Raw genomic sequence first — 43,305 nt, 5'->3', positions numbered from 1 at the left:
ATGAAAGTGCTCCAGCACCTACGCCAGCCTCTGAACCAGTGAAGACCGCAGAGGAAAAGCCGGATGATGATGTGATTATTGATTCAGTGTGCGAACTGCTGTCAAAGCCTGACAGTTTACGACAGCAAAACAGGGGAGATACATTTATAAATTATGCTCGTCGTGTAATGCAAAGTAACCATAAGAAACTACCTTCCAGATTCGAAGATAAGTTAGAGATGAGATTTGAAAATCGTTATCCACACTTCTATGGACGATTCGGGATACCATTTTAACCAAGGGGAATAATGAACAAACTATACCTATTGAACGAAGCCACACATCATCAAATCGAATGTAACACTGTTTGCCAACGTCTTTATAAAGACAGGCTTTGATACTCGCTCAGTGGGGCCTGCTATCATGGATTGGTTGGGCGTTGGTAGTGGTAATGCTGGAACAGCGGCAAATCAATACAGCCTAAATGGTGATTCTCTTCGCGGTTCTGCAATGTCACTTAGCAGCGGCAATGCGCCAGTGTACACGGTGAACCCTACATTCAATCTAAATCTTGAGGCATCCGTACCGCTCACCATTGCAAGCGATAGCTCAAGATTAAGCGATTACATTGATTTCCAGGCGAGAGCTTCACAAGCCAGCTTTATGCAATCGCTCACGCTGTCAGCTTTAAGCGGTCAATCCTCTACAGGTGGATGAGTATGATACTGAATCAAGGTTATGATAAAATACTTAAGCCAAATTTCAATTAAAGGAATCGATCTTGAACTTTGATGATTTATCCTCTGATGAACTTGATCAGCATGTTATGGATCGCCTCGTATTTGAAGAAGAGGAATTATCTCCCATCTTAAAGGGGCATCTATTTATTGAGAAAGTTCTTGAAACATTAATTTCAAGAAACCTTGTTGAGCCTAAGGCATTTTTCAGGTCTACCCGTTCTTATGATTTAAAAGTAGATTTGGCCTTTGCTATGGGCTTGCTCAATAATAAATACTATTCTGCATTCAAAGCGATTAACAAAGTTAGAAATAACTATGCGCATAAGCATGATTACAAGGTTACTCTTGAAGAATTGAATGCTTTCAAATTTGATTGGGAAGAAATCCAGAATAAAGCATTTGCTGTGGCATGTGGAAAAAGTATTGGCGAGGGGGCAAGTATTGCCACAATGTTTTTATGTTGGAAAGCAATACATCTCCTCGACAAACAAGAAGGTTAAAAAAGGGGCTTGCGCCCCTTTTTATCATTTACGCCCTTTGTTGGACTGAGCCAGAACAGAGGCGGCAAGTTCTTTGGTCAATTCACTTGAGCGAGGGTTGTTGAGGGCAGCAGATGCTTTGTGTTCCATTGCACCGCTTGTTTGGTTCGAAGAACCCTTTTGAGACAGTGCTGAACCAGCAAGGCTCTTTTGGATTCCAGATGCGTTAGGGTTGTTCAAGGTTTGTGCTGCTACTGATGCGACTTTGCTTGATGTTTGCTTTGAATTATTAACCATTCTCAACACCTATTCAGGAAGTGAATTTTTGCACATGTTGTATCTTATTTATGAATAAACACAACATGTAGTGTTAATGGTAATTCTCACCGCTTCGCTTTGCAACAATGAAAACGCAGTTTACTGGTTAAATTCACAGTTGGTAAATTGTGCGGTATTTTATGCTGCGCAAGTGACTTCTTTTCCGTGACTCATAGGTGATAACACTGGTTTTGTTGGTCGGTATTTGATCAATGGTTGTGAATTTAGTGGGGTACAAACTGAGGTACAAGGTGGGGTACAGCGCGAAGAAGCGATAACCGGAAGGGCGAGCTTGCAACAGCAAGCCACTTCCCCTAAGCTGGCAAAAAGTATAGAGATTCAATCTACATGACTCGGGGTGCCCTTCTTCGTTGAAGGCTGAGAAATACCCGTACCACCTGATCTGGATAATGCCAGCGTAGGGAAGTCTGACACTGCTCGTGTCCCTTCTTTCACGCGGGCAGGAGCTGAACCATGCAGCCTGACCTGCACAGCCGCGCACTCGCGGCCCACGCCTTACAGCAATTTAGAACCCTTTCTCCGCTCACGCATTGTATGACCAATGAGGTCGTGCAGAATTTTACCGCCAATACGCTTCTGGCATTGGGCGCGTCACCTGCGATGGTGATTGAACCCGAAGAAGCCAGCCAGTTTGCGGCTGTTGCCCATGCAGTGCTGATTAATGTCGGTACGCTGACCGGGAGCCGCGCCATTGCTATGCGTGCGGCGGTCGAACAGGCGCAGCGGGCGAATACGCCCTGGACGCTCGATCCCGTTGCCGTTGGGGCACTGGAGTTTCGCCGTCGTTTTTGCCTGGATTTGCTCTCGCTCCAGCCTGCTGCCATTCGCGGTAACGCCTCTGAAATACTCGCGCTAGCGGGAATGTGCGGAGGTGGGCGCGGTGTAGATACCACCGACACAGCAGCCGCTGCGCTGCCGGCGGCACAGGCGCTGGCATGCCGGGTCGCCTCCATCGTAGTGGTAACCGGGGAGGTGGATTACGTTACCGATGGCCAGCGTACCGTGAGTATTCGCGGTGGCGATCCATTGATGACGCGTGTCGTTGGCACCGGATGTGCGCTGTCGGCGGTGGTGGCTGCCAGCTGTGCGCTGCAGGGGGATCGGCTGAGTAACGTCGCGTCTGCCTGTAGCTGGATGAAACAGGCTGGTGAATTCGCCACTGAGCACTCGACAGGGCCAGGAAGCTTTATTCCTGCATTCCTTGATGCTTTATATAACCTGAACGCGTAGGAGCTGGCATGAAACGGATTAACGCATTAACAATTGCCGGAACCGATCCCAGCGGTGGTGCAGGTATTCAGGCGGATTTAAAAACATTCTCTGCGCTCGGGGCCTATGGCTGCTCGGTCATCACGGCTCTGGTGGCGCAAAATACGCGCGGTGTGCAGTCGGTTTATCGGATCGAACCTGATTTTGTTGCCGCGCAGCTGGACTCCGTGTTCAGCGATGTACGCATAGATACCACCAAAATCGGTATGCTGGCAGAAACGGATATTGTGGAAGCGGTCGCCGAGCGTTTACGCCGCTTTCAGGTACGAAATGTGGTGCTTGATACAGTGATGTTGGCGAAAAGCGGCGATCCGCTGCTGTCCTCCTCTGCGGTAGAAACGCTGCGTACTCGCCTGCTGCCGCAGGTGTCGATCATTACCCCGAATCTGCCGGAGGCCGCCGCATTGCTCGAAACAACCCATGCCCAAACGGAGCAGGAAATGCTGGCGCAGGGGCGTGCTCTGCGGGCATTGGGCTGCGAGGCGGTGCTGATGAAGGGCGGTCATCTGGATGACGCGCAAAGCCCTGACTGGCTGTTTACCCGCGAGGGCGAGCAGCGCTTTACCGCGCCAAGAGTGAAGACCAAAAACACCCATGGCACCGGTTGTACGCTGTCGGCAGCGCTGGCTGCGCTACGCCCGCGTCATGCAAACTGGGCCGATACGGTGCAGGAGGCCAAAATATGGCTCTCGGCGGCACTGGCCCAGGCAGATTCCCTGGAAGTGGGCGAGGGGATAGGTCCGGTACACCATTTCCACGCGTGGTGGTAACAGGGATAAATGCGTATACTGGCTGAAGATTCAGCGGTCAGGAAAAAGATAAATGGAACAAGCGCATACCCAGCTTATCGCGCAACTGAATGAACGCATTTCGGCGGCGGATAACACGCCGCTGTATCTTAAATTCGCCCAAACGGTGAAGAACGCTGTCCGCAGCGGCATCCTCGAGCATGGCAATATTCTGCCCGGTGAGCGCGATCTCAGCCAGCTGACCGGCGTTTCGCGCATTACGGTGCGTAAAGCGATGCAGGCGCTGGAGGAAGAAGGGGTAGTGACCCGCGCCCGTGGTTACGGAACGCAGATCAACAATATCTTTGAGTATTCGCTAAAAGAAGCGCGCGGCTTTTCTCAGCAGGTGGTGTTACGCGGAAAAAAACCAGATACGCTGTGGGTCAATAAACGCGTGGTGCCGTGTCCGGAAGAGGTGGCGCAGCAGCTGGCGATTACCGCCGGCAGTGACGTTTTTCTGCTTAAGCGTATTCGCTATGTGGATGAAGACGCCGTATCCATTGAAGAGTCCTGGGTCCCTGCGCATCTTATTCATGATGTGGATGCCATCGGCGTCTCGCTGTACGACTATTTTCGCAGCCAGCATATTTTCCCGCAGCGTACGCGCTCCCGCGTCAGCGCCCGCATGCCGGATGCGGAGTTCCAGTCGCACATTCAGATGGACAGCAAAGTGCCGGTGCTGGTGATCAAGCAGGTCGCGCTTGACCAGCAGCACCGGCCCATTGAATACAGCATCAGTTACTGCCGCAGCGACCTATACGTCTTTGTGTGCGAGGAGTAACGCGTCGCGCGAGGGGGCGCAATCGCCGCCGCGATGCCCGACCACCCACGATCCCACCGCGTTGCCAAGCAACACGGCATCGGCCAGCGACCAACCAGATGCCAGCCCGGCCAGCATGCCGCCTGCGTGACTGTCGCCAGCGCCAATGGTGTCAACCACGGTCGTTGGAAATGCAGGCACGCAGCCGGATGTCGTTTCACTGAAATACCATGCGCCGTCTTTATCGTGGCGAACTACCACCGGCGTGGCAAAGCGCTTCACCCACTCAGCGCCAAAACCCTCGACATCCACGCTTAACCTGAACCGTTCTGCGGCAATGTCTGCTTCCTGCCGATTCAGTGACACCAGCGGGTGACAGGCCAGTATTCGCGCCATTAAGGCATCGGAGATGTCGCCGATGCGTGGCCCAAAATCGATAAATGGGGTCACCTCATCCAGACTCTCCAGCCACTGCACCAGCAGCTCGCCGCACGGCGAAGCCAGCTGATAGCCGGAAAGATACACCAGGCTGTGGCGCGGGATCGTCAACTGCGCAAGCCAGTCGGCGTTCCACTGATTTTCGACGCCGCTGAAGGACATAAAGGTGCGTTCACCGTCTGGCTCAACTAGCGCCAGACACCAGCCATTATCACCTTCGGCATGGTCAATCAGACTGTGTAAACCCTCTTTTGCCATCCGGTTGCGGATGATATCTGCCCACACTCCTTGACCTAGCGGCAAGGCATTGCTGGCGTCGATACCTAAACGCTTAAGCGCGACGGCGATGTTCAGCGCACAGCCGCCAACATTAACGCCTTGTTGTTTAAGCTCGATGTCACAACCGCGCCAGGGCAGGGCATACGCATCGGCAATCACATCGATCACCGCTGCACCGACTACCGTCACCGGGCGCTGGGTGTGCAATTGCGGGATAAGTGCCTGCAAACGCGTGGTGCTCATCGCGCCTCCCGTTGCTCACGCAGGCGCATTAATCCGCTGGCGTAGCGGGTAAAGTCCAACTGATTGACCGCATCCAGTTCCTGTTTCAACACAGGGTCAATCGCGCCGACGCCGTGCAGTGCGCCACAAATTGCCGTGGCCATGGCACCGATGGTGTCGGTATCACCGCCAAGATTCGCGCACAAAATAGCGCAGCGCTTAGGGTCGGTGTGTGCCAGTTCCACCATGGCGATAGCGCAGGGCACGGATTCAATGGTGCTGGTGCCAGCTCCCACCACCTGATACAGCTGCTCACTGGCAGACTCGATACCGTTAGCATCGCGGACGATTTTCAGTGCCAGTTCGAGGCGCGCCGCGAGCGATGCGCTAAAGGTGGTGATCCGTTTTTGCTGGGCGTGGTGGGCAATGGCGGGAAGCGCATCGACAATATCGCACCATTGTTCGCCGTCGATCGCGCGCGACACTGCCCACGCGACTACCACGGCCCCGGCCACCGCCAGATCCGATTTATGCGTCGGGCTGGACGCCAGCGCCACATCATCAATGAAGGCATCAAGATCGTGTGCGGGTAGCAGGCAGCCTAACGGTGAAACGCGCATGGCCGCACCGTTGGTGACACCGTTGTTTTCCAGCTCAGTAACGGGTTTTCCGTCGCGGATGGCCTTAAGGGCAATCTTCGAGGTGGGGCCCAGCACGTTTTTATTGAAGGCATCGAAATCTTCCGCCCAGGCCAGGATATTTCGGCCAATGACGTCGGGGACAATTTTCCCGTCGCATTCCAGCAGAGCATCTGCCAGGCACAGCGCCATGGCTGTGTCATCAGTGAACTCCGCCTGGTTAAAATAGCAGGCGGCGTTATTTTCCGCGGGGCCGGGCAAAAAGCGGTCGATCCAGCCAAAGTGTGCTTTCACGCGGGTTCTGGGCCATAGCTCTGACGGCATGCCCATCGCATCCCCTAACGCTTGCCCATAAAGAGCACCGAGAATACGCTCTGCTTTCATTTTACTTCCCCTTTTTTCAATGCCAGATCGCGGTCGTTCACGTTAATTGCGGTGATTTCTTTGTCAGACTCGCGAAAGAAAATCATAAACAGTACGGCAATGACGGCAATCATGACTGCGCCAAATCCCCACATGCCCGCCCAGTTAAAGGTGAGACCGTTAACCGGTTCTTTATACGCAAACATTTTTTCCATCATCACCCCGCCCAGGCGATAGCCCAGCAGACTACCGAATCCCTGACAGCAGAGGGTGATCAACCCCTGTGCGGCGGTACGCATATGCACAGGCGCTTTTTTATCCACGTAGATATAGGCCGTAACATAGTAGAAATCGTAACTGACGCCGTGCAGCAGAATGCCGAGAAACAGCAGTGCGTAGGTGAAATATTCTTCCGCGCCGCCGTAGACGAAAAAGCCATAGCGGATCGCTGCAGTAATAAGACCAAGCAATAATACCTTTTTAATGCCAAAGCGCTTAGTAAAGAACGGCAGCGCCAGCATAAAGAAGATTTCCGAGAACTGACCCAGCGTCATCCAGCCGGTGGCATTTTTCATTCCGACTTCGGTCAGGTAACCATTGGCGAAGATGTAGTAAAACGCCAGCGGCATCGCAAACAGGAACGAACAGAAGAAAAAGACAAGGAAGTTCTTATCACGCAGCAGGATCAGTGCATCCAGCCCCAGCATGACTTTGATATCCATCTTGCCGGTACTTTTTGGCGGCGTATCCGGTAAGAAGAAGGCGAAGACACCCAGCAGCGCGGAGCTCCCGGCGGTGATCAGCAACGGGATATTGGTGGGGGAAATATCGCTGTAGCCCAGCATTTGCGGTAAGAACCCGCAGGCTAAACCGGAGGCAATCCAGCCAATGGTGCCCATCACACGGATGCGTGGGAAGTCACGCTCGACGTCCGGGACGTTGGCAAAGGCAATACTGTTGGTCAGCGCAATGGTGGGCATATAGGTCAGTGAATACGCCAACAATAGCGGGAAGAAGCCGCCGAAGGTGGTCTGCTGCGCGGCGAAGTACATCAGAATGGCGCCGACGAACATTAACACCGCCAGGACTTTTTGCGCGGAGAAAAAGCGGTCAGTGAGCGAACCGACAAAAATCGGTGACAGGATTGCGGCAATGGCGGTACAGGCGTAGGACCAGCCAATTTCTCCGGCGCTGAATCCGCTTTTACTCAGCCACAGCCAAAGCGGTACAAACCAGGCGCCCCAGATAAACCACTCCACGAACATCATGAACGACAGCTTTGCTGTAGTTTTCATCTTTACATCCTTCATGACAGGTAAGGTACGTTTTCATAGTACCAGTAGATAATACCTTTAAAATACCTTTGTGTTTTAATTTTGACCGCCTTAACGTTTTTTAATGCCTGAATCGAGCCAGCGGAAATGACTGAAAAGTGCGCTAAAGATGGAAAAAAAGCGCAGTCGGTACCAGGCTTATGGCTGCCCGCAACAAGGCGGGTCAGGACAATTCACATTCCGGTATCCAACCGGAACTTACGGGAGCATAGCTATGACTGATATTGCGCAGTTGCTTGGCAAAGATGCCGACAACCTTTTACAGCATCGTTGTATGACCATTCCTTCTGACCAACTTTACCTGCCAGGGCATGATTACGTCGACCGCGTGATGGTAGACAATAATCGTCCGCCTGCCGTGCTGCGTAATATGCAGACGCTGTACAACACGGGCCGACTCGCTGGCACGGGATACCTGTCGATTCTGCCGGTCGACCAGGGCGTGGAGCATTCCGCCGGGGCCTCGTTTGCCGCCAACCCGTTGTACTTTGATCCGAAGAATATTGTGGAGCTGGCTATCGAAGCGGGCTGTAACTGCGTGGCATCGACCTACGGCGTGCTGGCTTCCGTATCTCGTCGCTATGCACACCGTATTCCGTTTCTCGTAAAAATTAACCACAACGAAACGCTTAGCTACCCGAATACCTTTGACCAGACGCTGTATGCCAGTGTGGAGCAGGCATTCAATATGGGCGCGGTGGCGGTCGGGGCTACGATCTATTTTGGCTCCGAGGAATCGCGTCGTCAGATTGAAGAGATTTCTGCAGCGTTTGAACGTGCGCATGAACTGGGGATGGTGACGGTGCTGTGGGCCTATCTGCGCAACTCCGCATTTAAGAAAGACGGGGTGGATTATCACGTTTCCGCCGACCTGACCGGGCAGGCAAACCACCTGGCGGCCACCATCGGAGCGGATATTGTTAAGCAGAAAATGGCGGAAAATAACGGCGGGTATAAGGCCGTTAACTTTGGCTATACCGACGATCGCGTCTACAGCAAGCTGACCAGCGACAACCCGATTGACCTGGTGCGTTATCAACTGGCGAACTGCTATATGGGCCGCGCCGGGCTGATTAACTCCGGCGGTGCGGCAGGGGGCGAAACCGATCTCAGCGATGCGGTGCGCACGGCGGTAATTAACAAGCGTGCCGGTGGTATGGGTCTGATCCTCGGACGTAAAGCGTTCAAGAAAACCATGGCAGATGGCGTTAAGTTGATTAACGCCGTGCAGGACGTTTATCTGGATAACAAAGTAACCATTGCGTAAATTATCGCGGGTTGTGGTCATGTCACGGCAACCCGCGTTTCTTGAAAAATTAAATTCAAAATATCATTTCAGTATAATCGCAATATTAGTCCGATCTACCTCACGTTTCTCCTGCCTTTTGTGAAAAGCATCACCTCTCCCTGTGCACTTGCACAGAAAATAGTCATGCCTTAGCGCGGAATGTCCGAGGCAAAGTTGCTTTTTTGCACATACATTTAGATGTGAAACAGCATTTCAAAGTTGCGCTAAGGACCCAATAATGAAAATTGAAGCTATCAATGTCTCCGTCTTCCAGTATCCCACCCGCCGGGTTTCTGATACCGCCGGACATTCCCATCCGGGGCCGGAAAGCCTCGCCAAAATGGCCATGCTGACCATTACCGCCGATGACGGAACCCAGGGGTATTCGTTTGCACCGCCGGAAGTGGTGCGCCCGTTTGTGGTGAATACCTTTTTTCGCAAAGTGATGGTCGGTCAGGACCCGTTTAATCGGGAGCGCATCTGGCAGGATCTGGTGCACTGGCAGCGGGGAAGCGCGCATCAACTGACCGAACGCGCGCTGTCTTTTGTTGAGCAGGCGCTGTGGGATTTGATAGGCCGCAAGCTCAACATGCCGGTCTACAAGCTGCTGGGTGGTTTTCGCGATAAGGTCCCGGCCTACGGCAGCACCATGTGTGGTGACGATCTGCCCGGCGGACTGTCGACGCCGGAAGAATATGCCTGCTTTGCCGAAAAACTGGTCGCTCGTGGATATAAGGCGATCAAACTGCATACCTGGATGCCGCCGGTCTCCTTCGCGCCAAATCCGAAGATGGATGTGAAAGCCTGCGCCGCCGTGCGCGAGGCGGTCGGACCGGATATTGATCTGATGATCGACGGCTATCACTGGTACAGCCGTACAGAAGCGCTGTACATCGGCAAGGAACTAGAAAAACTCAACTTTGCCTGGTTTGAAGAGCCGATGGAAGAAGAGAGCATGGCGTCTTACGCCTGGCTTGCCGAAAATCTCTCCATTCCGATCATTGGCCCGGAAAGCCTCGGTGGAAAACACCACAGCCGCGCGGACTGGGTGAAGGCGGGCGCATGCGACATTTTACGTGCTGGTGCCAACGGTGTGGGGGGGATCTCGCCCACCCTGAAAGTGGCCAACCTGGCCGAGTCGTTTGGCATGGACTGCGAAGTACACGGCAACGGTGCGGCGAGCCTCGCGGTGATTGGCGCGATTCGAAACTGTCGCTGGTACGAGCGCGGCCTGCTGCATCCGTTCCTCGACTACGACGAACCGGCAGCCTACCTGAACAGCATTGTTGACCCGATGGACGCCGACGGTTTTGTGCATCTGCCACAGCGCCCCGGTTTGGGGGAAGACATCAATTTTGCCTATATCGAAGCCAACACCGTCAGCCACGACTGACTGAAAACAATAAATGCCGGATAAGCCAAGCGTCATCCGGCAACATGTACCCTACAGTACAGGCAAACAATAGATGAAAAAAACTTCCTTACTGGGCGCGTGTTTACTCGCACTCGCCGTGTCGATGGGGAGCAGTGCGGCGTACGCCAAAACGCCGCCCGATCAGCTCATCATTGGTATGAACATGAATAACCTGCTGACCCTCGATCCTGCCGCCATGACCGGCAACGAAGTGGTGGGCATTGTGGTGAATTTATATGACTCGCTGGTGGAGTTGGATCCTGCCCAGTTGACCCATGTGAAACCCGCGCTGGCGACATCCTGGGATGTCAGTCCGGATGGCACCACCCTGACTTTTCATCTGCGCGATGACGTGACCTTTCACTCCGGTAATCCGCTGACTGCTGACGATGTGGTGTGGTCGATGCGTCGGATCCTGCACCTGAATCTGGCGCAGTCGTCGGTGTGGAAATCCTACGGCTTTAGCAAAAAAAATATCGACCAACAGGTCAGCGCCCCGGACAGGTTTACAGTGAAAATCACGCTGCCCAAAGCCAACGATCCGCAGTTGATTATCTATTCACTGGGGGCGCTGGGGAATCTCGGCGTGCTGGACAGCAAAACCGTGCAGCAACATGTGCTGAATAACGACTGGGGTAACCACTGGCTGACCACCAATGAAGCCGGGTCTGGCCCGTTTACCCTTGATACCTGGCAGGCGAAAGATGTCCTGCGCATGACGCATAACCCGAACTACTGGCGCGGCGAGGCGAAAATGAGCCGCGTGGTGTTGCGTCATTTTCAGGAATCCCAGACCCTGCGTCTGATGATTGCCAAGGGCGATCTGGATATTGCCAGTAATATGGCGGTTTCAGACATCAATGCCCTGCGTAGCGATCCTGACCTGAGCGTGGATGCCGTCCAGCGAGGCACGATGTATTACGTGGCAATGAGCATGAAGGAGGCGCACTTCGCCAATCCGAAAGTCCGTGAAGCCGTGCGTTACCTGATTGATTATCAGGGGATCAATAAAGCGCTGATGCCGGGATACGGCGTATTGCATCAGCGACCTATCAAGGCAGGAATGCCCTCCACGCTGCCTGACCCCGGCTATCGCCTCGACATTCCGCGCGCTAAAAAGCTGCTGGCGGAGGCGGGATACCCGGACGGTTTCGACACCACGCTGCGGGTGCTGGCTGACCAGCCTTTCCAGAATATCGCGATTGCCGTGCAGTCCACGCTGATGCAGGCGGGTATTAACGCCAAAATTATCACCGGAACCGGTAATCAGATCTACGGCGCAATGCGCGAGCGTAAATTTGACATGCTGGTCGGGCGCGGCGGCAGCGGCATGGAACCGCATCCGCACTCCAGCCTGCGGGCGCTGGTCTATAACCCGGATAACAGCAATGAAGCCCGGCTTACCAACTTTCAGGGCTGGCGCACAGGTTTCTACGATAAACCGCTTAATGACATGATCGACAGCGCCCTGCTGGAGCGTGACCTGCAAACGCAGACTCGCGCGTATCAGGCGATCCAGACCCGCTACGACCAGCTCGTTCCTGCGCTAATTCCGCTGTCGCAAATGGTGGATTCGGTCGTTGTGCGCCGTGAGGTGCAGAATTATCAGCCGCATCCGTCGGCCACCACGTTTTTGCGTGATGTGTATAAAACCGGAGGTGAACAATGAGCGTTGCCATACTTGCACCTGGCTCACGCGCCCGGCGTGTCTCGACCCGTCTGATACAGGTGGCAATTACGTTGTTTGGATTGCTGCTGCTGACCTTTTTTATCGGTCGCGTCATGCCGATCGACCCGGTACTGGCGATCGTGGGACCTGATGCGGATCAGAGCACCTATCAGCAAGTGTATCACCAGTTAGGCTTTGATAAATCGCTGGCGGCGCAGTTTGGTATTTACTTCACCAATCTGCTGCACGGCGATCTGGGTAATGCGCTGCTGACCGGTAAGCCGGTGATGGATGACATTGTACGCGTTTTCCCGGCCACCATTGAGCTGGCGACGATGGCCATTGTGGTAGGGGCGGGTCTGGGGATCCCGCTGGGGGTGTTGGCGGCGGCACGACGCAATAGCCTGTCGGATTACGTGGTGCGCATCATTAGCCTGGCAGGTTATTCCACACCGATTTTCTGGGTGGGGATGATGGGGTTGCTGGTGTTCTACGCCTGGCTAAGCTGGGTGGGCGGCGCGGGGCGTCTGGATCTCGGACTGGACGGGCTGGTGCCACGCCAGACTGGATTAATGACCGTCGACGCGCTGTTGGCCGGCAATGCTACCGTGTTCTGGAATGCCATTAATCATCTGGTTTTGCCTGCTGCGCTATTGGGTTTTCACTCGCTGGCTTACATCAGCCGTATGACCCGTAGCTTTATGCTGGCGCAGCTTTCACAGGAGTTCATTATCACCGCGCGCGTCAAAGGGCTGACCGAGCGTCAGGTCATCTGGAACCATGCCTTTCGCAATATTCTGGTGCAACTGCTCACGGTGGTTGCGCTGGCTTACGGTTCGCTATTGGAAGGCGCGGTGCTGATTGAAACCGTCTTTTCCTGGCCCGGCTTTGGCTCCTATTTAACCGGCAGCCTGCTGCTGGGTGACATGAATGCGGTGATGGGCTGCGTGCTGCTGGTTGGGGTGATTTTCGTCATGCTCAATCTGCTCTCCGACATGCTGTATCAATTCTTTGATCCGAGGACAAAATCATGACGGTTTCTCTGGATACGCCGCGGGATAGCGGCAATAGCGAACAACGTCTGCGGGCGAAGCAGGCGCTGCTGCGAGCGCGCGGGTTCATGGGCAAGATGGCGCGTAACCCGCTGACCGCCATTGGCGGCGGAATTATTGCGCTGTTACTGCTGGTGGCCATTTTTGCCCCGCTTATCGCACCGTACAACCCGCTGGTGCAGGATTTAAACAGTGCGCTGGTGGCGCCGAACGCGCAGCACTGGTTCGGGACCGATGAGTTTGGCCGCGATATCTTTAGCCGCCTGGTGTATGGCTCGCGCATTACGCTGTATATCGTGCTGCTGGTGTCGGTCACCGTAGGGCCGCTCGGTCTGCTGCTTGGCGTCACGGCGGGTTACTTCGGTGGCAAGGTCGACATGGTACTGATGCGCGTCACCGACATTTTCATTTCTTTTCCAAGCCTGGTACTGGCACTGGCCTTTGTCGCGGCACTCGGTCCGGGGCTGGAGCACGTAGTAATTGCCATTACGCTGACCGCCTGGCCGCCGATTGCGCGTCTGGCTCGTGCGGAAACGCTCTCGTTGCGTCAGGCTGATTTTATCTCTGCCGTTCGCCTGCAGGGGGCATCGGCAGGACGTGTGCTGTGGCGTCACATCGTACCGCTGTGCCTGCCGTCGGTGATTATTCGTATCACCATGAATATGGCGGGGATCATTCTGACCGCTGCGGGCCTTGGGTTTCTGGGGTTAGGGGCTCAGCCACCAGATCCGGAATGGGGGGCGATGATCTCCAGCGGGCGCACCTACATGATGGAATGCTGGTGGGTAGTGACTATTCCGGGGCTGGCGATTTTGATCAACAGCCTGGCGTTCAACTTCTTAGGAGATGGCTTACGTGACATCCTCGATCCTCGCAGCGAATGATTCGCCTCTGCTTGATGTGCGTAACCTGCACGTCGATTTTATCAACGGCGGCGCGGTCACCCAGGCGGTGCGCGGCGTCTCCTTTCAACTCGGACGTGAAAAACTGGCGATTGTGGGTGAGTCAGGCTCCGGTAAATCCACCGTCGGGCGAGCGCTGCTGCACCTGCATCCGAAAAAAGCACGGGTTACGGCAGACAAAATGCAGTTTAGCGATGTGGATTTAGCCCATGCCAGCGAGGCGCAGATGCGGCAAATTCGCGGTAAGCGTATCTCGATGATTATGCAGGACCCGAAATACTCCCTTAATCCGGTGGTGAGCGTTGGCGATCAGATTGCCGAAGCTTGGCTTACCCATCATCCGGGGCGCAAGGCTGAGGCCAAAGCCAGGGCGCTGGAGATGCTGGAGGTGGTGCGTATTCGTCAGCCGCAGCGAGTGTATCAGCTCTATCCGCACGAGATTTCTGGTGGCCAGGGGCAACGTGTCATGATCGCGATGATGTTAATCACCGATCCTGAACTGGTGATTGCCGACGAACCCACCTCGGCGCTGGACGTGTCGGTGCGTCTGCAGGTGCTGGGGCTGCTTGACTCGCTGGTGGAGTCGCGCGGGTTGGGGCTTATTTTTATCAGTCATGACATCAACCTTGTGCGCAGCTTCTGCGATCGCGTCCTGGTGATGTATGCCGGGCGGGTGGTGGAATCCATCGCTGCAGGCGATCTCCACCATGCGCAGCATCCCTATACTCAAGGGCTGATTAGCGCATTGCCAGAAATCCACAACCGCCGGGCGGTGCTGCCGGTGCTGCAACGTCAGGCCAGTTGGCTGAGTGAGGAGGGGATATGATCGACGTTAAAAATCTGAACCTGGCATTTGGTGAGGGAGAAAAACGCAATCAGGTGCTGTATGACGTGACGTTTGGGGTTCAGCCCGGAGAGGTCTACGGTCTGGTTGGGGAGTCCGGTTCGGGAAAGACAACCGTACTGAAGTGCCTGGCTGGATTGTTTACCCATTGGCAGGGTGAACTGGCGATCGACGGACAAGCCCTGGGGCACCGTATTCGCCGCGAACGCTGCCGCCTGGTACAGATGGTATTCCAGGACCCATATGGTTCACTGCATCCCCGGCATACCATCAGCGATATCCTCGAAGAGCCGCTGTTGATCCACGGCATTGCTGACCGGGATCGGCGGGTTAACGGGCTGCTGGATAAGGTCGGTCTGAACCGGGCATTTCGCGATCGGTATCCGCATCAGCTTTCTGGCGGGCAGCGCCAGCGTGTGGCGATTGCGCGGGCGCTAATCCTCGAACCGCAGGTGCTGTTCCTGGACGAGCCGACCTCTGCGTTGGACGTATCGGTACAGGCCGAAATTCTTAACCTGCTGGCTGAATTGCAAAAGGAGTCCAGCCTGACCTATCTGCTGGTCACCCACGATCTGGGGGTTATTGCGCATTTGTGTCAGAAAGTGGCGGTGATGCAATACGGAAAAATTCTTGAAACGCTCACCGTGGATGCGCTGGTCAACGGTGAGGCGCAAACCGAGTATACCCGGATGTTAATAAGCGGCAGCCAGCGCTATTCCCGCGATCTGGCGCGGGAAGTGGCGGCGTACTAGCGTAACAAGGGACAACCAGGCGGTAACCGGCAGCGCAGCGCGGCGGGGAGGATTTCGATGTGAAATTCCTGCCCGCTTAGCGGTTCGCCATCGAGATTAAACGTGATTTCATGCGGGGCACGGATATCAAACCAGGATGACGCGCCATCAATAATATTGGGGTTGTCGTCGGATTGGGTAAGTGCCGAAAGTAGCGCCGGAAGAAGCTCATCACCGGTAAAAATGCGCAGTTGCAGCAGACCGTCGTTGATCAGTGCCGTGGGGCAAAGTTGCTGCCCGCCGCCAGCCTGACGACCATTGCCGATGCCGATCACCAGCGCGTCTCCCTGCCAGTGAAAGTTTTCCCCGCGAATTTCGCAGCTGTCGGGCTTCAGCGTGTCCATGCGCATGAGCCCATGAATAAAGTACGACACGCCGCCCAGCGCGGCTTTGAGTTTTTCTGGTGTTTCTGTCGTGACTCGCGTGCCGAATCCGCCCGTCGCCATATTGATAAAACAGGTCTTATCATTGACCTGCACCATATCTATTTCAACCGCATTGCCGGCGATGGTCAGCTTCAAGGCTTTATCCAGAACATCAGGAATACCCACGCTGGTGGCGAAGTCATTTGCGGTTCCCAGCGGCAAAATCCCCAGTGCGGGTATATCCTCCCCCTGGCAATGGATGAGCGCGGTGGAGACTTCGTTGATGGTGCCATCACCGCCGCCCGCAATGACGGTGGCAACGCCCAACTGGCGGGCCTCATCAACGTAACGCCGGGCGTCGCCTTTTTCCCAGGTGACGCGCACATGGATCTCAACGCCCTCATCGCGTAGCAGGGCAATCGCCTCGCGCAGCGGGGGATTATCAGCACTTTTTCCATTCAGGATCAGTAAGCTGGCTGGGAATGCTATCATCCTGTTGCCTCACTTTTATCGTTTTAACAAGTGTATGCCAGGAATGGGTTTATGGCGTAAGAACTGACCGAAAGCGCGGACGTTAAACGTAAAAAGCCGCGATTTGCGGCTTTTTCAGGTAAGGCAGGGATTACTGCGGGAACCACTGATCGCTGATTTTTTGATAGGTACCGTCAGCTTTAATGGCGGCCAGCGCGGTGTTCAGTTTTTCCAGCAGCGCGGTGTTATCCGGGCGAACGGCAATGCCAAGGCCGGTGCCGAAGTATTGCGGGTCAGTTACTTTGTCCGTTGCTACGCCTAACTGCGGATTGGTTTTCAGCCACTCGTTAACTACGGCAGTGTCGCCAAATACGCCATCAATACGCCCGTTTTTCAGGTCAATGATCGCATTCTGGTAACTGTCGTACGCCACGGTTTTCACTTCAGGATGTTTATCCTGCAGGTATTTCTGGTGCGTGGTGCCGTTTTCCATGCCGATACGTTTGCCTTTCAAATCAGCAAAGGTTTTATAGGTGTCTTTTTTCGCAATGACCAGCGCTGAGTTGGCATAGTAGGGCTGAGTAAAGGAGACCTGCTTACTACGTTCTGGCGTGATGTCCATACCGGAAATCACCGCATCGTATTTTTTGAATTTTAGCGCGGGGATCAGGCTGTCGAACGCATGATTAGTAAAAGTACAGTCAGCCTGCATTTGTTTGCACAATGCTGAAGCCAGGTCGATGTCAAAACCAACAATTTTATTGCTGGCATCCAACGATTCGAATGGCGGGTAGGTTGCTGAGACACCGAAATTGATTTTATCAGTAGCAGAGGCGCCGGTGGCGAAGGTAGCAAGTAATGCGGCCAGGACTAACTTTTTCATGGTGGAACTCCCGTCTGTCAATCTTATGATGATTCACCGTGTCTGCGGCGTTGATTTACAATGCCATTTAATGAATTTGTATGCAATAAAAATGATTAAATATTTTATGTGGAATAAAAAAAAGCGGACAGTCCAGAGACATGTCCGCCTTTACTATTCAGCTTTATGCAGTTATTGACTTAATTGCGGTGTTCAAACGCCAGTGCTTTACGCTCGATTAAGCGCATCATCAACGTCAGCAGGCCGTTAACAATCAGATAAATCACGCCCGCCGCGCCGAAGACCATGACGTCATAGGTACGACCATACAACAGCTGGCTGTAACCCATGACTTCCATCAGCGTGATGGTGTAGGCCAGGGAGGTACTTTTGAACACCAGCACCACTTCGTTGGAGTACGAGGAGAGGGCGCGTTTAAAGGCGTACGGCAGCAAGATGGCCAGCGTATCTTTCTTGCTCATCCCCAATGCACCACAGGATTGCCACTGACCTTCCGGGATTGCGCGAATAGCGCCGTAGAACAGCTGCGTGGTATACGCGGCACTGTTTAACGACAGCGCAATCAAGGCGCACAGCCAGGGTTCTGACAGCAGATGCCAGAGGACCGGATACTCCTGCAGCGCGGGAAACTGCCCCGGACCGTAGTAGATCAGGAAGATTTGCACCAACAGCGGCGTACCGGTAAACAGCGTAATGTAGGCGCGTACCAGCCACACCAGCACCGGAGTTTTCAGCGTCAGGATGACGGTGAAAATCAGCGCCATGACCAGCGCAACCACGATGGAGGCAACCGTCAACGTCAGGCTGGTATGCAGCCCTTTCATCAGTTCTGGTAAATACTCAAGCATCAGCCCGGTCTCCGCTCAAAACGTGTCGCGCGCAGGTCAATGCGTTTGAGAATGTACTGACTCAACAGCGTTATCACCAGATAAATGGCCGCCGCCACGATGTACCAGGTAAACGGCTCCTGAGTACGCGTGGCAATGCTTTTGGTTTGCAGCATCAGATCGTTGACGCTGATCAGGCTTACCAGCGCGGTATCTTTCAGCAAAACCAGCCACTGGTTACCCAGTCCCGGCAGGGCATGACGCCACATTTGCGGCATCACCAGACGAAAGAAGATCGCGGTTTTGGACAGCCCCAGCGCCTGACCAGACTCCCATTGCCCGAGCGGGACGGCTTTCAGTGCGCCACGCAGCGTTTGCGACGCATAGGCCGCATACAGCAATGACAGCGCAATGACGCCGCACAGGAACGGACTGACGTCGAAGTTTTCGATCTCCATCTGCACCGGGATCTGCACGATGCCAAGATTTATCGTAAACCCATCGGCCAGCATCAGCAGCAACTGGGAGGAACCGAAATAGATAAACAGAACCACCAGAATTTCCGGCAGTCCGCGCAGGAGCGTCACCAGGGCTGAACCCGTCCATGCCACTGGACGCCATTTAGCAGACTCCCAGACGGCAAACAACATTGCGAGAGCCAGGCCAATGATCAGCGCACAAACGGCAAGGCCGACGGTCATCCCGGCGGCGCTTGCTAAAGGAAAAAATTCATTCATCTAATATTACTTCTGGAACCATTTGTTATAGATGGTTTCGTACGTCCCATCTTTCTTCACTTTTTCCAGCGCAGCATTGAATTTCTGCTGCAGCTCGGTATTGCCCTGGCGCATGGCGATGCCCAGACCGGTACCGAAGTAATCTTTATCGGTAACTTTATCGCCAACGGCGGCCAGTTTCGGATTGTCCTTCAGCCATTCGGTCACGACAGCAGTATCACCAAAGACGCCATCAATACGCCCGTTCTGCAGGTCGAGTTTGGCATTCTGGTAGCTGTCATACGGAACGGTGGTGACTTCCGGATGTTTATCCATGATGAATTTCTGGTGCGTGGTGCCGTTTTGTACGCCCACTTTCTTGCCTTTCAGCTGGTCAATGCTGGTGTATTTACCCTGTTGACCAACAAACAACGCGGAGTTGTCATAGTAAGGCGTGGTGAACAACACCTGCTTTTCACGCTCCGGCGTGATGTCCATTCCGGCCATTACCGCGTCAAAACGGCGGAATTTCAGGCTTGGGATCAGGCTGTCGAAAGCCTGGTTAGTGAACGTACAGGTGGCGTCGATCTCTTTACACAGCGCATTTGCCAGGTCAACGTCAAAACCCACGATGTTGTTATTAGCATCAATGGATTCAAACGGAGGATAAGACGCTTCGGTAGCGAAGCGAATGGTTTGGGCTGCGGTAGCGGAAAGGCTAAAACCTGCGATTAGCGCGGCAATCAGAACTTTTTTCATTGTATTGTCCCGAATCTTAGTGAGAGAGATAGTTTTTAAACGCTTCGGTTTGCGGGTTGGCAAAGCAGCTCGCATTCCCAAACTCGACGATATGACCGTTTTCCATATACACCACACGACTGGCCGTTTTACGGGCGACTTCCACTTCGTGGGTGACGATCACCTGAGTAATATTGGTTTCTGCCAGCTCACGAATGATGCTGACGATTTGTGCGGTAATTTCCGGGTCAAGCGCTGCGGTCGGTTCATCAAACAGCAGCACCTGTGGCTCCATCATTAACGCGCGGGCAATGGCCACACGCTGTTGCTGGCCGCCGGAAAGATGCAGTGGGTAACGATCGCTATAGGGCTTCAGTCGCAGACGTTCCAGCAGCTTCTCGGCACGCGCCAGCGCCTGGTCCTTGCTCAGACCCAGCACGCGGCAGGGCGCTTCGATCAGGTTCTGCTGCACAGTAAGATGCGGCCAAAGATTGTATTGCTGAAAGACCATGCCCACGTTCTGACGCAGTTCGCGAATGGCTTTATCAGAAGGTGTTTTCGTGAAGTCGAAACGGTTACCGGCAATAGAGAGCGTGCCCGAACGCGGCATCTCAAGCAGGTTGAGTACGCGCAGTAGCGAGCTTTTCCCGGCTCCACTTGGGCCAAGTAACACCAGTGTTTCGCCCTGAGGGCAATCCAGCGTGATATCGAACAGCGCCTGATGTGCGCCGTAGAAGCAGTTAATGCCGTTTAATTGAATACTCATTGACACTCGTATACTGGCAGTCTGATAGCTATTGAAGCCGCAGATACTACCTTTGACAGAATAGTTATGCAATATTTATGCGTTAAAAGTTAAATGCAAACCGCATTCTTCTCTAAACATAGCACAAAATAGCGGGGTCACCAGTGGGCAAGAATAATTGTCGGCATTCTATGCAGAATGCCAGACAATTTATGGGGTTTATGATTTGAACGAATGAATGGCGGGATTAACGGTTTTCGACAGACTGGCGCAGCGTCCCGGCTGGCGCATGTACACTACCGCCCAGATAGCGAACATCATCCACGACCCAGCACTGGCCTTCACGGATCATCAGTACTTCATCACGCCAGGTTTGATTACCCTGCTTAAGCTCTACGCGCAGCGGAATGTTACGTGCATCACTATTCGGAATGGTCGAGGCGCTGGCGACACTGGCGCTGTCCGGTAAGGTGGTGCGGCTGGAGAAGGGATCGCTGGTCAGCAGCTCGCGGTGCGAGCTATCGCGGCTGGCATCGGTCAGCAATTTCGCCAGGTTGTCACTTAAGTACGGACGCAGGGCGGTGATGTCGTTGCTACGATGCTGAATGCGGTAATCATAGAACTGTTGTGCCACGCTGTCTGGCCCACCTTCCACGCAAGCGCCGCTACGCGGGCCGTTGTCTTTATAAGCCGGAGTTACGGTGGTACAGGCGCTGAGAAGAAGTGCACAGGGGACCAACAGAGAGAGTTTCGAGTAGCGCATAATGATTTCCTTATTAGCTTTCTACTAATAGTATTCTACGATGAAAAATTCTATCCTTTCAATGACTGTGTAATCGATTAACACTTTGTTTTTACTTGCATAACTTCGCAAATTTCACCGACTGGTACATCTGTGGCTATTGACTGCTTACCTCGGTTCAGTATATCAAACTGCGGCATGATGTTGTCGCCAAGGATGCTCCCTATAGTGTATAGACCATCCACGTATCTGCATGCTTATTTACGAGGCAACAAAATGTGGAAGCCGGACTGCGACGGTATGTATAAGTGCACAATGACGGAGCAGTCCTTAGGCTATCAGGGTATCCGGATGGCTAAAATAAGGGTTGATTAATTCCTGTGCCCATGCGTTAATGGTTGCGTCGGTTTGAAGAACAGACGATTTACAAAGTAGTTTACTTCCGCAGTTCTCATTTTCAGGTTTATCCATTTATCCCTTCTTTGAGTCACTCCGCTAAGCACTAAGTCGATTCTGTAATAAAACCAAATATGCCGAAAGGCTCAAATTAAGGAATAAAATATATGTCTAATAAAATGACGGGTTTAGTTAAGTGGTTTAATCCTGAGAAAGGTTTTGGATTCATCACTCCGAAAGATGGTAGCAAAGATGTGTTTGTGCATTTTTCTGCTATCCAAAGTAACGACTTTAAAACGCTGAATGAAAATCAGGAAGTCGAGTTTAGCGTGGAGCAGGGACCTAAAGGCCCATCCGCTGTTAATGTTGTGGCGCTCTAAGGTAACTATTATTACTAATCATATTCACTTCCGTTGCCCATGTTGCCACGGTTCACAGTACAGAACATCAAGCTTCGATGTGACTGACGGAAATCCGTTTGGCGCGAAATGTATTTTTTGCAAATCTAAAATGATTACATTTGATAATGTTGCAATGTACATTCGTTCTGGCCAGACTCCGCTGGATTTCAGAAAATAATTTTTTAGGCCCCTTCAAGGGGCCTTTTTTAATGACTTAACAGATGACCCTACCTGTTTATCGTGAGATCGTCATCTTGACGTTTTTGTCGTGATGCCAGAACATCGTTTACTGCGAACCTGCCTTCAGCCCCTCTCTTATCGTTTAATATGTAAACAATTTCTGGGTGTGTAATGACCAGTTGCGCCTGGGTTATTGAATCTTTTTATCGTATAGTTTATAGATATCCATGGTTATACAGATAATACTATCTACTGGCGCGTTGATGCCGTTACAGACCAGAAGAGGTGCATAATGGACGTCGAGAAATTAAAAAATAAAACTGAAGCGGATATATCTGAGTTCATCACAAAGAAAATTGTTGAGCTGAAGAAAAAGACCGGGAAAGAAGTTTCCGATATTCAGTTTATCGCTCGTGAGAAAATGACCGGGCTTGAAAGTTATGACATTAAAATTAAGTTGATCTAATTTTCAAATACCATCCAGTATGCGTTAAAGCATCGCCGTCCAGCTGAGGCGGTGCTTTTTATTTTTATAATTTCAAAATGAAATTATAAGTGTGATCTCTTCCGTGTGTGAACGAGGCGGTGGCAAAAATGTGTGAATTTCAGCCGTACGCGATAACCCAGTATTTCATCCTGGTGGATATTTATTATCACAGGCGTAGGATGATTTGGCTGTCGACAAGATAAGACGTTCGTCCTGTCGTGTGCGGGCTTCTGATTATTCATTAACGACGAGGTGGTGCTGGTAATGAGTACACTGATCATTCGTTTATTGTTCTTAACGATTATATTGGCCCCTGTTTCATTACGCGCCGATGAACAGAGCGGAATGCAGCTTGAGCGTGTTGTCATCGTCAGTCGTCATGGCGTCAGGGCACCGACAAAGTTCACGCCGCTTATGCAGCAAGTCACTCCCGACCGCTGGCCGCAATGGGACGTTCCTCTGGGGTGGTTGACTCCTCGCGGCGGGGCACTCATTACTGAATTAGGACGGTATCAACGTTTACGCCTGGCGGACAAAGGTCTGCTGGATAATAAAACGTGTCCAACGGCAGGGCAGGTCGCGGTCATTGCCGATAGCGATCAACGTACCCGTAAAACGGGTGAAGCATTCCTGGCAGGACTGGCCCCGAAATGTAAAGTACAGGTTCATTATCAACAAGATAAGTCAAAATCTGATCCCCTTTTTAATCCCATCAAGGCGGGGCAGTGTTCGCTGAACACATCGCAGGTGAAAGAGGCCATCCTGACCCGGGCTGGCGGAAGTCTTGATGAGTACACGCGCCACTACCAACCCGCATTTCAAGCCCTGGAGCGGGTGTTAAATTTCTCCCAGTCAGAAAAGTGTCAAGCAGTCGGGCAGTCTGCACAGTGTACGCTAACCGACGTCTTACCTGCTGAACTCAAGGTCTCTCCTGAAAATGTATCGTTGTCAGGCTCATGGGGACTGGCTTCAACCCTGACGGAAATCTTCCTGCTGCAACAAGCACAAGGGATGTCGCAGGTGGCCTGGGGGCGTATTCATGGCGATAAAGAATGGCGTACATTATTAAGTCTGCACAATGCGCAGTTTGACCTTCTGCAGAAAACCCCGGAGGTTGCCCGTAGCAGGGCCACACCGTTACTTGATTTGATACGTACAGCGCTCGTAACACAGGGGGCAACAGAAAATAAATACGCAATTCAGTTGCCCGTCTCTTTGTTGTTTATTGCGGGGCATGACACCAATCTTGCCAATATCAGCGGGGCATTAGGCCTTAACGTGTCTCTGCCCGGTCAGCCAGATAATACGCCGCCGGGTGGAGAGTTTGTTTTCGAAAGGTGGAAACGGGTTAGCGATCATTCTGATTGGGTGCAGGTTTCTTTTATGTATCAGACATTGCAGGAAATGCGTGATATGCAACCTTTGTCGTTGCAATCGCCTCCCGGAAAAATTGTGCTGCCCTTAGCGGCCTGCGATGAGAAAAATACGCAGGGAATGTGCTCATTAAAAAATTTTTCTGCACTGATTGATTCCGTTCGCGTGTCCGAATGTGCTGAGAAATAATATTTTTACTGCATCATTTCGGTCATGTTGAAAATTAAACAATCGGAACCTTTCAATGATAGGGTATTGGTTCGATAATGCTTTAAGGCAGCGTTGTTAGCGTAATAAGGAGATATACCATGCAGTTTTCGACCACCCCTACGCTGGAAGGGCAAAGCATCGTGGAATACTGCGGTGTGGTAACCGGTGAAGCGATTTTAGGCGCGAATATCTTTCGCGATTTTTTTGCCGGGATCCGGGACATTGTCGGCGGTCGCTCTGGCTCATACGAAAAAGAGCTGCGCAAAGCGCGTGAAATTGCCTTTCAGGAACTCGGCGAACAGGCGAAAGCGTTGGGAGCAGATGCGGTCGTTGGTATTGATATTGATTACGAAACCGTGGGTAAAGATGGCAGCATGCTGATGGTGAGCGTCAGCGGTACTGCGGTGAAAACTCGCCGATGAAGCGTCTGTTATGGCTGCTGGCATTTGCCGTGTTACTGACGGGCTGTGCGCGCGAGTCAGGTATTGTTGACAAAGACGGGTATCAACTGGATACCCGACGCCAGGCGCAGGCGGCATATCCACGCATTAAAGTGCTGGTAATTCACTACACGGCTGATGATTTTGACTCATCGCTGGCCACGCTGACGGATAAAAACGTCAGCTCGCACTATCTGATCCCGGCAGTACCACCGCTGCACGGCGGCAAGCCGCGGATCTGGCAGCTGGTCCCGGAAAAGGATCTGGCCTGGCATGCAGGGATCAGCTTCTGGCGAGGCGCTACGCGGATTAACGACACGTCGATTGGGATTGAACTGGAAAACCGTGGCTGGCAAAAATCAGCGGGCGTGAAATATTTTGCGCCATTTGAAGCGACGCAGATCCAGGCGTTGATCCCGCTGGCAAAGGACATTATTGCCCGCTACGACATCAAGGCGCAGAACGTGGTGGCGCATGCGGATATTGCTCCGCAGCGTAAAGACGATCCCGGCCCGCTGTTTCCGTGGCGTGAACTGGCCGCGCAGGGTATTGGCGCCTGGCCGGATGCTCAGCGCGTCGCGTTTTATCTTGGCGGACGCGCACCCCATACGCCGGTGGACACCGCATCGTTACTTGATTTGCTGTCGCGCTACGGCTACGAGGTGAAACCGGACTTGACGCCGCGTGAACAGCAGCGGGTGATTATGGCGTTCCAGATGCACTTCCGCCCGGCGTTGTGGAACGGCGTGGCGGATGCCGAAACGCAGGCCATTGCCGAAGCGCTACTGGAGAAATACGGGCAAGGTTAACGCGGCAGCTTACCGTGGTCGCGCAGCCAGGCCGCGGTACGCTCAATCCCTTCATCCAGCGTCACGACAGGCTGATAACCTAGCTCTTCCTGGGCGCGGGTGGTGTCCAGCGTAAAGTCAAAATTGAGCTTTGAGACACCGTAGTGTGTGAGCTTGGGTTCTTTCGCCGATTTATTCCCCAGACGCTCCATGCTGCGGGCAATCATGTCCAGCATTGGATAAGGCACGGAGCGGATGCGGCAATCAATATTCAGTTCGTCAATCAGCTTCTGCACGATGCTGCGCAGCGTGCGATGCTCACCGTTGGTAATGTTATACACGCGACCTGATGGCAGATTGTCACAGGCTTCCTGACTTGCCAGCCACATCGCGTGAATCGCATTTTCATAGTAGGTCATATCCACCAGTGCGCTGCCGCCGTGTGGGAGCAGGACGCTGCCATAGTGATGCATCATGTGCGCCAGGCGGGGGATAAAAACTTTATCATGCGGGCCAAACAGGCTCTGCGGACGTAGTACCGTAAAGCGAGTTTGCGGATTGGCCTGGGCTAACAGCGCAATCACGTCTTCGCCGGCTGCTTTACTGCGGGCGAATTCGTTGGCGAAGCGGTGTGGGCGAAAGTCTTCTTTGATATCGCGATGGTGGTGATAATCAAAATAGAGCGACGGGGAGGAGATATGAATAAAATTACGCACGCCCCAGGCAACCGACCACTCGCCCAGACGGCGGGTGGCGCGGACGTTAGCCAGGTCAAAGGCTTCCTGTGTTCCCCACGGCGAGGTAAAACTGGAACAGTGCCACAGTGTGTCGATGCCTGCGAGCATCACTTTTGCTTGCGAAGAGACCAGCTCGGTCAAATCCGCATGCACAAATTCTGCGCCCATTTTCTCCAGCAACTTACCCATCGCTTCGTTGCGACCGGTAGCTCTGACGCTGATGCCTTTCTTGCGTAAAAACTCAACCGCGTTTCGGCCTAAGCCGCTGGTGGCTCCGGTAACCAGTACCTTCATATCAATCCGCTGTGTTTAATAGAACTTCGTGCGCATTCTTCCGTGAATTACGCCTGTATGCAATGGGAAACATGAAAGAATACAGCCTCTTTTTGTCTTTAGTCTGTGATTTGTTCTGCAAGTTTGGCGATACGCTTTGCCATCCCCCTGAAAATAAACAGGTGAGCCGGGATCATCAGCAGCCAGTAGAACAGACCGGGCATACCGTGCGGGTGCCACCAGGCGCGGACGTCAATGCGACGGCGATCGCCTTTATCTTCCAGGGTAAAACTCAGACGACCGAGTCCTGGCGCCTTCATACCAAATAACAGTGTTAGCTGCTTCTCCGGTTCGACGATAATAACCTTCCAGCTATCCACGGTATCGCCGACCTGTAAAAGCGGACGCTCCGGCCGACCTTTTGCCAGTTTATGCCCCACCAGCAGATCCATGGCTGCGCGCGTCTTCCACAGAATATTGCCAAAGAAATAGCCCTCTTTGCCGCCGAGGCGATTCACCACTTGCCACAGCGCCTTCAGGCTGGCGGATGTCTCGACGCTAAACCCGGCCTGTTTGGCGAAATAGCCGTATTCCGGTCGCCAGCGGGCAAAGGCCTGCGCGTCGTATCCCCACTCGCTGGAGTCGACCAGTTTCTCTTCTTCCTTCAGCGTGCTGCGTACCGCATCGTCAAAGGCGATGAGCTTTTGGGGGATCAATGCCCTCAGTTCGGTGTCATCGGCCAGCAGATCGTGTTTCAGGCCCTGTATCAGCGCCTGGGCGGTCGTCGGTGGAACCGAGGTGATCACATTTAAAAACCACACTGAAATCCAGCGGGTCGGGAAAGGGATGGGGATAAGCAGGCGATGCTTGCCGCTGACCGCCATAAAATGTTCGAACTGCTCTTGATAGCTTAATCCCTGCGGCCCCGCCGCTTCGAGTACGCGGTGGCCGTTTGCCGGGTGCGCCAGCAGCGCAACTAAATAGTACAGCAGATTCTCCAGTGCAATCGGTGTGGTACGCGATCGTACCCAGCGCGGCGGGGTGAGTACCGGCAGGTTGTAGACCATATCACGCATCACCTCAAAGGCCGCAGAGCCCGCGCCGACGATAATACCCGCCCGTAACTCCGTAACCGGGACGCCGGATTCGCGCAACGTGTCAGCCGTTATCTGCCGTGCGCGCAGGTGATCGGACTGTTCATGTTTGGGGGCCTGTAAGGAACTCAGGAAAATCAGCTGGTTGACGGGCGTATGGCGCAGGGCATCGCGGACATTCTGCGCCACTTGACGCTCGTGAGCGATAAAATCACCGCCTTCACCCATCCCGTGCACCAGGTAATAGACCGTATCAACGTCGGCTAGCAGCGGCGTCAGGGTATCTGGTTCGTTTAAATCAACCTTATGACAACTGACGCTGGGCAGTTGCTGTTTGTCCAGTCGCTCGATGCGACGTGCCGCCGCCAGCACCTGATGCCCTTGCTGGCTGAGCGCTTTTACCAGATGTTGACCAATGTAACCACTGGCGCCAAGTACCAAAATCCGTTGCGGCACGCCGGTCTCCTTAGCGGTTTAAAAAAGCACGCCAGTGAGCGGCGACTTCAGCAAGTTGTTCACGCGAAACGTCCAGATGCATCACCAGACGCACAATCGGCGAGGCGTTAATCAGCACGTCTTTAGATTTCATGTACTCGCCCAGCGCAGCAGCGTGTTCTTCACCCACTCGGACAAACAGCATATTGGTGTCGTGACGCATAACGTCGGCACCCGCTTCACGCAATTGTTCTGCCATCCAGGCAGCGTTGTCGTGATCAATTTGCAAACGCGCCACGTTATTTTTGAGCGCATACAGCCCGGCAGCCCCCAGAATACCGGCCTGGCGCATACCGCCGCCGGTCATCTTGCGCCAGCGAATCGCACGTTTGATGTAATCATGGCTGCCGACCAGCAGTGACCCGACCGGCGTCCCCAGCCCTTTGGAGAGGCAAATGGTGAACGAGTCACAATATTGGGTGACGTCCTTAAGCTCACAACCGTAGGCGACGATGGCGTTAAAAATACGCGCGCCGTCAACGTGCAGCGCCAGATTTCGTTCGCGGGTGAATTCCCAGGCCTCCTTCAAATACTCACGCGGCAGCACTTTACCGTTATGGGTGTTTTCCAGACTGAGCAGGCGGGTACGGGCAAAATGAATATCATCGGCTTTGATTTTAGCGGCGACTTTGTCCAGCGGCAGCGTGCCATCCGGCGCGGCGTCGATAGGCTGTGGCTGAATGCTGCCGAGCACCGCGGCACCACCGGCTTCGTATAAATAGTTATGCGCGCCCTGGCCTGCGATGTACTCCTCGCCGCGCTGACAGTGGCTGAGCAGCGCCACCAGATTTGCCTGGGTGCCGGTCGGTAAGAAAATAGCCGCTTCTTTACCAGAAAGTTCAGCGGCATACTGCTGAAGGGCATTGACGGTAGGGTCGTCGCCGTAGACGTCGTCCCCGACCGGGGCCGCCATCATCTCTTCCAGCATGGCGCGACTCGGGCGGGTGACAGTATCACTACGTAGGTCGATCACGGGCATTCCTTTTTAAGTGAGGTAATGCCCACTGTTTTACCTTAGCCAGTTGGTTTTCGCCAGTTCGATCACTTCATCACCGCGTCCGCTGATGATAGCGCGCAGCATATACAGGCTGAAACCCTTCGCTTGTTCGAGTTTGATTTGCGGCGGTATGGCGAGCTCTTCTTTCGCGACCACCACGTCGACCAGCACCGGGCCATCAATCGACAGCGCTCTTTGCAGCGCCTCATCGACGTCCGACGATTTTTCCACGCGGATACCGGTGATCCCGCAGGCTTCGGCAATGCGGGCAAAGTTGGTGTCGTGCAGTTCCGTTCCGTCGGTCAGATACCCACCGGCCTTCATCTCCATTGCGACAAAGCCCAGCACGCTGTTATTGAACACGATGATTTTCACCGGCAGCTTCATCTGCACCACCGAAAGAAAATCGCCCATCAGCATGCTGAAGCCGCCGTCGCCGCACATGGCGACCACCTGGCGTCCGGGTTCCGTTGCCTGTGCACCCAGCGCCTGCGGCATGGCGTTCGCCATCGACCCGTGATTAAACGACCCGAGCAGGCGGCGCTTGCCGTTCATTTTCAGATAGCGCGCGGCCCACACCGTGGGGGTGCCGACATCGCAGGTAAAGATGGCGTCATCAGCGGCGAAGTGGCTGATTTGCTGCGCCAGATACTGCGGGTGAATGGCTTTTTCGCTGGGTTTGGCTAAATCATCCAGTCCTTTGCGCGCATCGCGATAATCACTCAGGGCCTTATCGAGGAATTTACGGTCGGTTTTTTCTTCTACGAGCGGCAGCAGGGCACGCAGCGTGGCTTTGATATCCCCCACCAGCGCCATATCCACCTTGCTGTGCGCACCAATGCTTGCCGGATTGATATCAATCTGAATAATTTTTGCGTCGGTGGGGTAGAAGGGACGGTAGGGGAACTGGGTGCCCAGTAAAAGCAGCGTGTCGGCATTCATCATGGTATGAAAACCGGATGAAAAACCGATCAGTCCGGTCATACCCACATCGTAGGGGTTGTCATATTCGACGTGCTCTTTGCCGCGCAGGGCGTGGACAATCGGCGCTTTGATTTTTGCGGCAAACTCCACCAGCTCTTTGTGCGCATCCGCGCAACCACTGCCGCACATCAGCGCAATGTTGCTGGAATAGCGCAGCAGTTGCGCCAGTTTTCTCATCTCTTCTTCCGCCGGGGTAACCACCGGTAACGGCGCATGATACCAGTGCGTGCTGGCACTTTCCGGCGCGGCTTTCAGCGCAACATCGCCCGGGAGCACGACGACTGACACACCGCGGTTTAACACCGCTTTGCGCATGGCAATCGCCAGCACCTGTGGGATCTGTTCAGGGCTGGAAACCAGCTCGCAATAGTGGCTACATTCGCGGAACAACTCTTGCGGGTGGGTCTCCTGAAAATAGCCGCTGCCAATTTCACTGGAGGGGATATGTGCGGCAATCGCCAGCACTGGGACATGGTTGCGGTGGCAATCAAACAGGCCGTTAATCAGGTGCAAGTTTCCCGGTCCACATGAACCGGCACACACCGCCAGTTCACCGGTCAGTTGCGCTTCCGCGCCTGCGGCGAAGGCGGCAACTTCTTCATGCCGGGTAGGCATCCAGTCGATCGTTCCCATGCGATTGAGACTGTCACTAAGACCATTCAGTGAATCACCCGTTACGCCCCAAATACGTTTCACACCAGCCTGTTCAAGCGTTTTAGCAATAAAAGCGGCAACCGTTTGTTTCATGGTTTTCCATCTCCTTTAATGTGATACCGGTTACAAGTTTAGATGAAGATAATAGTTATGCTTCTCATTACCCCTTATTTTCGGCAGCTTACATTTGACGAAGATAACGCGTAGCTTGACTGTGGACATGGCAAACAAGGAACGAATTCAAATGGTTACGAACTTATTAAATGCAGTAAATCGCATGCTGACGCATGAGGACTTTGGCAAGTTTTTGTTACGCCTGGCGGTGGGGGGACTGATGCTGTTTCACGGTCTGCATAAACTGTTTGCCGGAATTGATGGCATTAGCGGCATGCTAATAGCGAAAGGTTTTCCGGGTTTCATTGCCTACGGCGTTTTGCTTGGCGAAGTGCTGGCACCGTGCCTGATTATTCTCGGCATTCTGACGCGTCCGGCTGCATTAGGGTTGGCATTGACTATGGTTGTCGCGTGGCTGATGGTTGGAATGGGTGAAACCTGGTCGTTGGATAAAACCGGCGCATGGGCTATTGAAAGCCTGGTGTATTTCTTTATTGGCGCACTGGCGGTGGCATTTTTGGGTGCCGGAAAATACGCGTTGGGCGGTCAGTCGGCCTGGCGCTAGTTTACCATCGGACGACAAATGCGGAGGCGACAACGTAGTTACATTGCTGCTCGCCTCCTGATTCTATCAGGTCGTTAGTCTTCCTCGTTACGGTCCCAGCGTTTTCGCCGACGTCCCACCGTGCCTTGTGTCAGGGCGTTTGCCATCGCTGCGCCGATTTCAGCGCTGACGACCAGACCCTGAATAAAAGGGCGGTCGTGCATTAGCCATGGCAGCCCGCCAAAGGCGATGCGACCACAGGCGTCCTTTGGCGCACGCAGCGTATAATTTTCGCTGATATCCGGGATCTCATCACCACAGGCGAGGAGTTGATGGCGCAACGTGGGGAACGGGATATCTTTGCTCTTCAACGCTTTTTGCCCTCGGGCATCAATAAACACATCAAATTCGCTACGCTGATTGTTGTGGTAAATAACCGTCATACCTTGCTCATTTTGGCGTTGATAATCCGAGCCCAGCGCGAGGATTTCAATTAACCCGGCCTCATGCAGCGCCAGCAGGCGGCGAATGGATTCCGAAGGGATCGCCGCATAGTTATCGATAAACACGCGTGCCAGACCGTGCTTGAAGCGTTCTCTGTCGCCATCGTCAAGATGAGGCACGACCTGTTCGATGACCTCATGCAGCCGCAGCAGGGTATAGCGCCACGTGACGGTGCGTTGCTCCCGCTTGTTGCGTTCGACTTCCTGCAGGTTGCGTTTCGCCCAGTCAAAAGCATTGTGCTGAATTCGGTCAGCAAAATAGATGTCAGAAAACGTATCTGCCGTCAGCGTCTCAAGCGCTATCTGCTGGCTCCACTGCGGTGCCGCGTCTTGCAGCTGTTTGACGATAAGCGAGAAGAGGCGATCCAGTAATCCGCGTTGGCCCTGTTCAATGACGTGTTCAATCGCCTGACCGGTGGCGATGTTCAGCGGTTCATAAGGGAGAGGGCAGTAAAAATCGGCCTCCGGCAGCACACCGCTGCGTGACATCAGAGTCAACTTCAGGCTTTGACTACCGGGTTTGCGCGTAAAATGGAGGGTGTTATCAGCATCGGTGGTGAAGGCGCCATGTTGACTGACCACGGCTACTGCCGCATCGATAGCGCTTAACGACGTACCCAGAATGCCCACTCTGCAGGCGTTAATTTGTGCGTCCATCAGGCCGGTCCACGGGCTGGGGAAAAACTCACGTGGTGTGTCGTCTCCCTCAGGCCACAGATGGCCGGTGGCGATAACTGCAAAATCCACCTCGACAGGTTGTGGTGCGTGGTTTACCCACAACGTAACACCCTGCGGGTTTGCGCGCAGATCGGTGACTTCGCTGGATTCATGAACACAAACCTCAAAACCGGACTCACGGGCTTTATCGACAATGGCTAAAAAGCGATCGCGAAAATAGTCGCCAAGGATCACGCGGGGTAAAAATTGCCGTTCATGCAACGACGTGCGTTCAATACCAAATTGTGTCAGGTAGTCATCGCTTTGGTTTTGTAGCCACGTCAGATAGGTGATGTAAATCGGCAGGATTTCAATACTGGCAATATTCGCCAGCATATGGTCCGCGTTATTGTCGTTGTTGTAAGGCATGCCCACACCCGCTTCTTCCGCTTGCTCGTAGAGTTGCACGGTCATCGGTTCACCGCGTTCAATCAGGGCATGGAAGGTATAGATTCCAGTGGGGCCGACGCCGACGATGGCCACTTTTTTCATGGGGATCCTTTTTTGAAAAGCTCGACGATGGTCGGGGATATTGATTAGTTTGTGAATGTTAATTGTGGTTGAAAAATTGAGGGGTGAAATGTTTATGCTCACCTTTTTGCGACTACGATCCCCACACAGATTCATCAATTTCTCAGTAACCTGTTAAAAATAAAAGTCTTTACGCCATGGGTTATGTACCTAACCGCGTACCAGCACGCCTGCGCTGAAGTTGAGCGGCAAGGGGGTGCGGGAGGCCGGGTTTGATACCGAAGTTGGCGGTGAAAGCAGTGGGATAAAGGAAGGCGCGGTATCAGGGGGCATCCCCGAGTAGCCCGGACGAGGCGCATAAGTACCGACTCCGGGATGTTCCTGGCGTCGCTTTGTTCGGCCGGGCTACCCGAAGATACTTTTGTCAGCAATCTGAACCCAGCGATTGGCTGGATTTTTTAGGCGGCGGTGTTGATGTTGGAAAATGTCGAACTCAAGAAGACCTTTACGAAGAGTACCAATTTTTTCAAAAATTTTAGTGATTGATGGCAGTCTGCTTTGAGCAAAGAGAAGACGATAAACGCAGTTGACGTGGCAAGAAAAAGTATTCTCAATGTGTACTTGCAGACTGCAATTTATGTTTAGATGAACATCCGAAATAAGAGTTTAAATTTTATTTAAGAGGGAAGATATGCGTACTCGCCCTGCCTCTCGATTGATAGTCCTTTCACCTGAAAATCATGTTCTGCTCTTCAGGTTCTGCCATAAAGATGATGCTCTGGAAGGGAAAACATACTGGGCAACGCCAGGGGGAGGACTTGAGCACAACGAGTCTTTTGAGCAGGCGGCGTTACGTGAATTATTTGAAGAAACGGGCCTGACAAGAAGAACTACAGGATCACAAATAGCCTCCAGAACCTTCCCTATGATGCTGCCAAGTGGTGAAAACGTTCTTGCTGAAGAACGTTTCTTTATTATTAGTGCAGATAAATCAGATATTGACCGATCAGGTTGGAGTAACAACGAAAAAGAAGTCATTCGCGATCACTACTGGTGGAACTTAGAAGAGCTCAGACAGACCAATGAAATTATCTTCCCACTCGATTTGATAATTAACATACTTGAAGGCTTTCCCAGCACTTAACCCTCTGAACGGCTTGGATTTCGCTTCTGGAATGAAGCGGCCCTTGAAGAGTCGTGAAGTCTACTGATATTACTGGCACCCAGGCCCATAAACTTCACTTCATCGACAAATGGCGTAAAACGTGAAGCGGATTGTTGCAAAAAAGGCGTCTTCAATATGAATCCCTATGAACATCAATACAGGCAACTGATAGCAAACGGAGCTGTCGCTTGGGCTGGCGAAGGTTATATTAGGGCAAAAAAACAGCAGGAAAACATCTTTCATTGGCTCAATTTACATCACTATTTACCCCGGTCAGGTGCGCCGGTACTTGAAATGGGGTGTGGTAACGGAGCTATGGCATCACAGTCCCTTGCTGAACGAGGGTATTCTGTGTGGGGTGTGGATTTTTCTGAGACTGCTATCAGATGGGCAGAAAAGCGTTTTCAGCAAGCTGGTATCTCCGCACAATTTTTTGTCGGAAATGTTTGCTGTATACATCAATGTAAGGGCTCAACGTTTGAGTTGATTATTGACGGCAGTTGTTTGCATTGCCTGATAGATAATGACCGGGTTCTCTTTTTCGCAGAGGTGAAGAGATTGCTCAAACCCGGAGGTCGTTTTGTGATCAGTTCCATGTGCGGAACCCCCGGTTATTCGGCCGACATTAGTTCTTATGATCCGGTCAGGCACCATTTAGTGAAAGATGGTCAACCCTGGCGTACTCTGAAACCACTCCCGGCTTTAATTGATGAGATACAGAAAGCACAATTTAACGTGCTTGCAATAAGAGTGAATAACAATGTGTGGTGGGATCATGCCACACTGGTATGTTCGGTGAACTCATCACTCGGTGATTTGCAACAAGAATCGAGTGGTTAAAAGCTGACTTTGGATCCGCTTTGAGCAAGAGGCGGACATCAGCGGCAATTTTACTCAGGATTCTATATCCTCAGAGGATATCACTGCCTGATCATCAAAACTAAACTGTCTCAAGCATGGAATAAGACAAATGGATATAAGGACAAGATTAGCTCTATCCACTGATATAGAGGGTATTTTTGAAGTCAGAACTTCGGTTAAAGAAAATCATCTCAGTCGAGAAGAAATGGAGCAGATGGGAATTACCGAGAGCGCTGTCACCGATATGATTGAGAAAAGTCATTGCGCATGGGTTGCCGTAGATGACGGAAAAGTGATTGGTTTCTCGATGATTTTGCCAGATGAAGGATGTCTTTTTGCGGTCTTTGTTCTCCCTGAATATGAAGGCAGAGGTGTAGGTCGCAGCCTTGTTGACCTCGCAGAGCAGGAATTATTCAAACACCATAAGGCAGTCTGGCTTGAAACCGACAAAAACAGTCGTGCGGCAAAATTTTACATGCGACTGGGCTGGGTTAAAAAAGAAAATATTAGTGAATCTGATATTAGATTGGAGAAACCCCGCTGCGTTTAAGCAAAGATCCTCTTCTTTAATATCCGCTCCTGGCACGCAGCGGACATTGCTGACTGAGCTGAAGGTCCGCTGTGAGTGAGGAGCGGACGAAAGTGGTCTCCTCAATGAGGATTTGTCTTTCTATTTTGTAGTAATTTTTTTTGCGTTCACGCGCGTAGTGCCCCATTCAAAACATACTGTTTCTGTCAGCACAGCAAGCAGATGCCTCTAAGGTTTTATGCTACATAATTCCATAGAGTGATGGATTAATGTAGAATCAGACATTAAATAAACGACACTTACCTACCCTTTCAGCAAGCAGTTCCCAGCAGAAGTGAAGGCTGATGGGTATCATTTCCTTACTTAACACCTGAGCACGCGAAACTATGACTAGCGAATTAGATTCACATTTTTTTGATAAAGCCTCTGATATCGCAAAATCACTCGGCAATGGCAGACGCATGCAGTTACTTGAATTGCTGTCTCATGGTGAAAAGTCTGTAGAAAGACTGGCGATTAGTCTCGATGTCGGAATCACTTCAGTTTCTGCTCACCTGCAGATCCTGAAAAATGCAGGTGTTGTTCGCGCCCGCAAGGACGGTGTTAAAGTATTCTATTCAATCGCTGATAAAGGAGTTTCACAGCTCCTCGATCACGTAAAGAATATTACAGCAAAGATAGGTTATCCCGAGACGGAGACCGCCCTGCATATGGTTTCAGAACATTCGATATCCCTTCATCAATTAATCAATAAGTTAGATGCAGGTAATTGTGTATTAGTTGATGTTCGCCCAAAAGATGAGTTCGAAACCTTCCATATTCCAGGAGCGCAATCTGTTCCGGTTGAGGATGTGAGTGACTGGGCACTCAATTTTAATGATAACCATGAAGTGATCATTTACTGCCGAGGCATTTACTGCCTTCTCTCGATTGCGGCAATGCAAACCCTTACCGCCAAGGGGATTACGTGTTCAATCTATCCTCAAGGTATCAGTGAATGGCGACGAGCAGGTTTTCCTGTTGAAGGAGCATTCGCGTAAGTTTTTTTATCTTAATTAACAACGATATATTTGATTTGGGGTGTTTGGCTCATCACTGCATCCATTATTCCATTATTCCATTGTTCAATGGAATAATGGATGTTATGGTTGTTGCCTTGGCACAACCCTGAGCACTCTGGGTGTACGAATTGTATTACTACTTAAATTTGGACTTTCTGAATGGTATCTGAAGCGATTTCACTCATGGTGGGAGCCGGTATTGTTGCGACAATTGTCAGCGATCTGGTATCAAAATTTGTTTTCGGTAAAAGCCACTGGAACTTGGTTGGCCGGTGGGTTGCAGGTATTCCCCATGGAAAACTTATAAATACTGAAATAAGCGAGAGTCCCTCTGCGGTCTTTGTTCCACGGTGACGTGTTCATACTCAAATCTCCTGCAATGTGGGAGATTTAAGTATGGTTGTCCCTCAGAGCGAAATTTAGTCATTCGCACCCTGATAGTTACACTTTTTAGTTATTCAGGATAAGATGTAGTTATTCAAACCATCACAGGTATATTGCAGCTTCATCGCATCAATAAATATTCAGGAGAAGTCAATGCCATCAGTTTTACAACATCGTTTCATTCTTACAGGTGGCCCAGGGTCAGGCAAAAGTACGATAATTGATACGATTATAAAACGAGGGTTTTGGTGTTCTAAAGAAGCTGGAAGAGGTGTGATACAAGACCAGGTTAACATCGGCGGCGATGCATTACCGTGGGCCAACCAGGCTGCATTTGCAGAGCTGATGCTATCCTGGGAAATGCGTTCGTGGCATGAAGCGGAGGGGCAAACACAACCCTGCTTCTTTGATCGTGGTGTTCCTGATATTGCGGGTTATTTACGTCTTTCTGAGCTTACCATACCGAGGCATCTGGAGAACGCCATCGAGAAATTTCGCTATAACCGAATCGTATTTATTGCACCACCCTGGCGTGACATATATGTACAGGACACAGAGCGCAAACAATCTTTCGATGTTGCCATCGCGACATATCACGCAATGGTGAAAACCTATCGTAGGTATGACTATCAGTTGATTGAATTACCATGCGCTTCAGTAGAGGAGCGTGTGGATTTTATCCTTTCTAATATATAGCACATCAAATATAGCCTAAATGTTTAAAAATTCTCTGATAGATATCGTGTACCACTTTACTTTTATTTTCATGATATTTTTGAATGTCAAAGCTGCAACCTTTAACTGCCTCAAATTTGGCATCAGCGTACAGTTTACAGTCTTTTTCTGACTGTCTAAGCCAATCTCGAAAAAGCAAATGCCGATCTGTTTCAGGGGTGTCCCGAGTAAAAATATGTAGGTTAACTCTAGGATTTTCATAATGAAAAAGTCGATGGCCATGAAAGCGGGGTTCACGAACAATGAGTTCGTATCCAAGGTTTTCAAGTGCTAATAAATATATTCCTTCATCCGCAGCATCGGCAACCGTCACGTCAATATCAATAACGGGTTTAGCGGCCAGACCAGGTACTGCCGTGGAACCCACATGATCAATTTTTAGTAGATTCGAACCTAATTTATTCTTAATTTTAGATTCGAATGCTGAATATATTTCCGGCCACGAGGGATCATAAACAACGACCGTAATATTCTCAATCGGCGGTACACCATTAACAAAGTAGCTGTCCTGAGGGTCGATGACATAATGCTCCATCATCTCTTTTTTGCTAATCATAAACTGATACCCATAGATCATTCAAATTATGAACAATAGTGTACAGGACATGGGGTTGGATGTCTCTCAAGCGACCGCTTTTGGCTGTGAGTTCAATGGGTCGATGCAACGCTATCCTTAATCAAGGGGGACGTTGCCATGAAACGAAGAACTCACAGCACAAAGCGAACTGTCATAGGTGGAATGTCCGCTCTTGGCACATAGCAGACAATCACCTCAACATACACAACCTGCAAACCAACATACGTGCCTCACAAGCAAAAAAAAGGCTGCCCAGCATAACCAGGCAGCCTTTTAATCTCAGATGCTCAGCAACTACGCCAGCACTAAATCACCCTGCGGGTGACAGGAGCAGGCCAGTACGTAGCCTTCGGCGACTTCCGCATCGGTTAGCGTCATGGTGCTGGAAACCGTGTAGTTACCATCAACCACTTTGGTTTTGCAGCAGCCGCACACGCCTGCACGGCATGCGGCGACAACCGGCACTTTATTGCTTTCCAGTGCTTCCAGTAGCGTGCTGCCTACCGGCGCATAAAATTCTTTTGCCGGTTGTAGCTTGGTGAACTTCAGACCACTGGTGGCGGCTTCCGCTACCGGCGTGAAGAACTGTTCTTTAAAGAAGCGCGTTACGCCGAGCGCTTTCACTTCTTTTTCGACCAGATCCATGTACGGAGCAGGGCCGCAAGTCATCACGGTACGTGAAGTTAAGTCCGGTACGCTTTTCAGCAGGTCGGTGGTCAGTCGGCCAGAAACAAAGCCATGGGTGGCATTGTTTTCAGCGACCAGCGTCACCGGATACTCGCGCCATTCGTCGGCAAAAATGACATCTTCCGGCGAACGAACGTTAAAGATCACCTGCACATCGGCCTGCGGACGGTACTTCGCCAACCAGCGACGCATCGACATGATAGGCGTCACGCCACAGCCGGCCGCCAGCATCAGGAACTTGTCTTCTGCTTTATCTTCACAGGTAAACTCACCCATGGCATCAGACAGCCAGATATAGTCGCCGCGCTTCACGTCACGGGTTAGCCACTGTGAACCCGCACCGTCGTCAATGCGGCGGACGGTCAGCGTGATGTACTCGCTAACGCCTGGCGTTGAAGAGATGGTGTAGGCACGCAGCGTCTCCGCTGAGTTACGTACGCTGACCAGTGCATACTGCCCGGCACGATAAGGATAATAATCGTGGCACAGCAACGAAATCGTCCATACATCCGGCGTTTCCTGATGGATGTGATGAACCTGCATCCGCCACGGGCACTGATGGGTTGGCATTGTCATGACTTAACTCCTTACGCGCTCAGCAGCTGCTTCATGTCTTCTTCAACGGTGGTCACGGAACGCAGACCGAATTTCTCGTTGAGCACAGCCAGCAGGTCCGGCGTGAAGAAGCCCGGTGCAGTCGGGCCAGTGACGATATTTTTCACGCCCAGAGACAGCAGGGTCAGCAGAATAACAATCGCTTTCTGTTCGAACCAGGAGAGCACCAGAGACAGCGGCAGGTCGTTCACGCCACAGCCCAGTTTCTCAGCCAGGGTCACCGCCAGGATGATGGCAGAGTATGCATCGTTACACTGACCGGCATCAACCAGACGCGGCAGACCTTCGATATCACCGAAATCCAGTTTGTTGAAACGGTATTTACCACAGGCCAGGGTCAGGATCAGGCAGTCGTCCGGTACGCTGGTGGCGAAATCGGTGAAGTAGTTACGTTCGCCGCGTGCGCCATCGCAACCGCCGACCAGGAAGATGTGACGCAGTTTTTCGCGGCTCACCAGGTCGATCAGCGTATCAGCAGCACCCAGCAGCGTCTGACGACCGAAACCTACGGTGATCAGGTGCGGGATTTCGCTGTACGGGAAGCCTGCCATTTGTTGTGCCTGCGCGATAACCGGACCAAAGTTGTCGCCTTCGAGGTGGCTCACACCCGGCCAACCGACGATGCTACGGGTCCAGATGCGGTCGTCGTATGCACCAACGGTTGGATCGATGATGCAGTTAGAGGTCATCACGATTGGGCCAGGGAAGCGGGCGAACTCAACCTGCTGATTCTGCCAGCCACTGCCGTAGTTACCGATCAGGTGTTTGAATTTACGCAGTTCCGGATAGCCGTGTGCTGGCAGCATTTCACCGTGGGTGTAGACGTTAACGCCGGTGCCTTCGGTCTGCTCCAGCAGATTGTATAAATCTTTCAGGTCGTGACCTGAAATCAGGATGCATTTACCTTCGGTCGCTTTAACGTTGACCTGAGTTGGGGTTGGGTGACCGTATTTGGTGGTTTCACCGGCATCCAGAATGCTCATCACTTTGAAGTTCATCTGGCCGATTTCCATAGAGCACTCCAGCAGAGCGTTCATATCGGAAGGCCAGGTACCCAGCCACGCCATGATTTTGTGGTACTGCGCGTAGATATCGTTGTCGTACTGACCCAGAACGTGCGCGTGCTCCATGTAAGCTGCCGCACCTTTCAGGCCGTACAGGCACAGCAGACGCAGGCCGAGAATGTTCTCGCCGATAGTCGCTTTGTCTTTGTTCGGGGTAAATTCAGCCGCCTGGCGCTGCAGGTCGCCCAAATCGTCGCTCACCAGCTGCAGGTCAGCCATTGGGTTTTCAACCGTTGCGTTGGCATCAATGTTCAGACACTGCGCTTTCAGGGCGTCACGCATGGCAATGGCTTCACGGGCATAGCCGACGATACGTGGAGAGTCGAAGTTAACGTTGGTCAGGGTAGAGAAGAATGCGCGCGGGGCAAAGTTATCCACTTCATGATCGATGATACCGTATTCACGCGCTTTAACAGCCCATGCAGACAGACCTTGTAGGGAAGCAATCAGCAGATCCTGCAGATCGGAGGTTTCTGCTGTTTTACCGCACATACCTTGCGCGTAAGAGCAGCCGTTCCCTGCCGGAGTACGGATGGTTTGTTCACATTGCACACAAAACATGGTCACACCTTTTAAAGTTATATTTAATATACATGTTTAAGGTTATGCCTGCGCGCGAAGGGATTAAAGGGATTTCTGCTACTACTTGCAGGGAGATTGATTTAGCGCAATTTTGGCGGTAGGTGACTACCGCCAGAGGGGTATTTGTGCTGTATCAGGCGGAGAAAAAGGCCATCAACAAAGGCACTAGCAGACTAAGAATAAAGCCGTGAACGATGGCCGCAGGTACCATTTCCAGCCCGCCGCTGCGTTGTAAAACGGGTAGGGTGAAATCCATTGAGGTGGCGCCACACAGTCCTAATGCGGTGGAACGACTGCGGCCGACTAAGCCCGGAATCAGCATAATGGCGATCAGCTCACGAGCCAGATCGTTGAAGAAGGCGGCGCTGCCAATGACGGGACCGAATGACTCGGTCAACAGAATGCCGGACAGGGAATACCAGCCAAAACCCGAGGCCATCGCCAGCGCGGTTTTCAGCGGCAGTCCGAGGATCAGCGCATTAATCACGCCAGCCAGCATTGAACTTGCCACCACGACGACGGCCACAATCATCCCCCTACGATTCAGCACAATCTGTTTTAAGGTCATGCCGCTGTTACGCAGTTGGATACCGACCAGGAACAATAAAAAGATCAGCGTATATTCGCTGGCTTCGGTGGCGTGCTGTAAGAATGAGAACCCGGTGAGTCCCAGCAGAAACCCCAGCACAACAACGCCACAAAGTTGTAGCGACTCCAGCGCCATGGCAATGCGTGATGGCAGCTTTTCCTGCCGATGGTTGTGCCGCCAGGGAAGTGAACGCTCGAGCCACAACAGCGCGGCGATATTACATAGCAGAATGACCGTCACGCTGACCGCAGAATAATGCAATATCGATAACAGATTGCTGGCGAGATTATCCAGAAACGCCAGACTGATACCCATAAAGAAGAGAATAAGGTAAACGATCCAACTCAACAGGCGATTGATGAGTTTTAATGCCGCTCTGTGCCTAAGCGGAATAAGATAGCCCACAATAAGTGGAATCAGAATGATTAACAGCCCTGAAAACATGAAAACCCGGTCCTTGCTGAGAAGTAAGACGAAATGCGCCACTATAACCTAAATAATTCAAGTTGCAGGAAGGCGGCAAGGGAGTGAATCCCCGGGAGCGTACATAAGTACGTGACTGGGGGGAAAGAGCGCAGCCAACACATCTGCAACTTGAAGTATGACGGGTATACACACTACTGAAAGCAAAGAGGGGAGTAAAGTTGCAAATAAAAGGAAATAAAGCGGGGAGGAAAAGACCTGACGTAATGCCAGGTCTTTTTCGTTATCGATTAATCACGTTTTTCCAGCAGCGTGCGATAAATAAGGCCACCGAGGATCCCGCCGATAATCGGCATAACCCAGAACAGCCACAGCTGTTGTAACGCCCAACCGCCCTGGAAGAGGGCTACCGCGGTGCTACGCGCCGGGTTTACAGAGGTGTTAGTTACCGGAATACTGATCAGGTGAATCAGGGTCAGTGCCAGACCAATAGCAATCGGTGCAAAACCTGCCGGAGCATGTTTATCCGTGGCGCCATGGATCACTAACAAGAAACCTGCGGTCAGCACAATTTCAATAACAATGGCAGAAAGCATGGAATAACCGCCTGGCGAATGTTCGCCATAGCCGTTTGATGCAAAACCGCTGGCCGTGGCGTCAAAGCCTGCTTTACCGCTGGCGATCAGATACAGCACCGCTGCCGCAACAATCCCGCCGATAACCTGCGCAACAACATAACCAATCACGTCTTTTGCCGGAAAGCGACCGCCCGCCCATAGGCCTAATGTCACGGCCGGGTTAAAATGGCCGCCTGAAATATGTCCCACGGCGTATGCCATGGTTAATACTGTCAGACCGAATGCCAGTGCGACACCGGCAAAACCAATTCCTAACTCCGGGAATGCTGCGGCCAGCACGGCACTTCCGCACCCACCAAACACAAGCCAAAACGTACCGAAGAATTCAGCTGCTAATTTCCTGAACATAACCACCTCAATTAAAAGTTCCGGGTTCGTTTTCCTGGCCCGGTATTTCATCGCTAAAAGGGACGATGATTAAAGAGCGTGTATTCTAGGGAAGGTGCGAACAAGTTCCTGAT

General features: G+C 52.3%; 46 protein-coding genes, 1 pseudogene and 1 riboswitch. Of the genes and pseudogenes, 25 read left to right on the top strand and 22 right to left on the bottom strand.

Annotated features, from left to right (window positions below; translation table 11 throughout):
* The 3 genes and pseudogenes from FDW88_RS22565 to FDW88_RS12570 all read left to right on the top strand — a co-directional run.
* Positions 1-275, top strand: a pseudogene (locus tag FDW88_RS22565) (helix-turn-helix domain-containing protein); the annotation flags it as partial.
* 127 nt (positions 276-402) lie between these two features.
* A complete protein-coding gene (locus FDW88_RS12575) occupies positions 403-696 on the top strand; it encodes a hypothetical protein (protein WP_234834304.1) in 294 nt (97 codons plus the stop codon).
* A gap of 64 nt (positions 697-760) precedes the next feature.
* On the top strand, positions 761-1,219 hold the full coding sequence (locus tag FDW88_RS12570) for a hypothetical protein (protein WP_063162046.1): 459 nt from the start codon (positions 761-763) through the stop codon (positions 1,217-1,219).
* Between the two features lie 24 nt (positions 1,220-1,243).
* Here the strand turns inward: FDW88_RS12570 and FDW88_RS12565 are convergent, their stop codons facing one another.
* Entirely contained in the window at positions 1,244-1,495 is a 252-nt protein-coding gene (locus tag FDW88_RS12565; RefSeq protein ID WP_137362663.1) for a hypothetical protein, read from the bottom strand.
* Positions 1,496-1,860: 365 nt separating this feature from the next.
* Positions 1,861-1,958, top strand: a riboswitch (TPP riboswitch).
* A gap of 32 nt (positions 1,959-1,990) precedes the next feature.
* Here FDW88_RS12565 and thiM point away from each other — a divergent pair.
* From thiM to FDW88_RS12550, 3 genes are read left to right on the top strand one after another with little or no spacing between them, the layout of a single operon-like run.
* Complete coding sequence (gene thiM / locus FDW88_RS12560; RefSeq protein ID WP_137362662.1) at positions 1,991-2,767, top strand: hydroxyethylthiazole kinase; 777 nt, start codon at positions 1,991-1,993, stop codon at positions 2,765-2,767.
* 8 nt (positions 2,768-2,775) lie between these two features.
* Entirely contained in the window at positions 2,776-3,576 is an 801-nt protein-coding gene (gene thiD, locus FDW88_RS12555; RefSeq protein WP_115258056.1) for a bifunctional hydroxymethylpyrimidine kinase/phosphomethylpyrimidine kinase, read from the top strand.
* Positions 3,577-3,628: 52 nt separating this feature from the next.
* Positions 3,629-4,375, top strand: a complete 747-nt coding sequence (locus tag FDW88_RS12550; protein WP_096756525.1) for a GntR family transcriptional regulator — start codon at positions 3,629-3,631, stop codon at positions 4,373-4,375.
* Here FDW88_RS12550 and FDW88_RS12545 read toward each other — a convergent pair.
* The 3 genes from FDW88_RS12545 to FDW88_RS12535 are packed head-to-tail and all read right to left on the bottom strand — an operon-like array spanning position 4,349 to position 7,589.
* The gene (locus FDW88_RS12545; RefSeq protein WP_137362661.1) at positions 4,349-5,314 is read right to left on the bottom strand and encodes a PfkB family carbohydrate kinase; all 966 of its coding nucleotides are present in this window, start codon (positions 5,312-5,314) and stop codon (positions 4,349-4,351) included. The genes FDW88_RS12550 and FDW88_RS12545 overlap by 27 nt on opposite strands.
* Positions 5,311-6,315, bottom strand: a complete 1,005-nt coding sequence (locus FDW88_RS12540) for an ADP-ribosylglycohydrolase family protein (RefSeq protein WP_137362660.1) — start codon at positions 6,313-6,315, stop codon at positions 5,311-5,313. Before FDW88_RS12540 ends, FDW88_RS12545 begins: the two co-directional genes overlap by 4 nt.
* Entirely contained in the window at positions 6,312-7,589 is a 1,278-nt protein-coding gene (locus tag FDW88_RS12535) for a nucleoside permease (RefSeq protein ID WP_117343241.1), read from the bottom strand. The genes FDW88_RS12540 and FDW88_RS12535 overlap by 4 nt, the downstream gene beginning before the upstream one ends.
* Before the next feature lie 253 nt (positions 7,590-7,842).
* On the opposite strand from FDW88_RS12535, the gene fbaB reads away from it, so the two are divergent.
* From fbaB to FDW88_RS12500, 7 genes are all read left to right on the top strand, one after another.
* Entirely contained in the window at positions 7,843-8,895 is a 1,053-nt protein-coding gene (fbaB, locus tag FDW88_RS12530; RefSeq protein WP_005129139.1) for a class I fructose-bisphosphate aldolase, read from the top strand.
* Between the two features lie 259 nt (positions 8,896-9,154).
* Positions 9,155-10,309: a mandelate racemase family protein gene (locus FDW88_RS12525; protein ID WP_115258060.1), complete on the top strand. Its 1,155-nt coding sequence runs from the start codon at positions 9,155-9,157 to the stop codon at positions 10,307-10,309.
* Between the two features lie 73 nt (positions 10,310-10,382).
* Entirely contained in the window at positions 10,383-11,999 is a 1,617-nt protein-coding gene (locus FDW88_RS12520; RefSeq protein ID WP_137362659.1) for an ABC transporter substrate-binding protein, read from the top strand.
* Positions 11,996-13,033, top strand: a complete 1,038-nt coding sequence (locus tag FDW88_RS12515; protein ID WP_137362658.1) for an ABC transporter permease — start codon at positions 11,996-11,998, stop codon at positions 13,031-13,033. The genes FDW88_RS12520 and FDW88_RS12515 overlap by 4 nt, the downstream gene beginning before the upstream one ends.
* Positions 13,030-13,935 (top strand): ABC transporter permease, encoded by a 906-nt coding sequence (locus FDW88_RS12510; RefSeq protein ID WP_096756532.1) that lies wholly within the window; start codon positions 13,030-13,032, stop codon positions 13,933-13,935. Before FDW88_RS12515 ends, FDW88_RS12510 begins: the two co-directional genes overlap by 4 nt.
* Positions 13,907-14,779 (top strand): ABC transporter ATP-binding protein, encoded by an 873-nt coding sequence (locus tag FDW88_RS12505; RefSeq protein ID WP_115258062.1) that lies wholly within the window; start codon positions 13,907-13,909, stop codon positions 14,777-14,779. Before FDW88_RS12510 ends, FDW88_RS12505 begins: the two co-directional genes overlap by 29 nt.
* Positions 14,776-15,549, top strand: coding sequence for an ABC transporter ATP-binding protein (locus FDW88_RS12500; protein WP_137362657.1), 774 nt, complete (start codon positions 14,776-14,778; stop codon positions 15,547-15,549). The genes FDW88_RS12505 and FDW88_RS12500 overlap by 4 nt, the downstream gene beginning before the upstream one ends.
* On the opposite strand, the gene yegS is transcribed toward FDW88_RS12500, so the two are convergent.
* From yegS to FDW88_RS22470, 8 genes are all read right to left on the bottom strand, one after another.
* A complete protein-coding gene (gene yegS, locus FDW88_RS12495) occupies positions 15,546-16,445 on the bottom strand; it encodes a lipid kinase YegS (protein WP_137362656.1) in 900 nt (299 codons plus the stop codon). The genes FDW88_RS12500 and yegS overlap by 4 nt on opposite strands.
* Positions 16,446-16,575: 130 nt before the next feature.
* A complete protein-coding gene (gene artJ, locus FDW88_RS12490; RefSeq protein ID WP_135911755.1) occupies positions 16,576-17,307 on the bottom strand; it encodes an arginine ABC transporter substrate-binding protein ArtJ in 732 nt (243 codons plus the stop codon).
* A 179-nt stretch (positions 17,308-17,486) separates the two neighbouring features.
* Entirely contained in the window at positions 17,487-18,155 is a 669-nt protein-coding gene (artM, locus tag FDW88_RS12485) for an arginine ABC transporter permease ArtM (RefSeq protein ID WP_096756537.1), read from the bottom strand.
* Positions 18,155-18,871, bottom strand: coding sequence for an arginine ABC transporter permease ArtQ (artQ, locus tag FDW88_RS12480; RefSeq protein ID WP_137362655.1), 717 nt, complete (start codon positions 18,869-18,871; stop codon positions 18,155-18,157). The genes artM and artQ overlap by 1 nt, the downstream gene beginning before the upstream one ends.
* 6 nt (positions 18,872-18,877) lie before the next feature.
* Positions 18,878-19,609: an arginine ABC transporter substrate-binding protein ArtI gene (gene artI, locus FDW88_RS12475; RefSeq protein WP_096756539.1), complete on the bottom strand. Its 732-nt coding sequence runs from the start codon at positions 19,607-19,609 to the stop codon at positions 18,878-18,880.
* Positions 19,610-19,625: 16 nt separating this feature from the next.
* On the bottom strand, positions 19,626-20,354 hold the full coding sequence (artP, locus tag FDW88_RS12470; protein ID WP_096756540.1) for an arginine ABC transporter ATP-binding protein ArtP: 729 nt from the start codon (positions 20,352-20,354) through the stop codon (positions 19,626-19,628).
* 226 nt (positions 20,355-20,580) lie between these two features.
* Positions 20,581-21,096, bottom strand: a complete 516-nt coding sequence (locus tag FDW88_RS12465; protein ID WP_137362654.1) for a lipoprotein — start codon at positions 21,094-21,096, stop codon at positions 20,581-20,583.
* Between the two features lie 309 nt (positions 21,097-21,405).
* The gene (locus FDW88_RS22470) at positions 21,406-21,546 is read right to left on the bottom strand and encodes a hypothetical protein (RefSeq protein ID WP_170974168.1); all 141 of its coding nucleotides are present in this window, start codon (positions 21,544-21,546) and stop codon (positions 21,406-21,408) included.
* A 92-nt stretch (positions 21,547-21,638) separates the two neighbouring features.
* On the opposite strand from FDW88_RS22470, the gene cspG reads away from it, so the two are divergent.
* The 6 genes from cspG to FDW88_RS12435 all read left to right on the top strand — a co-directional run bounded on the left by cspG (position 21,639) and on the right by FDW88_RS12435 (position 25,372).
* Positions 21,639-21,851, top strand: a complete 213-nt coding sequence (gene cspG / locus FDW88_RS12460) for a cold shock protein CspG (RefSeq protein WP_046479624.1) — start codon at positions 21,639-21,641, stop codon at positions 21,849-21,851.
* Positions 21,852-21,861: 10 nt separating this feature from the next.
* Positions 21,862-22,050, top strand: a complete 189-nt coding sequence (locus tag FDW88_RS12455) for a cold-shock protein (RefSeq protein WP_096759373.1) — start codon at positions 21,862-21,864, stop codon at positions 22,048-22,050.
* A 294-nt stretch (positions 22,051-22,344) separates the two neighbouring features.
* The gene (locus FDW88_RS12450; protein WP_096756542.1) at positions 22,345-22,518 is read left to right on the top strand and encodes a GnsA/GnsB family addiction module toxin; all 174 of its coding nucleotides are present in this window, start codon (positions 22,345-22,347) and stop codon (positions 22,516-22,518) included.
* Between the two features lie 285 nt (positions 22,519-22,803).
* Positions 22,804-24,102: an AppA family phytase/histidine-type acid phosphatase gene (locus tag FDW88_RS12445; protein WP_137362653.1), complete on the top strand. Its 1,299-nt coding sequence runs from the start codon at positions 22,804-22,806 to the stop codon at positions 24,100-24,102.
* Positions 24,103-24,221: 119 nt separating this feature from the next.
* The gene (locus FDW88_RS12440; RefSeq protein ID WP_096756544.1) at positions 24,222-24,545 is read left to right on the top strand and encodes a heavy metal-binding domain-containing protein; all 324 of its coding nucleotides are present in this window, start codon (positions 24,222-24,224) and stop codon (positions 24,543-24,545) included.
* Positions 24,542-25,372 (top strand): N-acetylmuramoyl-L-alanine amidase, encoded by an 831-nt coding sequence (locus tag FDW88_RS12435; protein WP_096756545.1) that lies wholly within the window; start codon positions 24,542-24,544, stop codon positions 25,370-25,372. The genes FDW88_RS12440 and FDW88_RS12435 overlap by 4 nt, the downstream gene beginning before the upstream one ends.
* Here the strand turns inward: FDW88_RS12435 and FDW88_RS12430 are convergent.
* From FDW88_RS12430 to poxB, 4 genes are all read right to left on the bottom strand, one after another.
* Positions 25,369-26,382, bottom strand: coding sequence for an NAD(P)-dependent oxidoreductase (locus tag FDW88_RS12430; protein WP_096756546.1), 1,014 nt, complete (start codon positions 26,380-26,382; stop codon positions 25,369-25,371). The two genes, FDW88_RS12435 and FDW88_RS12430, sit on opposite strands and share 4 nt — an antisense overlap.
* Positions 26,383-26,480: 98 nt before the next feature.
* Positions 26,481-27,911 carry an SDR family oxidoreductase gene (locus tag FDW88_RS12425; protein ID WP_137362652.1) on the bottom strand — a complete coding sequence of 477 codons (1,431 nt, stop codon included), beginning with the start codon at positions 27,909-27,911 and terminating at the stop codon, positions 26,481-26,483.
* Positions 27,912-27,921: 10 nt separating this feature from the next.
* Positions 27,922-28,923, bottom strand: coding sequence for a low-specificity L-threonine aldolase (gene ltaE, locus FDW88_RS12420; RefSeq protein ID WP_137362651.1), 1,002 nt, complete (start codon positions 28,921-28,923; stop codon positions 27,922-27,924).
* 36 nt (positions 28,924-28,959) lie between these two features.
* Complete coding sequence (gene poxB / locus FDW88_RS12415) at positions 28,960-30,678, bottom strand: ubiquinone-dependent pyruvate dehydrogenase (RefSeq protein ID WP_137362650.1); 1,719 nt, start codon at positions 30,676-30,678, stop codon at positions 28,960-28,962.
* Between the two features lie 151 nt (positions 30,679-30,829).
* On the opposite strand from poxB, the gene FDW88_RS12410 reads away from it, so the two are divergent.
* Complete coding sequence (locus FDW88_RS12410) at positions 30,830-31,264, top strand: DoxX family protein (protein WP_137362649.1); 435 nt, start codon at positions 30,830-30,832, stop codon at positions 31,262-31,264.
* A gap of 74 nt (positions 31,265-31,338) precedes the next feature.
* On the opposite strand, the gene FDW88_RS12405 is transcribed toward FDW88_RS12410, so the two are convergent.
* A complete protein-coding gene (locus FDW88_RS12405) occupies positions 31,339-32,955 on the bottom strand; it encodes an FAD-NAD(P)-binding protein (protein WP_137362648.1) in 1,617 nt (538 codons plus the stop codon).
* A gap of 670 nt (positions 32,956-33,625) precedes the next feature.
* On the opposite strand from FDW88_RS12405, the gene FDW88_RS12400 reads away from it, so the two are divergent.
* The 5 genes from FDW88_RS12400 to FDW88_RS12375 all read left to right on the top strand — a co-directional run bounded on the left by FDW88_RS12400 (position 33,626) and on the right by FDW88_RS12375 (position 37,630).
* Positions 33,626-34,078 (top strand): NUDIX hydrolase, encoded by a 453-nt coding sequence (locus FDW88_RS12400; RefSeq protein ID WP_137362647.1) that lies wholly within the window; start codon positions 33,626-33,628, stop codon positions 34,076-34,078.
* Between the two features lie 156 nt (positions 34,079-34,234).
* A complete protein-coding gene (locus FDW88_RS12395) occupies positions 34,235-34,939 on the top strand; it encodes a class I SAM-dependent methyltransferase (protein ID WP_137362646.1) in 705 nt (234 codons plus the stop codon).
* A 130-nt stretch (positions 34,940-35,069) separates the two neighbouring features.
* Entirely contained in the window at positions 35,070-35,510 is a 441-nt protein-coding gene (locus tag FDW88_RS12390; protein WP_137362645.1) for a GNAT family N-acetyltransferase, read from the top strand.
* Between the two features lie 365 nt (positions 35,511-35,875).
* Positions 35,876-36,529 carry a metalloregulator ArsR/SmtB family transcription factor gene (locus tag FDW88_RS12385; RefSeq protein ID WP_137362644.1) on the top strand — a complete coding sequence of 218 codons (654 nt, stop codon included), beginning with the start codon at positions 35,876-35,878 and terminating at the stop codon, positions 36,527-36,529.
* Between the two features lie 558 nt (positions 36,530-37,087).
* Complete coding sequence (locus tag FDW88_RS12375; RefSeq protein WP_137362643.1) at positions 37,088-37,630, top strand: AAA family ATPase; 543 nt, start codon at positions 37,088-37,090, stop codon at positions 37,628-37,630.
* A 4-nt stretch (positions 37,631-37,634) separates the two neighbouring features.
* On the opposite strand, the gene FDW88_RS12370 is transcribed toward FDW88_RS12375, so the two are convergent.
* The 5 genes from FDW88_RS12370 to aqpZ form a co-directional block, all read right to left on the bottom strand.
* Entirely contained in the window at positions 37,635-38,225 is a 591-nt protein-coding gene (locus FDW88_RS12370) for a GrpB family protein (protein ID WP_249354882.1), read from the bottom strand.
* A gap of 315 nt (positions 38,226-38,540) precedes the next feature.
* Entirely contained in the window at positions 38,541-39,509 is a 969-nt protein-coding gene (gene hcr, locus FDW88_RS12365) for an NADH oxidoreductase (protein WP_137362641.1), read from the bottom strand.
* A gap of 11 nt (positions 39,510-39,520) precedes the next feature.
* Positions 39,521-41,173, bottom strand: a complete 1,653-nt coding sequence (hcp, locus tag FDW88_RS12360) for a hydroxylamine reductase (RefSeq protein WP_096756556.1) — start codon at positions 41,171-41,173, stop codon at positions 39,521-39,523.
* A 154-nt stretch (positions 41,174-41,327) separates the two neighbouring features.
* The gene (locus FDW88_RS12355; protein ID WP_096756557.1) at positions 41,328-42,227 is read right to left on the bottom strand and encodes a lysine exporter LysO family protein; all 900 of its coding nucleotides are present in this window, start codon (positions 42,225-42,227) and stop codon (positions 41,328-41,330) included.
* A gap of 269 nt (positions 42,228-42,496) precedes the next feature.
* Positions 42,497-43,192, bottom strand: a complete 696-nt coding sequence (aqpZ, locus tag FDW88_RS12350; RefSeq protein WP_167456053.1) for an aquaporin Z — start codon at positions 43,190-43,192, stop codon at positions 42,497-42,499.
* Positions 43,193-43,305 lie beyond the last annotated feature (113 nt).

The organism is Citrobacter sp. wls829 (genome assembly GCF_005280825.1).
Classification (GTDB): domain Bacteria; phylum Pseudomonadota; class Gammaproteobacteria; order Enterobacterales; family Enterobacteriaceae; genus Citrobacter; species Citrobacter gillenii.
Note: the sequence above shows the minus strand (reverse complement) of the source record. Positions and strands in the feature narration are given on the sequence as shown.

What these genes read in the sequence shown, in the direction of transcription:
- FDW88_RS12545 (WP_137362661.1), bottom strand. Translation starts at nt 5,314, where the DNA reads ATGAGCACCACGCGTTTGCAGGCACTTATCCCGCAATTGCACACCCAG.
- thiM (WP_137362662.1), top strand. Translation starts at nt 1,991, where the DNA reads ATGCAGCCTGACCTGCACAGCCGCGCACTCGCGGCCCACGCCTTACAG.
- aqpZ (WP_167456053.1), bottom strand. Translation starts at nt 43,192, where the DNA reads ATGTTCAGGAAATTAGCAGCTGAATTCTTCGGTACGTTTTGGCTTGTG.
- FDW88_RS12550 (WP_096756525.1), top strand. Translation starts at nt 3,629, where the DNA reads ATGGAACAAGCGCATACCCAGCTTATCGCGCAACTGAATGAACGCATT.
- FDW88_RS12430 (WP_096756546.1), bottom strand. Translation starts at nt 26,382, where the DNA reads ATGAAGGTACTGGTTACCGGAGCCACCAGCGGCTTAGGCCGAAACGCG.
- artJ (WP_135911755.1), bottom strand. Translation starts at nt 17,307, where the DNA reads ATGAAAAAGTTAGTCCTGGCCGCATTACTTGCTACCTTCGCCACCGGC.
- FDW88_RS12575 (WP_234834304.1), top strand. Translation starts at nt 403, where the DNA reads ATGGATTGGTTGGGCGTTGGTAGTGGTAATGCTGGAACAGCGGCAAAT.
- FDW88_RS12535 (WP_117343241.1), bottom strand. Translation starts at nt 7,589, where the DNA reads ATGAAAACTACAGCAAAGCTGTCGTTCATGATGTTCGTGGAGTGGTTT.
- hcp (WP_096756556.1), bottom strand. Translation starts at nt 41,173, where the DNA reads ATGTTTTGTGTGCAATGTGAACAAACCATCCGTACTCCGGCAGGGAAC.
- FDW88_RS12435 (WP_096756545.1), top strand. Translation starts at nt 24,542, where the DNA reads ATGAAGCGTCTGTTATGGCTGCTGGCATTTGCCGTGTTACTGACGGGC.
- FDW88_RS12515 (WP_137362658.1), top strand. Translation starts at nt 11,996, where the DNA reads ATGAGCGTTGCCATACTTGCACCTGGCTCACGCGCCCGGCGTGTCTCG.
- FDW88_RS12400 (WP_137362647.1), top strand. Translation starts at nt 33,626, where the DNA reads ATGCGTACTCGCCCTGCCTCTCGATTGATAGTCCTTTCACCTGAAAAT.
- FDW88_RS12390 (WP_137362645.1), top strand. Translation starts at nt 35,070, where the DNA reads ATGGATATAAGGACAAGATTAGCTCTATCCACTGATATAGAGGGTATT.
- artP (WP_096756540.1), bottom strand. Translation starts at nt 20,354, where the DNA reads ATGAGTATTCAATTAAACGGCATTAACTGCTTCTACGGCGCACATCAG.
- cspG (WP_046479624.1), top strand. Translation starts at nt 21,639, where the DNA reads ATGTCTAATAAAATGACGGGTTTAGTTAAGTGGTTTAATCCTGAGAAA.
- hcr (WP_137362641.1), bottom strand. Translation starts at nt 39,509, where the DNA reads ATGACAATGCCAACCCATCAGTGCCCGTGGCGGATGCAGGTTCATCAC.
- thiD (WP_115258056.1), top strand. Translation starts at nt 2,776, where the DNA reads ATGAAACGGATTAACGCATTAACAATTGCCGGAACCGATCCCAGCGGT.
- FDW88_RS12520 (WP_137362659.1), top strand. Translation starts at nt 10,383, where the DNA reads ATGAAAAAAACTTCCTTACTGGGCGCGTGTTTACTCGCACTCGCCGTG.
- FDW88_RS12375 (WP_137362643.1), top strand. Translation starts at nt 37,088, where the DNA reads ATGCCATCAGTTTTACAACATCGTTTCATTCTTACAGGTGGCCCAGGG.
- FDW88_RS12510 (WP_096756532.1), top strand. Translation starts at nt 13,030, where the DNA reads ATGACGGTTTCTCTGGATACGCCGCGGGATAGCGGCAATAGCGAACAA.
- FDW88_RS12445 (WP_137362653.1), top strand. Translation starts at nt 22,804, where the DNA reads ATGAGTACACTGATCATTCGTTTATTGTTCTTAACGATTATATTGGCC.
- artQ (WP_137362655.1), bottom strand. Translation starts at nt 18,871, where the DNA reads ATGAATGAATTTTTTCCTTTAGCAAGCGCCGCCGGGATGACCGTCGGC.
- FDW88_RS12355 (WP_096756557.1), bottom strand. Translation starts at nt 42,227, where the DNA reads ATGTTTTCAGGGCTGTTAATCATTCTGATTCCACTTATTGTGGGCTAT.
- FDW88_RS12410 (WP_137362649.1), top strand. Translation starts at nt 30,830, where the DNA reads ATGGTTACGAACTTATTAAATGCAGTAAATCGCATGCTGACGCATGAG.
- FDW88_RS22470 (WP_170974168.1), bottom strand. Translation starts at nt 21,546, where the DNA reads ATGGATAAACCTGAAAATGAGAACTGCGGAAGTAAACTACTTTGTAAA.
- FDW88_RS12370 (WP_249354882.1), bottom strand. Translation starts at nt 38,225, where the DNA reads ATGATTAGCAAAAAAGAGATGATGGAGCATTATGTCATCGACCCTCAG.
- FDW88_RS12385 (WP_137362644.1), top strand. Translation starts at nt 35,876, where the DNA reads ATGACTAGCGAATTAGATTCACATTTTTTTGATAAAGCCTCTGATATC.
- yegS (WP_137362656.1), bottom strand. Translation starts at nt 16,445, where the DNA reads ATGATAGCATTCCCAGCCAGCTTACTGATCCTGAATGGAAAAAGTGCT.
- fbaB (WP_005129139.1), top strand. Translation starts at nt 7,843, where the DNA reads ATGACTGATATTGCGCAGTTGCTTGGCAAAGATGCCGACAACCTTTTA.
- FDW88_RS12500 (WP_137362657.1), top strand. Translation starts at nt 14,776, where the DNA reads ATGATCGACGTTAAAAATCTGAACCTGGCATTTGGTGAGGGAGAAAAA.
- poxB (WP_137362650.1), bottom strand. Translation starts at nt 30,678, where the DNA reads ATGAAACAAACGGTTGCCGCTTTTATTGCTAAAACGCTTGAACAGGCT.
- FDW88_RS12440 (WP_096756544.1), top strand. Translation starts at nt 24,222, where the DNA reads ATGCAGTTTTCGACCACCCCTACGCTGGAAGGGCAAAGCATCGTGGAA.
- artM (WP_096756537.1), bottom strand. Translation starts at nt 18,155, where the DNA reads ATGCTTGAGTATTTACCAGAACTGATGAAAGGGCTGCATACCAGCCTG.
- FDW88_RS12395 (WP_137362646.1), top strand. Translation starts at nt 34,235, where the DNA reads ATGAATCCCTATGAACATCAATACAGGCAACTGATAGCAAACGGAGCT.
- FDW88_RS12525 (WP_115258060.1), top strand. Translation starts at nt 9,155, where the DNA reads ATGAAAATTGAAGCTATCAATGTCTCCGTCTTCCAGTATCCCACCCGC.
- FDW88_RS12450 (WP_096756542.1), top strand. Translation starts at nt 22,345, where the DNA reads ATGGACGTCGAGAAATTAAAAAATAAAACTGAAGCGGATATATCTGAG.
- FDW88_RS12565 (WP_137362663.1), bottom strand. Translation starts at nt 1,495, where the DNA reads ATGGTTAATAATTCAAAGCAAACATCAAGCAAAGTCGCATCAGTAGCA.
- FDW88_RS12405 (WP_137362648.1), bottom strand. Translation starts at nt 32,955, where the DNA reads ATGAAAAAAGTGGCCATCGTCGGCGTCGGCCCCACTGGAATCTATACC.
- FDW88_RS12540 (WP_137362660.1), bottom strand. Translation starts at nt 6,315, where the DNA reads ATGAAAGCAGAGCGTATTCTCGGTGCTCTTTATGGGCAAGCGTTAGGG.
- FDW88_RS12465 (WP_137362654.1), bottom strand. Translation starts at nt 21,096, where the DNA reads ATGCGCTACTCGAAACTCTCTCTGTTGGTCCCCTGTGCACTTCTTCTC.
- artI (WP_096756539.1), bottom strand. Translation starts at nt 19,609, where the DNA reads ATGAAAAAAGTTCTGATTGCCGCGCTAATCGCAGGTTTTAGCCTTTCC.